This is a genomic window from Vibrio hepatarius (genome assembly GCF_018860525.1).
In the GTDB taxonomy this organism is placed as follows: domain Bacteria; phylum Pseudomonadota; class Gammaproteobacteria; order Enterobacterales; family Vibrionaceae; genus Vibrio; species Vibrio hepatarius_B.
In genome coordinates this window covers 1-41,087 of sequence record NZ_JAHKPM010000033.1, presented here as the reverse complement: position 1 = coordinate 41,087, position 41,087 = coordinate 1, and the positions used below count along the sequence as shown (strand labels likewise).

General features: G+C 42.0%; 37 protein-coding genes, 1 other RNA gene and 1 pseudogene. 7 read left to right on the top strand and 32 right to left on the bottom strand.

Features of this window, described 5'->3' with window-relative positions; genetic code table 11:
• Positions 1-104: 104 nt before the first annotated feature.
• Both KO511_RS09960 and KO511_RS09955 read left to right on the top strand, forming a co-directional pair.
• The gene (locus tag KO511_RS09960) at positions 105-503 is read left to right on the top strand and encodes a hypothetical protein (protein WP_215987287.1); all 399 of its coding nucleotides are present in this window, start codon (positions 105-107) and stop codon (positions 501-503) included.
• 287 nt (positions 504-790) lie between these two features.
• Positions 791-1,447 carry a hypothetical protein gene (locus KO511_RS09955; RefSeq protein ID WP_215987286.1) on the top strand — a complete coding sequence of 219 codons (657 nt, stop codon included), beginning with the start codon at positions 791-793 and terminating at the stop codon, positions 1,445-1,447.
• Between the two features lie 82 nt (positions 1,448-1,529).
• Here KO511_RS09955 and KO511_RS09950 read toward each other — a convergent pair.
• The 6 genes and pseudogenes from KO511_RS09950 to KO511_RS09925 form a co-directional block, all read right to left on the bottom strand.
• A pseudogene (locus tag KO511_RS09950) lies at positions 1,530-1,703 on the bottom strand (cytochrome ubiquinol oxidase subunit I); the annotation flags it as partial.
• A 60-nt stretch (positions 1,704-1,763) separates the two neighbouring features.
• Entirely contained in the window at positions 1,764-2,363 is a 600-nt protein-coding gene (locus KO511_RS09945) for an HvfX family Cu-binding RiPP maturation protein (RefSeq protein WP_215987285.1), read from the bottom strand.
• Between the two features lie 2 nt (positions 2,364-2,365).
• The gene (locus KO511_RS09940) at positions 2,366-3,091 is read right to left on the bottom strand and encodes an HvfC/BufC family peptide modification chaperone (RefSeq protein WP_215987284.1); all 726 of its coding nucleotides are present in this window, start codon (positions 3,089-3,091) and stop codon (positions 2,366-2,368) included.
• Positions 3,084-3,950: a DUF692 domain-containing protein gene (locus KO511_RS09935; protein ID WP_215987283.1), complete on the bottom strand. Its 867-nt coding sequence runs from the start codon at positions 3,948-3,950 to the stop codon at positions 3,084-3,086. Before KO511_RS09935 ends, KO511_RS09940 begins: the two co-directional genes overlap by 8 nt.
• On the bottom strand, positions 3,938-4,252 hold the full coding sequence (locus KO511_RS09930; protein ID WP_215987282.1) for a hypothetical protein: 315 nt from the start codon (positions 4,250-4,252) through the stop codon (positions 3,938-3,940). Before KO511_RS09930 ends, KO511_RS09935 begins: the two co-directional genes overlap by 13 nt.
• Positions 4,242-5,198, bottom strand: coding sequence for an MBL fold metallo-hydrolase (locus KO511_RS09925; RefSeq protein WP_215987281.1), 957 nt, complete (start codon positions 5,196-5,198; stop codon positions 4,242-4,244). Before KO511_RS09925 ends, KO511_RS09930 begins: the two co-directional genes overlap by 11 nt.
• Before the next feature lie 348 nt (positions 5,199-5,546).
• On the opposite strand from KO511_RS09925, the gene KO511_RS09920 reads away from it, so the two are divergent.
• Entirely contained in the window at positions 5,547-6,245 is a 699-nt protein-coding gene (locus KO511_RS09920; protein WP_215987280.1) for a hypothetical protein, read from the top strand.
• 111 nt (positions 6,246-6,356) lie between these two features.
• On the opposite strand, the gene carB is transcribed toward KO511_RS09920, so the two are convergent.
• From carB to rsmI, 21 genes are all read right to left on the bottom strand, one after another.
• A complete protein-coding gene (gene carB / locus KO511_RS09915; protein WP_215987279.1) occupies positions 6,357-9,587 on the bottom strand; it encodes a carbamoyl-phosphate synthase large subunit in 3,231 nt (1,076 codons plus the stop codon).
• 16 nt (positions 9,588-9,603) lie between these two features.
• Complete coding sequence (carA, locus tag KO511_RS09910) at positions 9,604-10,743, bottom strand: glutamine-hydrolyzing carbamoyl-phosphate synthase small subunit (RefSeq protein WP_215987278.1); 1,140 nt, start codon at positions 10,741-10,743, stop codon at positions 9,604-9,606.
• A gap of 482 nt (positions 10,744-11,225) precedes the next feature.
• On the bottom strand, positions 11,226-12,035 hold the full coding sequence (dapB, locus tag KO511_RS09905; protein WP_215987277.1) for a 4-hydroxy-tetrahydrodipicolinate reductase: 810 nt from the start codon (positions 12,033-12,035) through the stop codon (positions 11,226-11,228).
• A gap of 148 nt (positions 12,036-12,183) precedes the next feature.
• Complete coding sequence (gene mutT, locus KO511_RS09900; RefSeq protein WP_215987276.1) at positions 12,184-12,582, bottom strand: 8-oxo-dGTP diphosphatase MutT; 399 nt, start codon at positions 12,580-12,582, stop codon at positions 12,184-12,186.
• A gap of 62 nt (positions 12,583-12,644) precedes the next feature.
• Positions 12,645-15,374, bottom strand: a complete 2,730-nt coding sequence (gene secA, locus KO511_RS09895; protein WP_215987275.1) for a preprotein translocase subunit SecA — start codon at positions 15,372-15,374, stop codon at positions 12,645-12,647.
• A gap of 401 nt (positions 15,375-15,775) precedes the next feature.
• Positions 15,776-16,693 carry a UDP-3-O-acyl-N-acetylglucosamine deacetylase gene (gene lpxC, locus KO511_RS09890; RefSeq protein WP_125320077.1) on the bottom strand — a complete coding sequence of 306 codons (918 nt, stop codon included), beginning with the start codon at positions 16,691-16,693 and terminating at the stop codon, positions 15,776-15,778.
• 98 nt (positions 16,694-16,791) lie between these two features.
• Positions 16,792-18,027 carry a cell division protein FtsZ gene (ftsZ, locus tag KO511_RS09885; RefSeq protein ID WP_215987274.1) on the bottom strand — a complete coding sequence of 412 codons (1,236 nt, stop codon included), beginning with the start codon at positions 18,025-18,027 and terminating at the stop codon, positions 16,792-16,794.
• Positions 18,028-18,057: 30 nt separating this feature from the next.
• On the bottom strand, positions 18,058-19,320 hold the full coding sequence (gene ftsA, locus KO511_RS09880; protein ID WP_215987273.1) for a cell division protein FtsA: 1,263 nt from the start codon (positions 19,318-19,320) through the stop codon (positions 18,058-18,060).
• Positions 19,304-20,107: a cell division protein FtsQ/DivIB gene (locus tag KO511_RS09875; protein ID WP_215987272.1), complete on the bottom strand. Its 804-nt coding sequence runs from the start codon at positions 20,105-20,107 to the stop codon at positions 19,304-19,306. The genes ftsA and KO511_RS09875 overlap by 17 nt, the downstream gene beginning before the upstream one ends.
• Positions 20,108-20,254: 147 nt before the next feature.
• Complete coding sequence (gene murC, locus KO511_RS09870; protein WP_215987271.1) at positions 20,255-21,718, bottom strand: UDP-N-acetylmuramate--L-alanine ligase; 1,464 nt, start codon at positions 21,716-21,718, stop codon at positions 20,255-20,257.
• A 12-nt stretch (positions 21,719-21,730) separates the two neighbouring features.
• Positions 21,731-22,792 carry an undecaprenyldiphospho-muramoylpentapeptide beta-N-acetylglucosaminyltransferase gene (murG, locus tag KO511_RS09865; protein WP_215987289.1) on the bottom strand — a complete coding sequence of 354 codons (1,062 nt, stop codon included), beginning with the start codon at positions 22,790-22,792 and terminating at the stop codon, positions 21,731-21,733.
• On the bottom strand, positions 22,779-23,978 hold the full coding sequence (gene ftsW / locus KO511_RS09860) for a cell division protein FtsW (RefSeq protein ID WP_215987270.1): 1,200 nt from the start codon (positions 23,976-23,978) through the stop codon (positions 22,779-22,781). Before ftsW ends, murG begins: the two co-directional genes overlap by 14 nt.
• Before the next feature lie 14 nt (positions 23,979-23,992).
• On the bottom strand, positions 23,993-25,318 hold the full coding sequence (murD, locus tag KO511_RS09855; protein ID WP_215987269.1) for a UDP-N-acetylmuramoyl-L-alanine--D-glutamate ligase: 1,326 nt from the start codon (positions 25,316-25,318) through the stop codon (positions 23,993-23,995).
• Positions 25,319-25,329: 11 nt separating this feature from the next.
• Positions 25,330-26,412 (bottom strand): phospho-N-acetylmuramoyl-pentapeptide-transferase, encoded by a 1,083-nt coding sequence (gene mraY / locus KO511_RS09850; protein WP_215987268.1) that lies wholly within the window; start codon positions 26,410-26,412, stop codon positions 25,330-25,332.
• Positions 26,409-27,767 carry a UDP-N-acetylmuramoyl-tripeptide--D-alanyl-D-alanine ligase gene (locus KO511_RS09845; protein ID WP_215987267.1) on the bottom strand — a complete coding sequence of 453 codons (1,359 nt, stop codon included), beginning with the start codon at positions 27,765-27,767 and terminating at the stop codon, positions 26,409-26,411. Before KO511_RS09845 ends, mraY begins: the two co-directional genes overlap by 4 nt.
• Positions 27,764-29,248, bottom strand: coding sequence for a UDP-N-acetylmuramoyl-L-alanyl-D-glutamate--2,6-diaminopimelate ligase (gene murE, locus KO511_RS09840; RefSeq protein ID WP_215987266.1), 1,485 nt, complete (start codon positions 29,246-29,248; stop codon positions 27,764-27,766). Before murE ends, KO511_RS09845 begins: the two co-directional genes overlap by 4 nt.
• Positions 29,249-29,260: 12 nt before the next feature.
• Positions 29,261-31,006, bottom strand: coding sequence for a penicillin-binding transpeptidase domain-containing protein (locus KO511_RS09835; RefSeq protein ID WP_215987265.1), 1,746 nt, complete (start codon positions 31,004-31,006; stop codon positions 29,261-29,263).
• Positions 31,003-31,320 carry a cell division protein FtsL gene (gene ftsL / locus KO511_RS09830; RefSeq protein WP_215987264.1) on the bottom strand — a complete coding sequence of 106 codons (318 nt, stop codon included), beginning with the start codon at positions 31,318-31,320 and terminating at the stop codon, positions 31,003-31,005. Before ftsL ends, KO511_RS09835 begins: the two co-directional genes overlap by 4 nt.
• 6 nt (positions 31,321-31,326) lie before the next feature.
• Positions 31,327-32,277, bottom strand: a complete 951-nt coding sequence (rsmH, locus tag KO511_RS09825; RefSeq protein ID WP_215987263.1) for a 16S rRNA (cytosine(1402)-N(4))-methyltransferase RsmH — start codon at positions 32,275-32,277, stop codon at positions 31,327-31,329.
• A 184-nt stretch (positions 32,278-32,461) separates the two neighbouring features.
• Positions 32,462-32,856, bottom strand: an RNA gene (rnpB, locus tag KO511_RS09820) — RNase P RNA component class A.
• Between the two features lie 125 nt (positions 32,857-32,981).
• Positions 32,982-33,845: a 16S rRNA (cytidine(1402)-2'-O)-methyltransferase gene (gene rsmI, locus KO511_RS09815; RefSeq protein WP_215987262.1), complete on the bottom strand. Its 864-nt coding sequence runs from the start codon at positions 33,843-33,845 to the stop codon at positions 32,982-32,984.
• 63 nt (positions 33,846-33,908) lie between these two features.
• Between rsmI and KO511_RS09810 the strand changes: the two genes are divergently transcribed.
• The 4 genes from KO511_RS09810 to KO511_RS09795 are packed head-to-tail and all read left to right on the top strand — an operon-like array spanning position 33,909 to position 37,251.
• Positions 33,909-35,723 (top strand): penicillin-binding protein activator, encoded by a 1,815-nt coding sequence (locus KO511_RS09810; RefSeq protein ID WP_215987261.1) that lies wholly within the window; start codon positions 33,909-33,911, stop codon positions 35,721-35,723.
• The gene (locus KO511_RS09805; RefSeq protein WP_215987260.1) at positions 35,707-36,075 is read left to right on the top strand and encodes a YraN family protein; all 369 of its coding nucleotides are present in this window, start codon (positions 35,707-35,709) and stop codon (positions 36,073-36,075) included. The genes KO511_RS09810 and KO511_RS09805 overlap by 17 nt, the downstream gene beginning before the upstream one ends.
• Before the next feature lie 3 nt (positions 36,076-36,078).
• A complete protein-coding gene (locus KO511_RS09800; RefSeq protein ID WP_215987259.1) occupies positions 36,079-36,669 on the top strand; it encodes a phosphoheptose isomerase in 591 nt (196 codons plus the stop codon).
• Between the two features lie 3 nt (positions 36,670-36,672).
• Positions 36,673-37,251, top strand: a complete 579-nt coding sequence (locus KO511_RS09795) for a BON domain-containing protein (protein ID WP_215987258.1) — start codon at positions 36,673-36,675, stop codon at positions 37,249-37,251.
• Between the two features lie 48 nt (positions 37,252-37,299).
• On the opposite strand, the gene sspB is transcribed toward KO511_RS09795, so the two are convergent.
• From sspB to petA, 5 genes are all read right to left on the bottom strand, one after another.
• Positions 37,300-37,794, bottom strand: a complete 495-nt coding sequence (sspB, locus tag KO511_RS09790; RefSeq protein ID WP_215987257.1) for a ClpXP protease specificity-enhancing factor — start codon at positions 37,792-37,794, stop codon at positions 37,300-37,302.
• Between the two features lie 12 nt (positions 37,795-37,806).
• Positions 37,807-38,442, bottom strand: a complete 636-nt coding sequence (gene sspA, locus KO511_RS09785) for a stringent starvation protein SspA (protein ID WP_215987256.1) — start codon at positions 38,440-38,442, stop codon at positions 37,807-37,809.
• A 96-nt stretch (positions 38,443-38,538) separates the two neighbouring features.
• Positions 38,539-39,276, bottom strand: coding sequence for a cytochrome c1 (locus KO511_RS09780; protein WP_215987255.1), 738 nt, complete (start codon positions 39,274-39,276; stop codon positions 38,539-38,541).
• Positions 39,273-40,538, bottom strand: a complete 1,266-nt coding sequence (locus KO511_RS09775) for a cytochrome b (protein ID WP_215987288.1) — start codon at positions 40,536-40,538, stop codon at positions 39,273-39,275. Before KO511_RS09775 ends, KO511_RS09780 begins: the two co-directional genes overlap by 4 nt.
• The coding region (petA, locus tag KO511_RS09770; RefSeq protein ID WP_215987254.1) for a ubiquinol-cytochrome c reductase iron-sulfur subunit at positions 40,538-41,087 on the bottom strand (550 nt) is incomplete at its 5' end. The genes petA and KO511_RS09775, both read right to left, overlap by 1 nt.

The following is a 41,087-nucleotide window of genomic DNA, read 5'->3' as shown; positions in this document are numbered from 1 at the left end:
CATTTCATTAGACCTGACCCTGTCGGGCCCCATTAATCCGATTCGGTTTTGCTTGAGTGTCGCTGTGTTAGCTACTGCATAGCAAGACGTTATGTGTTTCTCAGATGATGAGTATAAAAATGGAAGTTAAAGACTGGATAACAATTTTTTCTGTTCTAATTGTTGTTATTGGCTGGTTTGCCAATAACGAGTTTAATCGTAGGCATGAAATTGCAAAGAAGCGGCTAGACTATCGTTTAACTGCATTGAAATCATTCTTGCCTGTTTGGTTCGTGTTTCAAAAGCACTCTGCTCCCTTCGAGTCTGATGGTCAATTACTAGCTAAACTGGAAAATGCTAGGACTAATATAAATCTATACGGTAAGGAGGATGAAATCGATGCTATGGAATTATTCATCAGTCACATAGAGAAAGGTGATACTTCCTCAAGCAGAAAAAGCATTCATACTCTAGTGTTATTGATTAAAAATAGAATTAGAACAGAGCTCAAATTAAACACGTAACTAGTGTGGTGCTTGGTGTTCTATTTGGTGTTCGTACTTGTTATCGCCCTCTCGATAGGTGATCTATCATGTAATCGAACTACCAGATAGAACAACTTTAGTTGCAGCTAAAATCTGGGTCTTACTTACCCGATTGGAGTGCTTATTACCCATACAATCAATTTACGCAGATTGGCAACACTTGGTATTTTTGGTTTGAATCGATTTTAGTAACTACAGCACAATTGTTGAGGTAGGTGGCAGTGTTATTAACTATTTAACTAGGCGTTAGTTAACAAGAGGTAAATTTGAAGTACATAGAAAGAAAACTGATTTGGACATTGTTGGCTTTATCTACTTTTTTGCTGTTTAAATCTTCAGATGAGAATATAATTCCCTTAATTAAAGATACGGTAATAGATCCAGCCTTTTATCAATTTCCAAATGGGAACTCGATAATCTTCAACCTAAGTGTTGGTTACATAGTAAGTTTGATGTTTTACATTATAGTGGTAGTCATTCCTGAATATCGCGAAAAAAAAAGTCTAAAAAACGAACTGGGGCAGGCTGTTTCATTTGTATTTGAAGCTTTTTTTCATGAGAGGCATGATTTTGGAATTATGTTTCATTGGAGCAAGCATATTGTTCATTGCAAGCCGATAGACGAGCATTTAAAAGAAATAGATAAGTTTAAATCAGATGCAAGTTATGAACGTTTGAATGCAGCAAAAGCAAATATGCTTGTTCAATCAGTTCATGAAGTTCTTCCAACTTTTGAACAACTCGTACCTGTAGCTTTCCAAATTTCCCATCGCCATGCAATGCTTTGGCTAAGCATTACTAACTCATTACGCCAAATAGCATCATTATACGGAATCCCTGTAGACGAACGTGATTGGGGTATTTTAGATCTTAACTTAGGTGAATTTGTAGGATATGTAGGTGAATTTTACGAGGTTAACTAACAAACAATAAAGGAATCAACTTACTTTTCTCAATCTGACAGAACCCTTTTAGATGATCAGGTCTAACAAGGCTATGTCCAAACTTGCCCCAAAATATCGTTATATCCTTGTAGGCAGTTTTACCCGTCATAACATACAAAAGCTCCATAACTGCCAGAAGGAAAGACAAACCAATCGTTAAGGGAATAAAAATAAAATGGTATAGAGCGGTGCTTGCGAACTGAAAACGAGACAGTTCTACAACATCTGCGAACATAGAAACGCCTTCCCGCTGCTCAAACAGCGGGTTAGATAAAAAGGTCTAGTCGATGGGGGGTTATACTTTAGCGGGAGTTGAGTTAAATGGCTTGCGTAGCCAGTAGTCTAGGCTCACATATCGGCCACCGCCGTAGAAAAACAGTACCATCAACATAACAAAATAGGTTGCGGCAAACTCCATTCCATTATTTAGCATCACAGGATCACCAAGTTCTGTAATGTAGTTGTATCGACCGGGAAAGTTGCTCGCCAGCCACTCTATAAAACCATTCAAGCGCACTGTAGCTTCCATACTACCGGTAGCAATTGCATCCCAGCCATGTTTCCAATGCACCATAGCACTCGCAACGCTCATCATGAATATCATCGGAATTGCCATCACTCTGGTAAACAAACCAAGTGCAATACAAATACACCCTAGAACCTCAGTCGCAGCAGCAAGAAATGCAAGCAGTTCAGGGAAAGGAAGATTCAAGCCACCATCAGCAGCTGAAGCACCAAACCAAGCAACGGTACCCGAGAACCCAAGCACCTTAGAGCGCGCCCCGACAAAAATGACAGGAATAAGAAACAGGCGGATAGAAAGCAAAGCCAAAAAATCATACTTTTGGCATTTCTCCACAAAGCCGTCGAACCAGTTAAGAGCTGACTTAATCATAATTATTCTCCTATAAATTGGACCTTAAGAAGTCCTAATTCACCAAAATGTTGCACCCACTCAATTACACTAAAGCTGACATCATTCTGATTGACGGTTTGCTGCAGTTGAGCTGAAGTCAAATCAGGCTGATCTATGAGCATTTGAATCAAAGCAACATCTACGTCTCTCAGTCTTTGAGAGACAACATGATGATCTTGGTTACGAAATACGCCATAAAACACGAAATGACTATCGGAGGTTAAAAAAGTCACCGAATCTTGATGAAGTAAAAAAGGAACTTGAGTGAGTTTTAAGGTTGGGTTTACTTGCAGGCAGTCGTCTTCCACTACTTCTTTAGGCGTAAAATAGGACATCTTGCCGCTTATTGAGTCAATCTCCACGCAAAAAGTAACCCATTCATACTCGAGTAATGCCAGTTGTTGTGATGAGACAAAGTTAGTACTGTTACTTTTGTCTTTCTGCAAAAAATGAACAAACTCTGTCGCTATTTGGTGGAATTCAGCCTCAAAAGCGCCATGTTTAGTCACAAACCCATCGACCAAACCATCAAGCTTCTGGCGAGAAAATTGGGCATAAAACAGTGGAAATGTGGCATTCACTACGCTCAAAACATTATCGCGAATAAATTCGCTGTATCGACACAATATATTTTTCTCATTAGGAAAACGAATCATTGCTGAAAACGATTCAGTTTGCGTTTGCATTTGGTTAGGAGGGTTAAGCATTGATCAACTCCTTACAAAGACCTTCGAGCGTTTGGCCAAATTCAAGTATTTCACCGTGGGTACTACGCAGTTCTTCTACCAATACCAACAGAGGTGGCATGTTTTGATCGCGTTCCAATAGCAAAGGTTTACTACCATGGACACAATAGGTGTAACGAGCCAGATCTAATACTTGTTTAGAAACAGGGGTTCCATGCGTATCAAGCAAAAAGCCATCATTTTCTTTAAGATGCCCAGCAATGTGGTAATACCGAATGGCTTCACTGGGTAGCGAATTCAACATTTTGTAAGGGCAATAACTGTGGTTTTGGCTATTCACGAACACATTGTTGATATCAAGTAGTAACTCACATCCACTTCTGTCGCATATTTCAGCAATAAATTCACCCTCTGGGATCTCATTAGCGTAACTGTGATAGTAAGAGATATTTTCCAGTGCAAGTGGCCGTTGAATCAAATCTTGGACCCGCTGAATACGTTCAACTAGATAGGCAATATTGTCTTTGTGCCTTGGCACTGGCAGCAACTCATATAAATAACCTTGACTATCTTTTGAAAAACTCAGGTGTTCGCTGTAGATATCGATATTAAATTCATCGAGAAAACGAGCGACATCTTTTATAAAAGGTTTATTTAAAGGCTGACAATCACCGATAGACAAGCTAAGTCCATGTGCAACCAAAGGATGCTTTTGGGCAATATCTTGCAACTGTTCACGCTTTAAGCCGCCAATATTCATCCAGTTTTCTGGTGCCAGCTCAAGGAAATCAATATCAGGATGTTCAGGCAACTGACACAGCAAATCAATATGTTCGCTGCGTAGGCCAAGTCCTTTTGATGTATTGGTTATTGTCCGCATAAACCACCTGTGATTTTACTCTGAGTTAACTTGATAGTTTCAGCAGAAGGGTCAATCCCCTCCCCCGTCACACCACATTGGCCATCACGTGCACGCACTAATCTGCCTTGTGGATCGCTTTTCAACTCCTGCTTTTCAAAACGTTTTTCTGTGCCACATTTACCAGCAGCACACTTACCGCCATGTTCTGATTTCGAAGGTGCTTCAACTGGGGCTTCACTCGGAGAATCGGCAAAAACCATATTTGAGTTCAAAGTAATAACAGATGTCATTGCGATAGAAAGAGCGAGTTTATTGTTCATTAGACATCTCCTTAGCTGCGCTCATGGGGTAGCTCGATAAATCATGCCCAGCAATCACCTGACCTTTGTAGTACTGCTTAACTATCTTGATAGATTCAGGTTTGAGTTTCAGACCTAAGCCCATCCAATGATTGAGGACTAATAGTTTAGGATTTACTTGTGCGGCGATTTTGCCAACAACCGAAGGCTTGGCGTGCAGAAATGCTGACACTTCATCCGCATCTTCGTGTATTGCCAACGGCATAAGAAGAATGTCGGCACCTTGTGCAAACTCTACGAAATCTGGATTACTGCCATTTTGGTCAGCCGAAATCACCATCACACCATCTTCACTTTCAATACGGTAGGCTAAACAAGGCACATCACCATGCGGAATACCAAGTGCATAAATCGTTAAGCCATCTTGCTGATAAACCTGAGTACCTTGCGAAGAGGTGTATGGCACGTCTGTAATAGTGACAGGAAATAAGCCGTCGCTACCATCGAAAAGGCCATTGAGATAGGCATAGGCGCCCTTATCACCATCAAAAAGCGCTTTCATATACCCTGTTATACTAGGAAAAGCAGAACCTGCCTCAGGGCCAGCGATATCTAAAGGATCTTGGCGATCAAAAAAATAACCACCTTTAAGTAATGCTGGAACATCAGCAACGTGATCGGTGTGAAAATGGCTCAAACCGAGAAAATCGAGTTCTTCTAGTTTTCCGCCCGCCTGACCAAATCTGAGATAGACACCGCCACCTGCATCTATCATTACTCGTGACTTTCCTTTCCACCAAATAAGTTCCCCCGAAGAAGCGCGGAGATCATCAGAAATAGGTCCACCAGATCCAAGAAGTTGTAGAGTAAAATCTTTCTCTAATGGTTCGAGAGAGAGGGCATAGCTATTGACTGAACCAAGAGATAACCCCATAGCCAGTATTAATGCTTTTAAAGGCTGTTTCATATCAAATACCTGTGAGTAACAGTTTTATTTATCTTTTTTGGATGATTATCCAAAGCAGTGATGAGGGCAGGAAAAACGGCTTGTTTTTGATGTCCGTCAAAGTACTCAACTACGATATCTAATATTTAAAGTTAAATATATCTAGATATATTTAATTTGAGTTAAGATAAACTGAACAAGAAATCACTCAAAATTAATATACAAAGATGTTAACTGCATCTTGATATGAAACTGTTTACTTGGAATGGGGCCAAAGGTTTGCTCTCCACCTGTGGAAGAGTGGAAGTAAATCCATATTATCCTAGTTATAAAATCAATATAACCAATAACATAAAGGATAATACTACCATGAAGAAAACAGCGTTAGTTCTCTCCCTACTTGCCTCAAGTCAAGTTTGCTTTGCCAGTAATTCGCTTTATCAACCGAAAGATGAAAACACACCATCTATTGAATCCATTACGATGAGCTATGGCACTCCAATGAAAAAAGAGCTTGCTCTGAATGGCGCGACTTCTGGCCTGCCGAAAACCGCTTTTAATGGTGCAACCATGAAGCTTAATATGATTAGAGGCGTTGCGCCCTACTCTATCGAAGTAACAGAAGGTAATGTGGATATTAAAGAAGACGTCCTAACCATCAGAGAGAAAGGAAAAATCAAATTGCTCATCTCAGACTCTATAGGCTCAAGTTTCACTTATTCTTTTAATCCAAGTTTTTTCTCTACACCCGATGATCTGCTCAGAACCTTTTCTCAATCTGAGCAATATTGCAATAATATGGGTGGTAGCCTACCCAAAATTGAAGATATTGCTCTGGTTCCTACCGCCAGAATGTTCGGTTACTTATTTGCTGAGTGGGGAAGTTTTTCTTTAAATAAATCAGACTGGTACACACCTGATCAAGATATTTCTTATAAACTATTTAGAAACCAAGATGAATGGGGAAGCATGGGTTATCAAGGGCATATATCTGCTCATATGGATAATGGTCTAGTCTACCAAACGTTTGATGATGCGCTTATGAGAACCACATGTATTTTAAAATAAATACCACCTTTTAATTTAGGTTGCGGTAATGAAACTTAGTCCTCTTTTGTTTCCTTACCTGCAAAAAAGCCCACTATTAAAGTGGGCTTTTTCTATTTATCTTAGCTTTCACTAAGCTTCGTTTTCAGCAATCTTCGCATGAAGCTCTTGTACCGAAGTTACAGTAGCGCACGCATCAGCAGAATGTGACATACAAGTGGCAAATGCCGCATTGAGTGTTGTGGTGTAGTTCACCTTTTCTGCTAGAGCGCCACGGCGCAATACTTTAGAGTCTTCAATCGACTGACGACCTGCAGTCGTATTCACGATATAGGTATACTCGTTGTTCTTGATGCGGTCTAGGATGTGTGGACGACCTTCGTGTACCTTGTTAACAAGACGAGGATTGATCCCCGCTTCACCAAGAATAATCGCTGTACCATGCGTCGCATCTAGCTGGTAACCAAGTTTGGTTAGCTTAGATGCAAGGTCGACCACTCGTTGCTTGTCACCTTCGCGAACAGATAAAAGCGCACGGCCACCTTCTGGGTAGACTTTGCCACAACCTAGTTCTGCTTTTGCGTAAGCTTCAGCAAACGTTGCCCCAACGCCCATCACCTCACCTGTAGAGCGCATTTCTGGGCCTAATAGTGGATCAACACCTGGGAACTTATTAAATGGCAATACAACTTCTTTTACTGAGTAATATGGCGGAATAATCTCTTTGAGAAAACCTTGTGATTCAAGTGATTGACCTGCCATAACTCGAGCTGCGATTTTCGCAAGAGGTGCGCCAGTTGCTTTTGATACAAAAGGAACAGTACGAGCAGCACGCGGGTTAACTTCAATCAGATAAACGTCGTTACCTTTAACCGCAAATTGCGTATTCATCAAGCCGCGTACACCTAGCTCAAAGGCTAGCTTTTCTACTTGCTCACGCATCTTATCTTGGATTTCCTGGCTTAATGTGTAAGCAGGAAGAGAACATGCTGAGTCACCAGAGTGAACACCCGCTTGCTCGATATGCTCCATGATACCGCCGATAACCACACGCTCACCATCGCAGATAGCATCAATATCGACTTCAGTTGCATCATCTAAGAATCGATCCAGCAACACTGGTGATTCATTTGATACACTAACGGCTTCGTTAAAGTAGCGACGTAAATCTTGCTCATCGTAAACGATTTCCATCGCACGGCCGCCCAATACGTATGAAGGACGAACTACCAGTGGAAAACCTATTTCCCTGGATTTCTCTACTGCTTGATCAAGGGCTGTTACTGTAGCGTTCTCTGGCTGTAACAACCCTAGGCGGTCAACAGCCGCCTGGAAGCGTTCACGATCTTCAGCGCGGTCAATCGCATCCGGGCTTGTCCCTATGATAGGAACACCAGCTGCTTCAAGTGCACGAGCTAGTTTCAAAGGTGTTTGCCCACCATATTGAACGATGACTCCTTTTGGCTTTTCAACTCGTACAATAGACAACACGTCTTCTAAAGTCACGGGCTCAAAGTAAAGGCGATCGGAAGTGTCATAGTCAGTTGAGACGGTTTCAGGGTTACAGTTAACCATAATAGTTTCATAACCGTCTTCACGTAGAGCAAGTGAAGCATGTACACAACAATAATCAAATTCGATACCTTGCCCAATCCGGTTTGGACCACCGCCCAGAACCATGATCTTGTCTTTATCTGTAGGCTGCGCTTCACACTCTTCATCGTAAGATGAGTACATGTAAGCGGTATCAGAAGAAAACTCAGCCGCACAAGTATCGACACGCTTGTAGACTGGGTGAATGTCATACTGGTCACGTAGACGACGGATTTCATTCTCAGATACACCAAGGATTGAAGACAGGCGCGCATCAGAGAAACCTTTCCGCTTCATCTTACGCAAAACATCTTGCGATAAACCAGCAAAGCCACCTGTTTTGACCTCATTTTCTAGATTAATAAGATCTTCAATTTGTACCAAGAACCATCGATCAATTTGAGTTAGGTTGAAGACACCATCGACTGACATACCAGCACGGAATGCATCTGCAATATACCAAATACGCTCAGCGCCGGCTTCTTTTAACTCATGACGAATTTTAGTGAGAGCATCTGGTGCATCTAGGTCCACCATTTCATCAAAGCCGTTCACACCAACTTCAAGGCCACGTAATGCTTTTTGCAGCGATTCTTGTTGGTTACGGCCTATAGCCATCACCTCACCCACTGATTTCATCTGAGTAGTAAGACGGTCATTTGCACCGGCAAATTTCTCGAAGTTAAAGCGAGGAATTTTAGTCACAACGTAATCAATGGTAGGCTCAAACGATGCTGGTGTCGCACCACCTGTAATATCATTTTGTAGCTCATCAAGAGTGAAACCTATCGCTAACTTAGCGGCAATTTTAGCAATTGGGAAACCTGTCGCTTTAGATGCAAGAGCAGAAGAACGAGACACTCGCGGGTTCATCTCGATAATAACCATACGGCCATCTTTCGGATTGATTCCAAACTGTACGTTTGAGCCGCCTGTTTCAACACCAATTTCACGCAATACTGCAAGCGAGGCATTACGCATTAACTGATATTCTTTATCCGTCAGAGTCTGCGCTGGAGCCACTGTAATAGAATCACCAGTATGAATACCCATTGGGTCGAAGTTCTCAATAGCACATACAATGATACAGTTATCCGCTTTATCGCGAACCACTTCCATCTCATACTCTTTCCAACCTATCAAAGATTCATCAATAAGAAGCTCATTAGTTGGGGAAAGATCTAGACCTCGGCGACAGATTTCTTCGAATTCTTCTTTATTATACGCAATACCACCGCCTGTTCCTCCCATAGTAAATGAGGGACGAATAATACATGGAAAGCCCACCATATCCAGGACACCATAAGCTTCTTCCATGTTCTTGGCAGTATCAGCCCGAGGACAATCAAGACCAATAGACTTCATCGCTTTATCAAAGCGAGAACGGTCTTCAGCTTTATCAATAGCATCTGCCGTTGCGCCTATCATTTCTACACCAAACTCTGCTAGTACCCCATGCTTTTCTAAATCAAGCGCGCAGTTAAGCGCCGTTTGGCCACCCATGGTGGGAAGTACTGCGTCTGGACGTTCTTTTTCGATGATCTTGCGTACCACTTCCCACTGAATGGGTTCAATGTAAGTGGCATCTGCCATTTCAGGGTCAGTCATGATTGTGGCTGGATTAGAGTTGACAAGAATAACTCGATAACCCTCTTCACGAAGCGCTTTACAAGCTTGAGCGCCAGAGTAGTCAAACTCACATGCCTGACCGATAACAATCGGGCCTGCACCAAGAATTAGAATACTTTTTAGATCAGTACGTTTTGGCATTCTCTACTACTCCAAATTAAGCGCTGTGTTGTTTGATAAGTTCGATAAAGTGATCAAAAAGCGGTGCTGCGTCGAGTGGACCAGGGCTCGCTTCCGGGTGACCTTGGAAACTAAATGCAGGCTTATCTGTACGATGAATACCTTGAAGAGAACCATCAAATAGTGATACATGTGTGGCACACAGATTCTCTGGTAAGCTAGCTTCATCAGCAGCAAAACCATGGTTTTGTGAAGTAATCATGACAACATTTCGGTCAAGATCTTTAACTGGGTGATTAGCACCGTGGTGACCAAACTTCATTTTGACTGTTTTAGCGCCTGATGCAATCGCCAATATTTGGTGACCTAAACAAATACCAAAAATTGGTAAGCCTTTGTCTAAGAATACTTTTGTTGCTTCAATGGCATAAGTACAAGGCTCAGGGTCGCCAGGACCATTTGATAAAAATACCCCATCTGGCTTAAGCGCTAACACTTCATCAGCACTCGTTTCAGCAGGAACAACCGTTAAGCGGCAGCCTCGGTCAACGAGCATGCGCAAGATATTTCGCTTTGCTCCGAAGTCATAGGCAACAACATGATATGGCAATTCGTTGCTATCTTGCGCTTCTGGAAGGCCACCTTCGAGCGTCCACGAACCTTGTTGCCATTGATACGCTTCTTTTGTAGTAACTTCTTTCGCAAGGTCCATTCCTTTTAAGCCAGGGAATTCTTTTGCTTTCGCCAAAGCCAAAGCTTGGTCTAGATTGGCACCCGCAACAATACAACCATTTTGCGCACCTTTCTCGCGTAGGATACGGGTCAATTTGCGCGTATCGATATCCGCAATACCAATGATGTTTTTTGACTTAAGGTAATCAGAAAGGGTCTGTTCACTACGGAAATTGGAAGCAATCAGAGGTAGGTCGCGAATCACAAGGCCTTGCGCATGTATGGAAGATGATTCTTCGTCTTCGGAGTTAATTCCGGTATTGCCTATGTGAGGGTATGTAAGAGTAATAATTTGCTGTGAATAGGAAGGATCAGTGAGAATTTCTTGGTACCCCGTCATCGAGGTATTAAAAACGACTTCACCAACCGATGAGCCATCTGCTCCAATTGAAATTCCATGGAACACTGTCCCATCTTCTAGGACTAACAGTGCTGATTTACTCAAGACAACCTCCAGAATAAAAATGCAAAAATAATAAATTAAACTGCAAATTCGTCTTCCTTAACACCTAACATGAGCGCTTTAAGGTTATATAGACAAATTGGCTGCATTCTAATGAGACTAATGAATTGTGTCAACAGGAGCATAAAAAATAGTTCAAACTTTAGAGCACTTAAAGCAATTAACTACTTATAATAGCCAAAATATTAGGTTTAACCTTGGAATTTGGCCCATATTATCCTAAATAAAAAAATAACCGCATATCTAATAGCAAAAAAAACCAACTCTAGATTATCAATGGCACGCAAACGATAAACAAGTAATGATTATGGTTATTTTTAAGCAGCTTAATAAAATTAACTTATTAACAACTCAAAACCAAAAGGAAAGCAATAAAGAAAAGGGCTTTAAGCTCAATATTTTTTTGAGCAGAAAAAAGAGAGGGCAAAAAAAGCGCCAAGCGAGCTTAGCGCATAGTTATTTATTTATAGAACATTCAGATCAAGCACATCCGTCATAGAGTATAAACCTGCAGGTTTATCCTTTAGCCATACTGCGGCCTTAACGGCACCATTGGCAAAGGTCATACGATCTGTCGCCTTGTGAGTAATCTCGACCCGTTCACCAATATCAGCAAACATTGCAGTGTGCTCCCCTACAATGTCCCCAGCACGGATGGTAGCAAAGCCGATTTCATCTTTAGTACGCTCACCTGTAATTCCTTCTCGGGCATAGACAGCAACATCACTCAGTTTATTACCCATAGCTCCAGCAATAGCTTCTCCCATGCTGATTGCTGTACCTGAAGGTGCATCAACTTTGTAACGATGGTGAGCTTCTACAACCTCGATATCACAATAGTCACCCATAACTTTTGCTGCTTTTTCAAGTAACTTGAAAACTAGGTTTACACCAACCGAATAGTTTGATGCCATCACAGCAGGTATTTTTTTCGCCGCTATTTCAATCAATTCACGTTCGTGCTCTGTAAAACCTGTTGTACCTATCACAATGCTTTTGCCATGCTGACGGCAAAGCTCAATATTTGCTAAGGTGCTTGCTGGCGCGGTAAAGTCGATGATGACGTCAAACTGATCAATCTGCTTACTAAGCTCATCTGTCAGTACTACATCAAACTTACCTTCACCGCAAAGTTCACCAATATCGACACCAACTAGAGATGACTCTGGCCTTTCAGAACCAGTACCAACATGGGCAAGTGGATTTTGATGGGTAGCTTTGACTAGGTTGCGACCCATACGTCCAGCCGCTCCTGCAATTGCAATACGTACCATTAACTTCTCCATTTTTTTCATTTTTATATTACTGAGCTAAAATTACCAACATTAAAGGTGACTGGCTATATGTTCAATAATGAAATTTTCCTACTTAACTCTAAGGCCGTTCCAATTTGACCCTGCACACTTTTGTTAACTTAATTGTTTAGGTAAATTCGCTAACCACTCGATCTACAATAGACCTATTTGCTTCAGGAAATTCATAGTCACTAAGTTCAGTAATTGATACCCATTTTCCCTGCTGTCCTTCTTTACCAAAAGGTTGTTTTTCAAAATCAGTCACTAGAATAAAATCAAAACTAAGTGATTTGTCAGGGTAATCATATTCAAGATGTTCAAACAAGCTCTGCTTTGTCACCTGAATACCTACTTCTTCATCTAGCTCTCGTATAATCGCTTGTACCGTGGTTTCTTGATCTTCGACTTTCCCACCCGGAAACTCCCAAAAGCCCCCTTTATGTTTATCTTCAGGTCGCTTGGTAATAAAGACTTCATTCATTTCGGTATTTAAAATGATAGCTGCAACAATATGGATACGCTTCACACAAACTTTCCTCAAAAAAAGAGCCGCTAGCGCGACTCTTAATGTTTATTATTTAGATCAGATTAACCACTAAGCTGACCATGGCATTGTTTATACTTTTTCCCACTACCACATGGGCAAGGCTCATTACGACCGACTTTGCGCTCCTCACGAACCATTGGCTGATGAGAGTCTTCATCTTGATCCTGATCAGAGAATGGATTACTTGCCGAAACATGTTGCGCTTGAGTACGTCTTGCGGCTTCTTCAGCTTGCGCTAAGCGCTGCGCTTCCATACGTTCAACTTCTTCTTGCTGTTGAACACGTACTTTAGACAAAATGGTAATAACATCAGTTTTTAATGCATCGAGTAAGCCTTCAAACAATTCAAATGACTCGCGCTTATATTCTTGTTTTGGGTTTTTCTGAGCATAACCACGCAAATGAATTCCCTGACGTAAGTGATCCATGGCAGCAAGGTGCTCTTTCCAGAGTGTATCAAGCGTTTGTAGCATGACTGACTTTTCAAAGTTACGTAGGACCTGTTCTCCAACGACTACTTCTTTTTCTTTATAAACAGCAGTGGATGTCTCTAGTATCTTTTCTCGCAAAGCTTCTTCATATAGTTTGTCATCATCTTCAAGCCACTGTTTAACTGGCACATTGAGATCAAAATCATTTTTCAAACGATCTTGAAGCCCTTCAACATCCCACATATCCTCTAAAGATTGAGGTGGGATATATTCATCAATTACGGCACTAACAACATCAGCTCGATTCTGCTCAATCATTTCACTGATATCGTCAACATTCATTAGCTCATCACGCAACTCATAAACGACTTTGCGTTGATCATTAGCAACATCGTCGTATTCAAGAAGCTGTTTACGGATATCGAAATTTCTACCTTCTACTTTACGCTGCGCTTTTTCAATTGAACGTGATAACATTTTAGATTCAATCGCTTCACCTTCTTCCATACCACTTTGGATAAGACTAGCCATACGGTCAGAGGTAAAAATACGCAGTAGAGAATCTTCCATAGAAAGATAAAAACGCGAAGAGCCCGCATCACCTTGACGACCAGAGCGACCCCGCAGCTGGTTATCAATACGGCGAGATTCGTGTCGCTCAGTACCAATAATGTGCAGACCACCTGCATCAAGAACTTTATCGTGAACTTCTTTCCAATCGGCTTTGATAACTTCAATTTGTTCTTGAGTTGGGCTATCTAAAGCATCTACTTTTGCCTGCCAGCTTCCACCCAGCACGATATCCGTACCACGACCAGCCATATTGGTAGCAATGGTAACGGCACCTGGTGTACCCGCTTGTGCAACAATTTCCGCTTCTCGCTCATGGAATTTAGCATTCAATACATTATGTTTAATATTGGCTTTTTTCAGCGCATTAGACAAAAGCTCGGATTTTTCAATTGAAACTGTACCAACCAATGAAGGCTGCCCTTCATCTACTCTCTGTTTAATATCTTCAATGATAGCTGCAAATTTTTCCGCCTCTGTGCGATACACCACATCAGGCATATCGTTACGGACCATAGGTTTATTAGTCGGTATAACAACAGTATCTAGACCATAAATAGACTGGAACTCAAAAGCTTCTGTATCTGCGGTTCCTGTCATACCAGAAAGCTTTTCATAGAGACGGAAAAAGTTCTGGAAGGTAATGGAGGCTAAAGTCTGATTTTCATTCTGGATCTTGACGCCTTCTTTAGCCTCCACCGCTTGATGAAGCCCTTCAGACCAACGACGTCCTGGCATTGTACGACCAGTATGCTCATCAACAATGACAACTTCGCCATCTTCATTGACGATATAATCGACGTTTATCTCAAACAGAACATGGGCTCGCAATGCCGCGTTAACATGATGAAGTAAACTGATATTGGTTGGGGAGTAAAGCGTATCCCCCTCTTCCATCAAGCCGTTTGTTATCATCAATTCTTCGACATGCTCTTGACCAGTTTCCGTCAAATGCACCTGCTTCGATTTCTCGTCAACAGTATAATGGCCATCACCGCGATATTCTTCAGAGTCTTCCTGATCTTGTTTTTTCAGGTTAGGTATTAACGTGTTAATACGCGTGTATAAATCAGAACTATCTTCAGCTGGCCCTGAAATAATTAAAGGGGTACGAGCTTCATCTATTAAGATGGAATCCACTTCATCCACAACAGCAAAAAATCGTTCACGCTGAACTCGATCTTCAGAGCGAAACGCCATATTGTCACGCAAATAATCGAATCCAAACTCATTATTAGTGCCGTAAAGTATATCAGTTAAGTAAGCCTGCTTTTTCTCTTGAGGAGGCATGTTAGGCACATTTACACCAACTGTCATACCTAGAAATTCAAACAAAGGACGGTTTGTTTCAGCATCGCGCGCAGCAAGATAGTCGTTCACTGTAACAACATGAACGCCTTTTCCAGCAAGGGCATTAAGATAAGCAGGAAGCGTTGCTGTTAGTGTTTTACCTTCCCCCGTACGCATCTCTGATATTTGACCAGCATTGAGTACCATTCCACCGATCAGCTGAACATCGAAATGACGCATCCCATATACGCGCTTGGAAGCTTCACGTACTGTAGCAAAAGCTTCAGGGAGTATGTCATCTAAGGTTTCACCTTGTTCAAAGCGCTGGCGAAACTCAACGGTTTTTGCTTTCAATTCTTCATCTGAAAGCGCTTCAAGCCCAGGTTCATAGTTATTTATTTCTTTTACAATTTTTCTAAGGCGACGTAACGTGCGGTCGTTGCGACTGCCAATTACCTTTGTCAGTAGCTTAGTTATCATTTGCTATGCATCTCTCTTTACTTAGATCGGGCCCGATCTATATTCTATGCCTTCAGTCTCTAACAGTTTTAAACTAAGAATACTGAGATAAATCACTTTACCCAGATATTGCGGTGAGAACGTTAGATTTCAAGGCGTAAGTGGCGCTTAGTTTAAGGAATTTTACCACCAAGAACCAATAACAAAGTTATTTGTTTGAAGCATTCTTTATTTTCACTAGTTATTTAGTCGATGTGTATACACTTTATGAACCCAAATCATCCAGTAAAGCTCATGAAAGTCAGATCCTAGGTGTAACATGCTCTAGTTATGACTTTTCAATAGAAGGGCAATATTTTGCCACAAACCGTACTAAAACAAAAAAACCAGGCAATTGCCTGGTTTATAGAAAGAGTTTGCTTCTACACAATGAGTGCATTCACATTGGCAAATGCAACAGGAGATGTGGATTCTTCTTCAAAGGTTACCCATTCCCATGCTTCTTGGTCTGCTAGAACAGAACGTAAAAGCTGGTTGTTCAACCCGTGGCCTGATTTAAACGCACGGAATTCACCAATAATTGGGTGACCACACATATATAAATCACCAATGGCATCAAGAACCTTGTGAGTAACGAATTCGTTATCAAAGCGAAGACCTTCCTCATTCAAAATACGATATTCATCCAGTACAATTGCGCAATCAAAGCTACCGCCCAAACATAGATTTTGCGACTGCAAGTATTCTATATCATGCATAAAACCAAAAGTTCGTGCTCGAGAAATATCTTTCACAAACCCTTGCGATGAAAAATCAAACAAAAGGTGTTGTTCATCAGATTCAATAGCGGGATGGTTAAACTCGATTTCAAAATCCATGCGAAAACCGTTATACGGCACAAATTCAGCCCATTTATCACCGTCTTCGAAGCGTACTGGTTTTTTAATGCGGATAAAGCGTTTAGCTACATTTTGCTCTTCAAGACCGGCTTGTTGAAGCAAAAATACGAATGGACTTGCGCTACCATCCATAATAGGAACTTCAGGTGCATCAACTTCAACAATAATGTTATCAATACCCATACCAGCAAGTGCAGCATTCAGGTGTTCAACCGTAGATATACGTATACCTTCATCGTTAACTAATGCGGTACATAGCATAGTATCACGAACGGATTGAGCATCAACGGGAAAATCGACAGGTGGATTAACATCTGTTCGACGGTATATAACGCCTGTGTTTGCAGCCGCTGGGCGAAGAGTCAACGTGACTTTACGTCCAGAGTGGAGACCCACTCCCGTTGTTTTCACTATTTCTTTCAGAGTACGTTGTCTGATCATCTGCTTGCCTCAGTACAAATTGCTACAAAACACGGTCAATAAGCAATATCGACCGTGGATCGTACCATAATTTTGAACAGTGTCAAATTATGTCTAGTTTAGTCAGCCTGACGACGTAAAAATGCTGGTATATCCAAGTACCCAGTATCCTTATCGGCTTTTGGAGCTGCACTTTGTTGGCCAGCACCGGAGCTTGAAGGAGCAGAACTTGTCGGCTGAGGAGTCACTTGTGTTTTCTCCTGCAAAGTTGGTGCCGGATTCTCTTCTGTTTTATTAACAGCTTGTTGATGAGCAGGCGAAACTGGTTGAGTTTGTGGCTGTGCGACGGGAGAAACTTTTGTTTTTCCTCCGGCAACTAAAGTGATATCAGGCTTCTTTTCAGTACCTATACCAGTAGCAACAACAGTCACACGAATTTCATCAGCCATATCAGGGTCTAACGAAGTACCAATAACAACTGTAGCATTATCTGAAGCAAATGCTTTGACTGTATTACCAACCGTTTCAAACTCATCCAGACGCATATCAAGACCAGCTGTAATATTAACCAGAACACCGCGAGCACCAGCAAGATCGATATCTTCAAGCAGAGGACTTGAGATTGCCATCTCAGCCGCTTCCTCAGCACGATCTTCACCTTTGGCAACACCGCTTCCCATCATGGCATGACCCATTTCTGACATCACAGTACGAACATCCGCAAAGTCAACGTTAATCATACCTGGACGAGTAATAAGTTCCGCAATACCTTGTACTGCATTCTTAAGTACGTCATTCGCGCTGGCAAAAGCTTCTAATAAAGTAATCCCTCTCCCTAGCACTTTAAGCAGTTTTTCGTTAGGAATCGTAATTAAGGAATCAACCTGTTTCGATAATTCTTCAATTCCTTGCTCTGCAAATGCTAAGCGCTTCTTACCTTCGAAGCTAAATGGTTTAGTCACAACGGCTACCGTCAATATACCCAGTTCTTTTGCAACTTCTGCAATTACCGGAGCAGCACCTGTTCCTGTTCCACCACCCATACCAGCTGCGATAAATACCATATCGGCACCTTCGAGCTCTTCTTTAATTCTATCGCGATCTTCGAGAGCAGCATCACGCCCAACTTGAGGGTTAGCTCCAGCTCCAAGACCTTTTGTCATATCACCACCAATCTGGATAACGCTATTCACGCTTGTTTTACGAAGCGCTTGCGCATCTGTATTGATGCTAATGAATTCCACGCCTTCGATGGATTCACGTACCATGTGTTCGACAGCATTGCCGCCGCCGCCACCAACCCCAACGACTTTGATTACCGCGTCATCAGACATTTCCATCATCGGTTCAAACATGTGTTATCTCCGTTTATCCTGCTACTCAGGTTAAAATTCTTTTTGTATCCAGTTACGCAAGCGTCCAAATAATGTTGTTACAGACTGGCGTTTTGGCTCAGTATACTCTGTATCCTCATTAATTTGGCTATCTCTTGCATAATGGAGTAAACCCACAGCCGTTGAATGATACGGCTCTTTTACATAATCTGTCAGCCCACTCACTTCAAGAGGCTTTCCTACTCTTACTTGATTGCGGAATACGCGTTCAGCGCATTCTACTAATCCTTGAATCTGTGCAGCCCCACCAGTCAGAACGACACCTGCTGCTAGATGATGTTTAATTCCTTCTTCTCGCAACGCATCCTGAACTGTATCAATAGTCTGATTCACTAGCCCCATCAATTCAGTATAACGGGGCTCAACCACTTCAGACAAAGTCTGTCTTTGTAAACTACGCGAAGGTCGGCCTCCGACGCTAGGTACATTAACGGTATCATCTTTACTTACTAGCTCACTGAGTGCACAACCATATTTTACTTTTATTTCTTCAGCGTCACTGACAGGTGTACCAAATGCAAATGCAATATCACTGGTGACCGCATTACCTGCATAAGAAAATACCTCGGTATGCCTCAAAGCGCCACCAGTCCAAATAGAGACATCCATAGTGCCTGCACCAATATCAACAACACAAACGCCTAGCTCACGTTCATCTTCAGTGATCACTGCAGTACTTGCAGCCAGACCAGAATACACTAAGTGTTCAACTCTGAGTCCACAACGTTCAACGGCCTTAATAATATTCCGTGCCATATCATTATGGCAGGATATCAAGTGCACACTAACTTCCATCCGTACTCCTGATAACCCTAGCGGATTTTTTATCCCCTCTTGGTAATCAATGGTAAATTCTTGAGGAATTACATGCAGAATGCGTTGTTCGTCACCTATTTTGATGGATTTAGCAGTATGGATAGCGCGATCCATATCCTCTTGGGAAACCTCTTCATCTGAAATGGTTCCCATGCCTTTTTCTATTCGACTGGCGATATGTCGACCAGAAATCGAAATAAAAACATTACTAATCTGACATTCAGCCATGAGCTCGGCCTGATCAACAGCACGCTGGACAGACTTAACGACGGACTCCAAGTCGTTAACTCCACCTTTATCCATCCCACGGGAGGGGCTGCTACCAGCACCAATGATATTTATTTGACCATCAGGCAGTACTTCGCCAACCAGAGCCGATACGGTTGCAGTGCCTATGTCAAGACCAACAATAATGTTGTCATCAGCGGTCTTTGTCATCTGTGCTCTCTTGTTCTAACTCTTGTCCGGGAAACCAACCTACAGAAGCTCCCGTATCATACCTGAGGTCAATATAGCTGACTCTCTGTGAATCGCTACCTAAGTTTTTGTATAACGAGAGAAATCGCTCGACCCTCTCGTATAAATATTCTTTACCTAATTCAAGCCTAATACCATTATCAAGAATAATCTGCCAAGCTCGACGTTCATTTAGCAACAAAGAAGAAATCTTAAGATTTAATGCAGCAAATTTGGGACTCACCTCTCGCCACACTTCCAATACTTCTTGGCTACTTCCTAAAGGTCCGTATAGTTTGACACGTTGCTCACTCAATCTATCAATATCACCATTAAAAATGTTACCTTGATGGTTAAGTAACTCTGTACCATTCCAGAGAGCCACCGCAATATATTCCGTCAAAAACACTTTAACTGTGTCAGGCCACTGTTTTCTTATAGAAGCATGAGCGACCCAAGGTATAGCTTCAACCGTATCTTGTAATACTTTAACATCTTGTGACATAAACGTACCAACATGCGGCAAAGTCGCAAAAGCACGTTGGACATCTAGAGATGTTACATATTTCAACTGCCCTTCCAATATAATATTCGATAGGGGTAGTCGCTTATCGTCCCACATCCAAGATATCGTGGAATAGAGGATTGAACTAATCAACAGCAATACAAGTAATAAAAAAAGCCCACCAATACTATGCTTTCTTACTATCGGGTGATCGGTTAGGCGACGGCCCTCTATTTGCGCACTTACGTCTAAGTCCGTTGCCATTCAATCGCGACCTTATTCCTTACCTGTTTTATAGTACTTATATTAACCTTTGGATTATACTGGTGTCATGTAAAGTATCAAACATTGAAATTGAGAAATAACACTTTAATTCTATAATTTGTCTCAAATATTAGAAATTTCACTTTTTCAATCACCGGAACGCATTTTCTCTAAGCTTAATTCATACATGGCTAATTGCTTTGCTACCTTGCCAATATCTCCAGCACCTTGCGTTAACACCAAGTCACCATCTTGCAAAACATTTGCTAAAACTGATGGTAATGCACTGATCTCAGAAACAAAAATGGGGTCTAGCTTTCCCCGGCTACGAATAGTCCGGCACAATGAGCGGCCATCTGCTCCTGCTATCGGCTTTTCACCTGCTGAGTACACATCTAGCATGAGTAAGACATCAACTTGCTCAAGTACATTGGCAAAATCATCATAAAGATCCCGTGTACGGCTATAACGGTGTGGTTGGAAGATCATCACCAAACGTTTTTCCTTCCAACCATTGCGAGCTGCGTGAATTGTCACATCCACTTCTGTTGGATGATGGCCATAATCGTCCACCAACATAACATGACCACTGCCCGTCTCAAATTCACCTAAGTGCTCAAACCGCCGTCCAGTTCCTTGCGTTGATGCCATAGCACGTAAAATCGCATCATCGTTTATGTCGTCTTCAGTTGCGACTGCAATTGCCGCCGCGGCATTAAGAGCATTGTGCCGCCCAGGGATATTCAGAGTAATCTCTAAATTTTCATGACCATTACGCACTACAGTGAATTTACCTTGTTGGCCGTGCTGGCTATAATTTTCAATACGAACATCAGCCTGCTCATCAAAACCATAGGTAATCACTTGACGACTAATACTTGGGATTAATTCTCGTACTACTGGGTCATCGATACAAACAATAGCCTGCCCATAAAAAGGCAAGTTATGTAAGAAATCAATAAAGGTCTGTTTTAGTGTCTCGAAATCGCCACCATAAGTATCCATATGGTCAGATTCAATATTGGTAACAATACTGACCATAGGCTGTAAATACAGAAAAGAAGCATCACTCTCATCAGCTTCTGCAATCAAGATACGACTTGATCCCAAACGCGCATTAGCACCAACACTTTTAACTAAACCACCATTAACAAATGTTGGGTCTAAGCCTGCTTCTGAGTATATCTGGGTCACTAAAGCTGTTGTAGTTGTCTTACCGTGCGTTCCAGCCACTGCAATTCCATGCCGAAAACGCATTAGTTCTGCAAGCATTTCAGCACGACGTACTATAGGAATCCTAGCCGCGCGCGCAGCTAAAATTTCAGGGTTTTCTTCACTCACAGCAGTCGATACCACCACCACACTGGCTGTCTGGATGTTGGATTCACTATGACCAATAAAGATCTTTGCCCCTTTTTGGGTCAAACGTTCAGTTACTTGATTATCCGCAAGGTCAGAGCCTGAGATCTGGTAGCCTTCATTAAGCAAAACTTCTGCAATACCACTCATTCCTGCACCACCGATACCAATAAAATGGATACATTTTACACGGCGCATTTCCGGTACCATGGCACGAATGTGCGCTAAGTCTTGAGTATGTTGAATTGTCATGGATATTTCTCGTTAATTTGTTAGAGCAATAATGGCTTCAGCCACTTTGTTATCTGCATCTAACCTAGCAGTTGAACGTGCTCGGTTTGCCATTTCAAGCAGGCGTTGGCGATCAAGTTGTTGTATTTGCTGAGTGAGTTTATCAACTGTCAACTCTGGCTGCTCTATCATCTTAGCCGCACCACACTCAACCAAGTGATCGGCATTTAAAGCCTGCTGTCTATCTTTATGCATAAAAGGAATAAATACAGCTCCGAGCCCTGCTGCTGCCACTTCAGAGACAGTCAAAGCACCAGAACGACAAATAAGTATATCAGCCCATGCGTATGCACCAGCCACATCATCAATAAATTCTACAACATCAAAATGTTCAATTTGGTATTGCTGGTATAAAGATGCCACTTCCACCTGACGGTTTTTTCCTGCCTGATGACGTATTTCGTATCCCATACTTAATCTTGCCATGACTTCTGGCATAATGCGATTTAGAATTTGTGCGCCTTGACTTCCACCCATGACCAAGATGCGGATATTACCTTTACGCTCAGCCATCCTTTGATCTGGAGAACTAAGAGCAACAACATCTTCACGTACTGGATTTCCCACAACTTCTGCATTTGGGAAAGCGCCAGGAAAAGCCTGAAATACCTTAGATGCAATCCGAGATAAACACTGATTAGTTAGCCCAGCGACCGCATTCTGTTCGTGTAACACGACAGGGACACCTAATATTCTAGCGGCAACACCACCTGGTCCACTGACATAACCTCCCATGCCAAGAACAACATCAGGCCGCCAAGATTTAATGTGCCTTCTCGCTTGGAAAATAGCATTGATAATCTGAAAAGGTGCTTGAATTAAACGTAGTATTCCCTGTCCACGTAGCCCTTTGACTTTAATAAAATCGATTTCAATTCCATGTTTGGGAACCAGTTCAGCCTCCATTCTATCAGCCGTTCCAAGCCAGCGAATATCCCAGCCATGCTGTTGCAGCTTTTTGGCAACGGCTAAACCAGGAAAGACATGTCCTCCAGTACCGCCCGCCATTACCATTAATCGTTTATTTTTTTTCATCATTTTCTTTCTTTTTAGGTAATTGACTTAAGACGCGAACGCGACATTCAAAATCGATTCGTAATAATATGCTCACAGCAACCGTCATGATAATCAAACTAGAGCCACCATAACTGATCAAAGGCAAAGTCAAACCTTTAGTTGGAACCATACCAGCAGCAGCTCCCACATTTACCAAAGTTTGAAAAGCAAACCAAATTCCTATTCCAAATGCTAAATAGCCACCAAACAGTAAATCATTATCAAATGCTTTTCGCCCAATCAAAGCCGCTTTTATCACCAGGCTAAAAATCAGAATAAGAACCAATACAACACCTATAAAACCTAACTCTTCTGCAAGTACCGCAAAGACAAAATCAGTGTGAGCTTCAGGTAAATATTCAAGCTTTTGAATTGAGTTCCCTAAGCCCTGACCTAGCCATTCACCTCGACCAAATGCCATTAAAGATTGCGTTAACTGGTAACCACTGCCAAATGGATCTTCCCAAGGATCGAGAAAAGAGGTCACACGTCTTACTCGATATGGTTCAAGTAGTATCAGAGCGACAACTGATAAAATTCCCACCACCATGAGTGCCAAAAATTGACTTAATTTAGCCCCCGCAATAAACAGCATTCCAAACAAGGTTACTAGCATCACAATCACCGTTCCCAAGTCAGGTTGCAGTAAGAGTAAACTAGCTAAAGTACCGAAGATGATAATAGGTTTAATAAAACCACCAAAGAAACTTGACCTGACTTCATGATGTTTACGGACCAAATAACCAGACATAAAAATAAATAACGATAATTTAGCAACTTCTGCAGGTTGCAAATTAAATAAACCTAAGGGTATCCATCGAGACGCACCATTCACCGACTTTCCAGCGACTAATACTACGACCAGAAGAAAAAAAGATAATCCTAATAATATCGAACCATACTGCGACCATTTGCGCAGAGGGACTTGAAGTATAATACTGGCTGTAGACAAAGCTAACAAAAGAAATATTGCATGGCGAAACATGAAGTGAAATGGTTGGTCTGTAAGACGTGAACTAATTGGAAATGAAGCCGAGGTCACCATCACTAAACCAGTTAGCATAAGCCCCAAAGCAATCCACACCAACTGACGATCAAACAAGACTTCAGGAGAAGACATTATCATCCAGCGTCTAATATTTGCTAACGAATCTCGTATTTGCATTATGATGGCTTACACTAAGCGTACTGTCTGACTAACGCAGTAAATACCTCACCACGCACCATAAAATTATTAAATTGATCGAAGCTCGCACAAGCAGGTGATAACATCACCATATCGCCACTCTCAACTCTATGACTAACCCACTCTACGATGTCTTCTAATGTTGAAAAATACTTTGAATTTTGGGTTAGATGCATAAAACGGCGGCCATCTTGTCCAAAACAACACAGCTGAACATCCAAAGTTTGCAATACCAACTGGAGTTCAGAAAAGTCTGCGCCTTTACCATCCCCACCAACTAACAGATATAACTTACCGGAAAGAGACAATCCTGATAGAGCCGCTAAAGTACTCGCTACATTTGTTGCTTTGGAATCATTAACCCACTTAACGCCTTTTTTACAGGAGATAACCTGACACCTATGGGTCAGCCCTGTATAGTTTTTTAGTGAATCAAGTCCAGCAGTCACATTCACACCAGCTTCACCTAGCAATGCCAATACCACAAGTGTATTTGCTACATTATGCCTACCAACTAAACTCAATTCATCCGCTGCAAGAAGTTGATGCTCACCATGGTATAAGAATTCTTTTCCATCTATCGATTTAACATAGAACTCTGTTTTTTTCACCAAACTAAACTCGATCAACCGTAGCTCTTCTTTGTCAGGGTAAGTCGCTAGATCGTCGGCATTAACTAGACCAGCCTGAGCATGTTTAAAAATTCGAAGCTTGGCCTGTCGATAAGCCTCCATATCTGGATATCGGTCCATATGATCTTCTGATAGATTCAGAAAAGCTGCAGCAACCAATGAAAGACTAGACGTCGTCTCTAGTTGAAAGCTTGAAAGCTCTAAAATATAGAGGTCAGCATCTTGGTTAAATAAATCAAGTGCAGGAACACCTATATTGCCTCCAATAGCGGTCTTAACACCGGAGGCATTTGATACCACACCAGCAAGATCAGTGACGGTACTCTTACCATTTGATCCTGTGATAGCGAGAACTGGTTTATCTACTTGCCAAGCAAAAAGTTCGATATCTCCAACAACGGGGATACCCAACTGAATTGCTCGTTGAATCTCTGGTGTTTTAAGGGCAATCCCAGGATTAATCACAACAAGATCCACATCGGCCAACCAGTCATCTGGCCAACCGCCGCAATATAAATCTACCCCTTTAGGCAATGCCTCAACACCTGGTGGCTGCATGCGGGTATCGATTACTCGAACTGTCAAGCCATAAGGTAGCTTTGATAAATGCTTCACCACAGAGAGACCGGTAATTCCAAGCCCTACAACAACAACACTATCAATATTTCGCCAAGGTTCAAAAGTCAAACTCTACTTCCTTAACGTATTTTCAGTGTCGCTAAACCAACGAGTACTAGTACCATTGAGATGACCCAAAAACGCACAATAACGCGGGGCTCTGGCCAACCTTTTAATTCATAGTGATGGTGAATTGGAGCCATCCGAAAAATGCGCTGGCCTCTTAGTTTATATGAGCCGACTTGGAGAATCACAGATAAAGTCTCCATGACAAATACGCCTCCCATAATGACAAGAACAAACTCTTGACGTACGAGTACCGCTATAGTCCCAAGAGCTCCACCAAGAGCAAGTGAGCCTACATCCCCCATGAAAACCTGTGCCGGATAAGTGTTAAACCATAAAAACCCTAAGCCAGCACCGACCATTGCGGTACAAACAACTACCAGTTCAGAAGCTAGAGGTACATAAGGAATATGTAAATAGTTCGCAAAGTTAACGTTACCTGTTGCCCAAGCAATCGCGGCAAAACCTGCAGAAACAAGTACTGTTGGCATAATGGCTAACCCATCCAAACCATCGGTAAGGTTAACCGCATTACTTGTTCCAACAATAACAAAATAGCTGAGCACTATATAGAAAAGGCCAAGCTGAGGCATAACATCCTTGAAGAAAGGGACGACTAGCTGAGTTGCTGTCGTATCCTTGCCATAAGCATACAAAGCAAACGAAACCACTAAAGCTATTGCAGACTGCCAAAAATATTTCCAGCGAGCAATAAGGCCATCAGTATCTTTGTTCACAACTTTACGGTAGTCATCAACAAAACCCACCACACCATAGCCAGCTAGAACGGCCAATACCGCCCAAACATACGGATTGGACAAATCAGCCCAAACAAGAACTGTCGTAATAATTGCCGTTAAAATCATTAGCCCTCCCATAGTTGGAGTGCCACGTTTGCTAAAATGAGATTCCGGCCCTTCCTCTCGAACTACTTGACCAATTTGAAGCATCTGCAATCGCTTGATAAGGCGAGGGCCCATCCATAGAGATAGACCCAAAGCGGTCAAAACACTCACGATGGCTCGAAAAGACAAATATTCAAATAGGCGGAAGAATGAAAAGTATGGCTGTAGAAGCTCTGCAAGCCAAATAATCATGTATACATCTCCTTCATCGCAGCGACAATTTTACTCATTCCAGCACTGTTTGCCCCTTTAACCAATAATGTTTGAGGGCCGCGATGCTGGACAATGTGCTGCTTAATAAACTCAATCATGCTTTCATGAGTATCAAAATGCTTACCGTAGCAAACGTCGCTAATTGCTATGCCATCTGCTCCATAAGTAAGCACATATTCAAATTTAAATGGGGCCGCATGTTCACCGACTTGGCGGTGAAGTGCAAGACTTTCCTTACCCAATTCAGCCATATTGCCCAAAATAAGCCAACGTATACCATCAAACCCATTCAGTAGATCTGCAGCCGCTTTCATAGCGGGAACACTGGCATTATAACTATCATCTATCAGCTTAATATTCTCACTAAGCTCGATACTTTCCACTCTTCCTTTTACTTTAGATAAAGCCTCCAAACCCAAAGCAATCATTTCTGATGATGCACCCAACTCGACTGAAAGCGCTGTTGCCGCAAGCGCATTTGCGACATTATGCTGCCCAATGATCCCTAAAGACACATCAAAGCTGGTTTGAGGAGTATCAATGGTAAAAGAAGTCATACCATTGATGTTTATTGTTAGATTACGTGCTTTATATTGTGCACTGTTATCAGAGAGTGAAAATGTCTTCACTGTTTTGTCAGACAATATACTTTGCCATAGCTTACCACCATGACTATCCAAATTAACGATAGCCACTGCGCCAGATTTTAGTCCCTGATAGATTTCTCCCTTCGCTTTCTTAACCCCTTCCATAGAACCAAAGCCTTCCAAGTGGGCCGCTTCTACATTATTGACTAGGGCAACATCCGGTCTTACCAATTGAGTGGTATATGCAATTTCACCAATATGATTGGCACCCAATTCGATAACAGCACAGTCATCTTCTGGTTGAGAGCGCAGTAAAGTCAGCGGTACTCCAATATCATTATTGAAATTACCCGAGGTATAAAGTACCCGCCCTTGCTGAGACATGATACTGGCCACCATTTCCTTGACTGTTGTTTTACCACAGCTCCCTGTGATAGCAACCGTCGGAGTCTGACACACTTGATGAACAAATTGACCTAATTTACCCAATGCAGTTTTGGTATCCTTCACCAATAACTGAGGAACTTGAATATCAATACGATGATTGACTAGCAAAGCTATGGCACCAGATGATACCGCCTGATGTACAAAATCATGGGCGTCAAATCGTTCTCCGACCAAAGCAACAAACAGAGAATCTGTCTCTATAGTTCTAGTGTCCGTTGATATATGTTGAATCACAGTATCATCACCTACCAGCTCAGCATCAATTACTTCTACTAATTGCGTCAGAGTGAAAGGGATCATAAGGTTAGCTCCAAAAGTTGTAAGGCCGATTCTCGATCAGAATAATGAAGCTTTTTGTTGCCGCTAATCTGGTAATCTTCATGGCCTTTGCCTGCTAATAAGATTATATCGTCAGCATGACTATGCTGCAGAGCATGAGCTAAAGCTTGATAACGATCATGTTCCACTATCGCTTTTGTGGGAAATCTCATTCCGGCCAACATATCTTGCATAATTTCTGCAGGTGATTCGCTACGAGGGTTATCATCAGTTAAAATGATTTTATCCGCGAGTAGCTCACTGATAGATGCCATCATAGGGCGTTTTCCCTTATCTCGATCACCTCCGCAACCAAAAATCACCCATAATTTTCCTTTGCAATGATTCTTAAGAGCTAAAAGTGCTTTCTCCAATGCATCAGGAGTATGAGCGTAATCGACCACTACTTTAGCTTTGCCTATCGCTTGAAATAACTCCATCCGGCCCAAAACTGATGTCAACTTACTGGCAGTATCTATTAAGGTGTTTTTATCAAACCCGAGAGATAGAATGGTTGCCAGAGCCACCAATACGTTACAGGCATTAAATTGACCAATTAAAGGAACCGTGAAATAACCACTGCCAAACTGGCCTGAAAAGGTCAATTCAATCCCAACTTCAGAATACGCTACCTTAGTAGCAAACACTCCCTGACCATTTGTAATTGGCGACAAGGAAACTGGGATACAATCCTCCATTTCCTTAGCCCAAGAAGCACCAACAGAGTCATCAATATTGATTACAGCACGAGCACAATGATGATCAGTAAAAAGTGAGCGTTTAGCCAAGGCGTATTGCCCCATAGTGCCATGATAATCTAGATGATCACGGCTTAAATTAGAAAATACACCCACGGCAAAACGTTGAGCTTTAACCCTGCCTTGTGCCAAGCCATGAGACGACACCTCCATTGCTGTGTATTGGGCACCCTGATGCTCTAGATCAAACAGAGTATGTTGAATGTCCACAGCATTCCCAGTAGTATTGACGGCTGGTTTTAGAGCCTCAAGAAACCCATTCCCAGTGGTACCAAGTACTGCTGATTTTTGACCTAAAAGATCTAACCACTGGGCTATCAATTGAGTGATAGTGGTTTTACCATTGGTACCTGTCACCGCGATCAAACGATTACTCTTAAGTGGCATCAACTGTTTAGCCATATGAGAAAGGTGCTTATTCAAACCCTCAACATACACCACCGGCACATTTTCCCGCCATTCCAATTGACCATGGTTACTTGAGTCTTCAGCTTCAGCGATAATCGCATTTGCCCCGTGAGTAATTGCTGAATCGATAAATTGCCGTCCATCAACAACATGCCCCTTAATCGCCACAAAAGTATATCCAGGTTTAATCTGCCGGCTATCTAGCTCAAGCTGTTCAACTATAAAATCCAATTTTTTCTCAGCAGAAAAATCTAACCAAGGCGCAAGTAGCTCAATTAGAGTAAGTGATTTAGCCATCTCGTTTCTCTATTAATCTTTCTTAAATCTATTTTCATCAGGGGCAATGTTAAGAATTTGCAATGTACCCTTTAGGATTTCAGCAAATACAGGTCCAGCCACCGATCCACCATAATAGTTATCACCTTGAGGCTCATTAACAACCACGACAACCGCTATTTGGGGATTACTGACAGGTGCAATGCCTGCAGTATAAGCAAAATACTCATCTCCATATCCCCCTGCAATTGCTTTTATTGAGGTCCCAGTTTTTGCTGCCACTCTATAGCCTGGGACTGCCGCCTTCGTAGCGGTTCCTCCCAGTTGAGTCACTGACTCAAGCATATCTAACACTAAATCGGCATTTTCTTTATCAATCACCTGACGTGATAAGTCTTGTTGATTACTTTCAATAATATGAATAGGCTGGTATTTCCCATGATTACCTAAGGTCGCGTATGCATGAGCTAATTGTAGAGGGGTAATTGCTAACCCATAGCCATATGACAGAGTGGCAATTTCAAACTTAGACCAGCGACGTCGGTTAGGGAAAATGCCCTGCGTTTCTCCCACAAGATTAAGTCCTGACAATTCCCCAAACCCTACCGAGCTATACATTCCAAGCAAAGCTTCGAGAGGCATATCCAAAGCTAACTTAGCAACCCCAACATTACTGGATTTTTTCAATATAGTGCGTAAATCTGCTTTACCTACTTTAGAAACATCACGCACCTTTTGCCCACCAATAGGCATAATACCGTTACCTGTATCAATAACGGTATCTTTAGTGGCAATACCATTTTCAAGTGCTGCTAAAACGACAAAAGGCTTAACGGTTGATCCAGGTTCAAATGCATCGGTTATTGCACGGTTTCGCATCTTTGCAGACTGAAGTTCAGAGCGATTATTGGGGTTATATGAGGGGGCGTTAACCATAGCTAATACTGCACCAGTATTCACATCTAGGATAACTGCTGTAGCGGATGTAGCTCGATAATCCGCAACTGCCTGCTTAATCGAGCGATAGGCAATGGCTTGAATTCTTTGGTCAATGGTCAATTCAAGATGCTTACCTTGCTCTCGTTCTTCAAGAGAAATATTCTCAACAACTCGACCATACCTGTCTTTACGGATAATACGTTTACCCGCTTCTCCAGTCAGCCACTTATCATAACTGCGCTCAGCTCCTTCCAAACCATGCCCATCAATACCCGTTACACCAACCAAATGGGCACTGACTTCACCAGTTGGATAATATCGACGTGACTCGGCTTTAAGTCCAACCCCTGCAAGTTTTAATTCCCTAATATAATTGGCCATAGCACGACTTACTTGACGCTGAAGGTAAATAAAGCGGCGAGATTTATTCTTATGAATTTTTCCGATCATTTCCTTACGGTCAAGGCCTAAAACATCGGCCAATGCATACCATCGATCCATATTTGCAAAGCCATCATGCTTAAAAATTGTGACAGGATCTGCCCACACAGCTTCGACAGGAACGCTAACAGCAAGCGGTTCACCATTACGATCAGAGATAATACCTCGAGCAGAATGAATTGTTTTAGCCCGAACCGAGCGTAAGTCACCTTGCTGAATAAGGTTATCTGGCTCAATAATTTGGATATAAGCAATTCGAGCGATGAGCGCTGAAAATGCTGCAAACATAACAAGCAATACTAAATAAAAACGCCAACGTATAAGACTTGGTTGTTCAGAAAGCGTAGGCTTTTTCTTAGAAGCATTCTTAGTGGCAGGAGGTACTTTACTTTTGCTCATGGTAAATCAATAACGACCTCTTTATCTGCATCTGGACGTTTCATTTGCAATTCATCCTTTGCAATTTCTTGAACGCGACTATGCTCCGCTAAAGCCGTCTCTTCAAGCAATAAATTACGCCACTCATTATCCAATCGCTCACGCTCTTGAAGAGCCAAATCCTTTTCAGTGATGGCTTGGCGTGCATGATGGGTAGTAAATACAACAGCCATTGCTGAAGCTAAAATCAAAGTAAGAACCAATAGAGGCACCCGCCCAATAGTAATAAGATCCAGTGCGATGAGTTTAGTCAGGTTTGGGGCATGCTTACTCATGATTATCTACAGTTTTTCTGCAATACGGAGTATGGAACTGCGTGATCTTGTATTGAGTTCAACTTCTTGCTGCGAAGGTTTAATTGCTTTACTAATCGCAGTTAAATTTGCACTACCTAATGCACTGATTTGTGCTTCTGTCATTGGTATGCCATGAGGGACTTCTGGCCCTTTACTTTCTTTACGGATAAAGCGTTTTACCATTCTATCTTCCAAGGAATGAAAACTTATGACTGATAAGCGACCCTTTGGCGCAAGAATACTTGCTGCTGCTTTTAATGCAGTGTCAATCTCTTCTAATTCACTGTTAATGTAGATTCGAAGAGCTTGGAATGTACGTGTCGCTGGGTGTTTTTTTTCTTTAAAACTTTTTGGAGCCACATCGGAAATCAATTTTGCTAATTGACTCGTTCGTATGAGCTGTTCGTTTTCTTCATTTTCTCGATAGTTAACTATTGCTTTAGCAATACGACGGGCGTGCTTGTCCTCACCAAATTCACGAATAACCCAGGTAATATCATCAAGATCCGCTTCCAATAACCATTGTGACACCGGTATACCAGATGTTGGGTCCATTCTCATATCCAATGGTCCATCTTTCATAAAGCTAAAGCCACGCTCCGCATCATCTAATTGTGGAGAAGACACCCCAAGATCCAGTAAGACCCCATCAACTTTTCCAACTAAATCTCTCTGCTGCGCGTATTCAGCCATGCCTGAGAAAGGGCCATGAATAATAGTAAACCTAGCATCATCGATAGTTTTAGCCTCAGCAATAGCCTGAGGATCGCGGTCAATACTGAACAAACGCCCATTTTCTCCTAATTGACTTAAGATGTAGCGGCTATGCCCACCACGTCCAAAAGTTCCATCGATGTAAATACCATCGGGCTTAATCGCTAAGCCATCGATAGACTCATGCAGTAATACGGAAATGTGCTTAAATGTTTCGGTCATTGTATTATATATCTCGCTCTTGCACCGACGCTAAAACTATCCAGTGTACTGATTTCGTGGTGGATGACCACCCATGCAAAATCGGACACGTGATATTGCGCTAAGTTTAGTGCTTATAGCAGTAAGTTCGTCAATAAAAAGCAAAAAACCCATCATAACACTAACGCTATGATGGGTTTCGAATAGGTGGAGCCGACATATAAGCCGGGTTCTGTTCCGCTTTCGCGGTGGTAGCCATTCGTCTAGGCCAGCAATCACTCACTGGCTCGAGCAACCTACCCGCTTCCTTACGCGAGCAACGCAATATGGAAGCCTATTTGGTCTTGCTCCGGGTGGAGTTTACCTTGCAACGAACTGTTGCCAGCCGTCCGGTGCGCTCTTACCGCACCCTTTCACCCTTACCTGTACTCAAACGAGCCATCGGCGGTATTCTCTCTGCTGCACTTGTCGTAGGCTTGCGCCTCCCAGGCGTTACCTGGCACCCTGCTCTACGGAGCCCGGACTTTCCTCCCCTCCATCAGTCTCCTTCACCACATGGATAAAGGACATCAATGAAGCAGCGACTACCGAGTCGACTCCGAGGCAGATTGTATCGGCATTGGCATCCAGTGTCTAGCGAGATCACAGATATGATGAAATCCAACTACTAACTGATGAAAAAACCAACGTATACAGGTCAAAAACATCTAAATACTGATCGACCTCTAATCAAGATGCTCTAAACCCCATTTATAAAGCGCATTTTTCTTTAAATTATATATCTCTGCTGTCAAAGCCGCCGCTTTCTTAAGGGGCAACTCCTTAGTTAAAATAGTAAGCGTTCGTGTCGCTTCCTCTGGTAAAGAATCATCAGCAACAGTACGATATCCATGAATAAGTAGCGCCATTTCACCCCTTTGCTGGTTTTCATCAGCGGCTACCCATTCAACTAATTGAGCAAGTGGTAACCCCTGGATCGTTTCAAACGTTTTTGTCAGTTCTCTAGCTAATACAACCTCTCGCTCAGGGCCAAGAATGTCTAACATGTCGTGTAAAGAATCAAGGATCCTATGTGGAGATTCATAGAAAACACAGGTACGTTCAACTGTTGATATTTCGAGAAATTTATCCTTTCGGCCTTTGCTCTTAGCTGGCAAAAATCCTTCAAAACTAAAACGATCCGAAGGTAAACCAGATGCACTTAAAGCTGTCACTACAGCACATGGTCCTGGAAGTGGTACAACTTTAACGCCAGCCTGACGACATTTTGTGACTACGTGATACCCTGGATCACTAATTAACGGAGTACCAGCATCAGAAACAAGTGCAATAGAGTACCCAGCTAACACTTTCTCAACTAAAACTTGCGCTTTTTGCTGCTCATTATGATCATGCAATGCGAAGGTTTTCGTCGAGATACCAAAGTGCGATAGTAGTTTGCCGGTATGACGAGTATCCTCAGCAGCAATAAGATCAACTTTAGTTAAAACATCAAGTGCCCGTTGAGTGATATCACCTAAATTGCCAATTGGCGTCGGGACAATGTAGAGAGCTGGAACCTCAGTTAGTAAGGTTTTTTTATCTGTCATTTGTTTACCATCACTTCAACGATTAATATAGATAAAATTTTGTACGGAAATAGCTAATAACTTATGGCCATGAAAAACCACAAGAGACTCAGTGTAACACGCATACTGACTCCTGTAGCCCTCGCTGTCATTTTGTCAGCCTGTTCTACAGGGCCGTCTAAACAGACAAACGTAGATATTACACTTTCACCTAATCAGTCAACACGTACTTATTTAATGCGAGCAGATAGTAGCCAAGGTGACATTCAAAATGATTGGTTAATCATGGCTTTAAAATCAGCGATAAAATCAAATGATGCCACTAAAAGTGATTTATTATTACAGCGCCTAGCTCGACAAAACCTTTCCCACATGCAACAAGCAGAATGGCAGTTATCACGAGCAAAGCTATTAATTAAACAAGGACAATATGATGAAGCGAGGAGTAAGCTAAATTTTGACTCATCATGGAAATTAGCCGACACACAATGGAAGTCATACCATCAAATCAGAGCCAAGCTTTTCAATCAGCAAAGCAACTACTTTGAAGCAGCTCGCGAGCTTGTAGCATCAGCCAATTATGTTCAGCCTTCACAGCAGAGCAGCATTTCACAAAGTATTTGGGATAATTTAAATCAATATAATCAATATCAAATTACGAAACACTCCGCTAATCACGATGAAGAAGTATTAGATGGATGGCTTCAGTTGTCTATCTATACTAAAACTCTATCAACCAATCTAGCTCAGCTTAAAAATACACTCGAGAAATGGCTTGAGGAAAATCCAAATCACCCTGCGGCAAAAAATACCCCTCAAGGAATCATTGACATTCTTAACCTTGAGGTAACAAAACCGGTCAATACAGCACTACTACTCCCGCTATCTGGCAAATACTCCAAACAAGCACAATTGATTCGTGATGGTTTTATCCTAGAAATGATGAATGATAGTCAACGTGATGAAAATGCGAGCTTAACCATCGTAGATACAAATAGCATCACAGTCGAACAACTTGAACAAAAATTAGTCGAAAAGCACATTGATTTTATTGTAGGTCCACTAGTCAAAAGCAACATTGATAAGCTAACTCAAGCGCAATCTACTTTCTCGAGCCCTCTTCCCACTCTTGCTCTAAACATTCCTGATAACTTAGAGCCTGGTAATAATACTTGCTACCTCGCTCTTTCACCAGAGCAAGAAGTATCCCAAGCAGCAAAGCATTTATATGCTCAAGGTTATCGTTACCCACTCATTCTCGCGCCACAAGGAAATTTAGGTTCACGTGTCGTTGAAGCCTTTGAACAAGAATGGAAAATGCACAGTAGCAATCAATTGGCTGTAAATTTATTTGGGGATAAGCACCAACTTCAGAAAGATATAAATAAAGTATTTGGTTTGCAGGAAAGTCAGCAACACATCGCACAAATGGAATCATTGCTTAACATTCCTCTTAAAACACAGCCACGAAGTAGACGGGATATCGATGCCGTCTATATTGTTGCAGGGAGTTCAGAACTTACGTTAATTAAGCCTTTTATCGAAGTCGCTGTTAATCCTGATGCTGTACCACCCAAGTTATTTTCAAATTCGCGCAGTAATAGTGGTCGACAACAATATGAAGATTTAACAGGAGTGATGTATAGCGATATTCCATTACTGATTCAACCCAATGAATCGCTTGAAACTCAAATGGAACAGTTATGGCCTAAAGATTCCAATACAGAGAAACGTCTCCAAGCTCTAGGTATGGATGCTTATTTATTGATGGAGCAACTACCACAAATGAAAGTAGTTGAAGGCTACTCATTACAAGGTAATACAGGAATACTCAGTCTCGACCAAAATTGTGTCGTACAGCGTGAAATTAGTTGGACCGAATATGGCCATACTGACTAAACGTCAAAGTGGTGAACACTACGAATCCATGGCGGAACAATATTTGATCCGTCAAGGGCTTTCAACAATCGAGAAAAACTTTCATTTCAAAGGAGGTGAACTCGATCTTATAATGCAGGAAAGCGCTACTATAGTATTTGTCGAAGTGCGCTACCGTTCAAGCCAGTACTTTGGCCACGCTGCAGAAACAGTGACTAAAAGCAAAATGCTTAAACTCGTCAAAGCTGCCAATGTATGGTTGATAAAGCAAAATAGATCCGTTCATAATACTGACTTTCGTTTTGATATTATGGCCATTCATCAACAAGGCCAACAAATCGAATGGATAAAAAACGCAATAACTCAAGGATAATCAATGCTAGACAGCATTAAAGATAGCTTTACAGAAAGTATTCAGATTCAGATTGCAGCCGCAGAAGCGCTGCCAGATGCTATTACCCACGCAGCACAGGCCATGGTCTCTAGTTTGTTAAATGGCAATAAGATCTTATGTTGCGGCAATGGCGGCTCCTCTTCTAATGCTCAGCAGTTCGTCTCATGCCTACTCAACCGCTTTGAAACTGAACGCCCTAGCTTACCGGCTATGGCATTAACAGCTGATAACACAACATTGACCGCAGTCGCAAATGACTATCACTATGAAGAAATTTTCTCAAAGCAAGTTCGTGCATTTGGCCAAGCCGGTGACATACTTTTAGCCATTTCCACCAGCGGTAACAGTAAAAACATCATCAAAGCAATGGAAGCAGCTGTTACACGCGATATGACCATTATTGCTTTTACAGGTAAAGATGGAGGTGAAATGGCAGGCTTATTAGGTGATGATGATGTTGAAATTAGGATTCCATCTCACAGAACGGCAAGAATTCACGAGGTACATATGGTGACACTACACTGCTTATGCGATCTTATTGACCAAGTTTTATTTCCAGCTCACGATGAATAACCCATGAAAAGTTTAAACATACTACTGGCTAGCTGCTTGCTATTGGGCACCACGGGGTGCGCAGGTTTATTTGTTGCTGGCGCGGCAACAACTGCGAATATAGTAACCGACACCCGTACAACGCAAGAAATTTGGGATGATAACAATATCGAATTTGAAGTCGCTGGAATTACCAATAAATCGCCTTTTCAGCATGAGGTGAGAGTTTCAGCCAGTTCTTATGATGGTACTGTTGTGTTAATAGGCCAAGCAAGTAACTCCGAGCTTCTGAATAACTTCTTATCTAAAGTCAACGATGTAAAGGGTGTAAAGAAAATACATAATCAGATTAGGATCAAGAAACCACTTTCTATCGGCCAGATTAGCCATGATAGCTGGATAACAACTAAAGTTAAATCCGCTCTACTGACCGACAAAAAACTCAATGGCGTAAAAGTCAAAGTTATTACCGAAGATAAAGAAGTTTTTTTACTTGGTTATCTCACTCCAGAGCAAGCCGACGTTGCCGTTGATGTCGCAAGAAATGTGTCCGGGGTAAAACAAGTGATTAAAGCTTTTCAAATCGATAACAAAGACAAATAAAAAAGCAGCTTACGCTGCTTCTTTTGGTTTTTGCTAATTAGCTTTTTGCTATTTAACAACCCTTAGGCTTGGTCGACCTTTCGGTCTAGGTGGCTCATCATCAGGTGTTGAGTCATCATTTGAAAGCTCAGTAGCTAATGACAGCCCAGAACTCTCACTATCGTGCATATCTACTGATGGTGATTGCTCATCAAGTTCTTCAACATCATCCATATAGGCATCTTCTGGCTCAAACATAGTTCCCGCTCCATTTTCACGCGCATAAATAGCTTGCACTGCATAAAGTGGGACTATGACGCTATGTGGGCGGCCAGAAAAACGGGCGTTAAACGTGATTGCTTCATTACCGAGATCTAAATCACCTACAGCACGGGGAGCAATATTTAAAATGATTTGTCCATCTTGAACAAACTCGACTGGTACATGAACACCTGGTAACGTTGCTGCTACAACTATGTGAGGTGTCAAATCGCTATCTACCAACCAGTCATAAAATGCTCTTAACATATATGGTCGACGTGGTGTCATGTTTGCTATGTCCATTTCGCTTCCAAATTAGCGACTCAGACGCATTTCACGCTCAGCTTCAGTTAAGGAAGCCAAAAATGAATCACGTTCAAAAACACGGTTCATGTAAACTTTCAGTTCTTTAGAACCAGGTCCAACCAAATCGATACCTAACTGCGGCAAACGCCATAACAGTGGAGCTAAGTAACAATCAATTAAGCTAAATTCTTCACTCATAAAGTATTCAAACTCAGCAAATACTGGGCCGAGAGTAAGCAGATCATTACGCAATTTATTACGTGCAGCTTCAGCTTCTTCAGAATTACCTTTAGTAACTTTCTCTGCAAGCGAGTACCAGTTTTTCTCAATGCGATAAATCATAAGACGACTGTTTCCTCTCGCAACAGGATAAACAGGCATCAATGGTGGATGAGGAAAGCGCTCATCGAGGTATTCCATAATGATTTTTGAGTCATATAGAGCCAACTCACGGTCAACCAAAGTAGGTACTGATTTATAAGGGTTCAGTTCAATCAATTCAGCAGGAAGGTTTGCTTCATCGACTAATTCAACTTCAACACTTACACCTTTCTCAGCCAGGACGATACGGACCTGATGGCTATACATATCAGATGCACTTGAAAATAGAGTCATCACAGAACGTTTATTGGCAGCTACAGCCATGGAGCCCTCCAGCACACATACAGACATAAAAATAATGGAGGCTTAGCCTCCATTATCAACAATAAAACTCGGAATTAGCACAGCATAATAGCACAATTAATGGACATCACGCCAATACTCTTTCTTGAGCAACACAACAACGATGGTGAAAATCACCAAGAATGCCATTACCCACCACCCTAACGCATGGCGCTCCAATTTAACTGGGTCTCCTGAATACTCAAGAAAGTTTACTAAGTCTCTAATAGCGTCATCGTACTCTTCTTGATTCAACTCACCAGTTCCATCACTTTCAGTACCAACCACAACTTGGTGTTCTTGACCATTGATAACCTTCGTTTCGTAAATAGGCTTAGGTATCCCTTGAAGCTCTTCAAGCACATGCGGCATACCAACACTTGGAAAAACGATATTATTGACACCAAATGGTCTAGAAGAGTCTGCATAGAATGAACGAAGATAGGTATACAACCAATCAACGCCGCGCACTCGAGCCACTAAAGTAAGATCTGGAGGTGCAGCGCCAAACCACTTAGCCGCGGCCTCATCTGGAATAGCATTCTCCATCAATTCGCCGACTTTAACATTCGGATCAAAAATCAGGTTTTCTTTGAGTAAATCTAATGGAATACCTATATCACGAGCCACACGCTCATAACGCTGATATTGAGATGAATGACAACCGAAGCAATAATTCATAAACAATTTAGCACCATTTTGTAATGAAGCTTGATCACTAAGATCATTGTTTGCTTTATCTAGTGGTACATTCGCTCCTGCTGCTATCACCAGAGAAGGCAGCATTGCAAATAAAGTTACAATCCATTTTTTCATTTGAAGGTCACCCTTTCTGGTAGTGGCTTAGTCGCTTCGTTTTTACTGTAAAAGTACAACAACACGAAGAACATGAAGTAAGCTAAGCTGAAGATCTGAGCTAGCAAGGTATACGTTGGCGTAGCTGGAAGCGCGCCAAGGACACCCAAAGCAACAAAGCTGATCGTAAATTGGATGATGTTAAACAAATGAAACTTGCTACGGTAACGATAAGAGCGAACTTTACAGCGATCTAGCCATGGAAGAACAAATAGAACAACTATTGATGCGCCCATAGCAATAACACCAATGAGTTTATCAGGTACGGCACGCAAAATTGCGTAAAAGGGAGTAAAATACCATACAGGTGCAATGTGTTCCGGTGTTTTTAGAGGATTAGCGGCTTCAAAGTTAGGCGGTTCAAGGAAATACCCACCCATTTCTGGATTGAAGAATAATACGTAACAGAATAAAAATAAAAATCCAGCGACCCCGATCAAGTCCTTCACCGTTCCATATGGATGGAAAGGTATTGAATCGATAATGTCATACTTTTTGGTATAGTCTTTGTGAAATGTAAATTGCGTTTCGTAACCCTCACCCATGCTGCCTTTGGGCAATTTTGTTTCAATTCCGTCTGGATTATTCGATCCTACTTCATGTAATGCTAGAACATGGAGCGCAATGAGCAACAGCAAAACAATAGGTAAAGCAATCACGTGCAGCGCAAAGAAACGGTTAAGTGTTGCTCCCGAAATAACATAATCACCGCGGATCCAAAGTGTCAGATCATCACCAATAACTGGAATCGCGCCAAATAAGGAAATAATAACCTGCGCTCCCCAATACGACATTTGTCCCCAAGGCAACAAATATCCCATAAAAGCTTCAGCCATCAGCACTAGGAAAATCAACATACCAAAAATCCACAATAGCTCTCGTGGTTTCTGGTAGGAGCCATAGATCAAACCGCGGAACATATGCAGGTATATAACAACAAAAAACGCAGAAGCTCCCGTAGAGTGCATATAACGAAGTAGCCAGCCATAGTCTACATCACGCATGATATATTCTATTGAAGCAAAGGCTCCATCACCCGACGGCTCATAATTCATCGTTAACCAAACGCCCGTCAAAAGTTGGTTTACTAAGACCAGCATTGCTAATGAACCAAATAAATACCAAAAGTTGAAGTTTTTGGGCATTGGGTATTCTGAAAGGTGTTTCTTGTAAGCATTAATTGCGGGTAGACGTTTTTCCACCCAATCAAATAGAGATTGCATCATGCTTCTCCTTCTTCATCAACACCGATGATAATCCTGGTATCCGTTAGATACATATGCTTGGGAACAACAAGATTCAGAGGTGCAGGCACCCCCTGAAAAACGCGCCCAGCCATATCAAATTTGGAGCCATGACAAGGACAAAAGAAACCAGATTTAACACCTTGGACTTGTTCGCTAAAAGTATCAGGTAAATAGGTTGGCGAACAACCCAAATGAGTACAAATTCCTACCGCAACAAAATACTCAGGCTTAATTGATCGGTAAGCATTTTGAGCATAGGCCGGCTGCTGTTCTTCACCAGAAGCAGGATCACGAAGTTGACCGTCGATGTTTTTTAATCCATCAACCACAGGCTGCGCCCGACGGACAACCCATACCGGTTTACCGCGCCATTCAACACGAACCATCTGTCCTTCTTCAAGCTTACCAATTTCAACTTCCACAGGAGCACCCGCAGCTTTTGCTTTCTCACTGGGGTTCCAAGATTTAATAAAAGGAACGGCGACAGCAGCGGCTCCAAGACCCCCTACAACTGCAGTTGTAGCG

Coding starts and splice junctions, on each gene's coding strand:
- KO511_RS09960 (WP_215987287.1), top strand. CDS start 105: ATGATGAGTATAAAAATGGAAGTTAAAGACTGGATAACAATTTTTTCT.
- KO511_RS09945 (WP_215987285.1), bottom strand. CDS start 2,363: ATGATTAAGTCAGCTCTTAACTGGTTCGACGGCTTTGTGGAGAAATGC.
- KO511_RS09940 (WP_215987284.1), bottom strand. CDS start 3,091: ATGCTTAACCCTCCTAACCAAATGCAAACGCAAACTGAATCGTTTTCA.
- KO511_RS09935 (WP_215987283.1), bottom strand. CDS start 3,950: ATGCGGACAATAACCAATACATCAAAAGGACTTGGCCTACGCAGCGAA.
- KO511_RS09930 (WP_215987282.1), bottom strand. CDS start 4,252: ATGAACAATAAACTCGCTCTTTCTATCGCAATGACATCTGTTATTACT.
- KO511_RS09925 (WP_215987281.1), bottom strand. CDS start 5,198: ATGAAACAGCCTTTAAAAGCATTAATACTGGCTATGGGGTTATCTCTT.
- KO511_RS09920 (WP_215987280.1), top strand. CDS start 5,547: ATGAAGAAAACAGCGTTAGTTCTCTCCCTACTTGCCTCAAGTCAAGTT.
- carB (WP_215987279.1), bottom strand. CDS start 9,587: ATGCCAAAACGTACTGATCTAAAAAGTATTCTAATTCTTGGTGCAGGC.
- dapB (WP_215987277.1), bottom strand. CDS start 12,035: ATGGTACGTATTGCAATTGCAGGAGCGGCTGGACGTATGGGTCGCAAC.
- secA (WP_215987275.1), bottom strand. CDS start 15,374: ATGATAACTAAGCTACTGACAAAGGTAATTGGCAGTCGCAACGACCGC.
- lpxC (WP_125320077.1), bottom strand. CDS start 16,693: ATGATCAGACAACGTACTCTGAAAGAAATAGTGAAAACAACGGGAGTG.
- ftsZ (WP_215987274.1), bottom strand. CDS start 18,027: ATGTTTGAACCGATGATGGAAATGTCTGATGACGCGGTAATCAAAGTC.
- ftsA (WP_215987273.1), bottom strand. CDS start 19,320: ATGACAAAGACCGCTGATGACAACATTATTGTTGGTCTTGACATAGGC.
- KO511_RS09875 (WP_215987272.1), bottom strand. CDS start 20,107: ATGGCAACGGACTTAGACGTAAGTGCGCAAATAGAGGGCCGTCGCCTA.
- murC (WP_215987271.1), bottom strand. CDS start 21,718: ATGACAATTCAACATACTCAAGACTTAGCGCACATTCGTGCCATGGTA.
- murG (WP_215987289.1), bottom strand. CDS start 22,792: ATGAAAAAAAATAAACGATTAATGGTAATGGCGGGCGGTACTGGAGGA.
- ftsW (WP_215987270.1), bottom strand. CDS start 23,978: ATGCAAATACGAGATTCGTTAGCAAATATTAGACGCTGGATGATAATG.
- mraY (WP_215987268.1), bottom strand. CDS start 26,412: ATGATTATTTGGCTTGCAGAGCTTCTACAGCCATACTTTTCATTCTTC.
- KO511_RS09845 (WP_215987267.1), bottom strand. CDS start 27,767: ATGATCCCTTTCACTCTGACGCAATTAGTAGAAGTAATTGATGCTGAG.
- murE (WP_215987266.1), bottom strand. CDS start 29,248: ATGGCTAAATCACTTACTCTAATTGAGCTACTTGCGCCTTGGTTAGAT.
- KO511_RS09835 (WP_215987265.1), bottom strand. CDS start 31,006: ATGAGCAAAAGTAAAGTACCTCCTGCCACTAAGAATGCTTCTAAGAAA.
- ftsL (WP_215987264.1), bottom strand. CDS start 31,320: ATGAGTAAGCATGCCCCAAACCTGACTAAACTCATCGCACTGGATCTT.
- rsmH (WP_215987263.1), bottom strand. CDS start 32,277: ATGACCGAAACATTTAAGCACATTTCCGTATTACTGCATGAGTCTATC.
- rsmI (WP_215987262.1), bottom strand. CDS start 33,845: ATGACAGATAAAAAAACCTTACTAACTGAGGTTCCAGCTCTCTACATT.
- KO511_RS09810 (WP_215987261.1), top strand. CDS start 33,909: ATGGCCATGAAAAACCACAAGAGACTCAGTGTAACACGCATACTGACT.
- KO511_RS09805 (WP_215987260.1), top strand. CDS start 35,707: ATGGCCATACTGACTAAACGTCAAAGTGGTGAACACTACGAATCCATG.
- KO511_RS09800 (WP_215987259.1), top strand. CDS start 36,079: ATGCTAGACAGCATTAAAGATAGCTTTACAGAAAGTATTCAGATTCAG.
- KO511_RS09795 (WP_215987258.1), top strand. CDS start 36,673: ATGAAAAGTTTAAACATACTACTGGCTAGCTGCTTGCTATTGGGCACC.
- sspB (WP_215987257.1), bottom strand. CDS start 37,794: ATGGACATAGCAAACATGACACCACGTCGACCATATATGTTAAGAGCA.
- sspA (WP_215987256.1), bottom strand. CDS start 38,442: ATGGCTGTAGCTGCCAATAAACGTTCTGTGATGACTCTATTTTCAAGT.
- KO511_RS09780 (WP_215987255.1), bottom strand. CDS start 39,276: ATGAAAAAATGGATTGTAACTTTATTTGCAATGCTGCCTTCTCTGGTG.
- KO511_RS09775 (WP_215987288.1), bottom strand. CDS start 40,538: ATGCAATCTCTATTTGATTGGGTGGAAAAACGTCTACCCGCAATTAAT.